This window comes from Roseovarius nubinhibens ISM (assembly GCF_000152625.1).
GTDB classification, from domain to species: Bacteria; Pseudomonadota; Alphaproteobacteria; order Rhodobacterales; family Rhodobacteraceae; genus Roseovarius; species Roseovarius nubinhibens.
In genome coordinates, this window is sequence record NZ_CH724156.1 from 794,337 (window position 1) to 851,808 (window position 57,472).

The 57,472-nt window shown below is 64.6% G+C and carries 52 protein-coding genes (2 of these 52 only partly in view); 30 read left to right on the plus strand and 22 right to left on the minus strand.

Annotated features, from left to right (window positions below):
* From ISM_RS03945 to bhcD, 9 genes are all read left to right on the plus strand, one after another.
* Positions 1–230: the 3' end of a pyridoxal-phosphate-dependent aminotransferase family protein gene (locus tag ISM_RS03945; protein ID WP_040617836.1), read on the plus strand. Its footprint begins 958 nt before the window's first position; only the last 230 of its 1,188 coding nucleotides appear in the window; the start codon falls outside the window, past its left edge; its stop codon occupies positions 228–230.
* Positions 231–336: 106 nt separating this feature from the next.
* A complete protein-coding gene (locus tag ISM_RS03950) occupies positions 337–1,290 on the plus strand; it encodes a Bug family tripartite tricarboxylate transporter substrate binding protein (protein ID WP_156783308.1) in 954 nt (317 codons plus the stop codon).
* 56 nt (positions 1,291–1,346) lie between these two features.
* Positions 1,347–1,850, plus strand: a complete 504-nt coding sequence (locus tag ISM_RS03955) for a tripartite tricarboxylate transporter TctB family protein (RefSeq protein WP_083780894.1) — start codon at positions 1,347–1,349, stop codon at positions 1,848–1,850.
* 22 nt (positions 1,851–1,872) lie between these two features.
* Entirely contained in the window at positions 1,873–3,405 is a 1,533-nt protein-coding gene (locus ISM_RS03960) for a tripartite tricarboxylate transporter permease (RefSeq protein ID WP_050754105.1), read from the plus strand.
* 84 nt (positions 3,406–3,489) lie between these two features.
* Positions 3,490–6,423: an FAD-binding and (Fe-S)-binding domain-containing protein gene (locus ISM_RS03965; protein WP_009812826.1), complete on the plus strand. Its 2,934-nt coding sequence runs from the start codon at positions 3,490–3,492 to the stop codon at positions 6,421–6,423.
* A gap of 46 nt (positions 6,424–6,469) precedes the next feature.
* A complete protein-coding gene (gene bhcA / locus ISM_RS03970; RefSeq protein ID WP_009812827.1) occupies positions 6,470–7,663 on the plus strand; it encodes an L-aspartate--glyoxylate aminotransferase BhcA in 1,194 nt (397 codons plus the stop codon).
* On the plus strand, positions 7,660–8,625 hold the full coding sequence (gene bhcB, locus ISM_RS03975; protein ID WP_009812828.1) for a beta-hydroxyaspartate dehydratase BhcB: 966 nt from the start codon (positions 7,660–7,662) through the stop codon (positions 8,623–8,625). Before bhcA ends, bhcB begins: the two co-directional genes overlap by 4 nt.
* Positions 8,626–8,654: 29 nt before the next feature.
* The gene (gene bhcC, locus ISM_RS03980; protein ID WP_009812829.1) at positions 8,655–9,818 is read left to right on the plus strand and encodes a 3-hydroxy-D-aspartate aldolase BhcC; all 1,164 of its coding nucleotides are present in this window, start codon (positions 8,655–8,657) and stop codon (positions 9,816–9,818) included.
* Between the two features lie 112 nt (positions 9,819–9,930).
* Complete coding sequence (gene bhcD, locus ISM_RS03985; RefSeq protein WP_009812830.1) at positions 9,931–10,896, plus strand: iminosuccinate reductase BhcD; 966 nt, start codon at positions 9,931–9,933, stop codon at positions 10,894–10,896.
* A 195-nt stretch (positions 10,897–11,091) separates the two neighbouring features.
* Here bhcD and ISM_RS03990 read toward each other — a convergent pair whose 3' ends face one another.
* Together ISM_RS03990 and ISM_RS03995 are read right to left on the minus strand one after the other, a co-directional pair.
* Positions 11,092–12,687 carry an ABC transporter substrate-binding protein gene (locus ISM_RS03990; RefSeq protein ID WP_009812831.1) on the minus strand — a complete coding sequence of 532 codons (1,596 nt, stop codon included), beginning with the start codon at positions 12,685–12,687 and terminating at the stop codon, positions 11,092–11,094.
* A 60-nt stretch (positions 12,688–12,747) separates the two neighbouring features.
* The gene (locus tag ISM_RS03995; RefSeq protein ID WP_009812832.1) at positions 12,748–13,686 is read right to left on the minus strand and encodes a dimethylarginine dimethylaminohydrolase family protein; all 939 of its coding nucleotides are present in this window, start codon (positions 13,684–13,686) and stop codon (positions 12,748–12,750) included.
* 388 nt (positions 13,687–14,074) lie between these two features.
* On the opposite strand from ISM_RS03995, the gene ISM_RS04000 reads away from it, so the two are divergent.
* The 7 genes from ISM_RS04000 (at position 14,075) to ISM_RS04030 (ending at position 20,360) form a co-directional block, all read left to right on the plus strand.
* Positions 14,075–15,238: an ABC transporter substrate-binding protein gene (locus ISM_RS04000; protein ID WP_009812833.1), complete on the plus strand. Its 1,164-nt coding sequence runs from the start codon at positions 14,075–14,077 to the stop codon at positions 15,236–15,238.
* 67 nt (positions 15,239–15,305) lie between these two features.
* On the plus strand, positions 15,306–16,199 hold the full coding sequence (locus ISM_RS04005) for a branched-chain amino acid ABC transporter permease (RefSeq protein WP_009812834.1): 894 nt from the start codon (positions 15,306–15,308) through the stop codon (positions 16,197–16,199).
* Positions 16,196–17,185 (plus strand): branched-chain amino acid ABC transporter permease, encoded by a 990-nt coding sequence (locus ISM_RS04010; RefSeq protein WP_009812835.1) that lies wholly within the window; start codon positions 16,196–16,198, stop codon positions 17,183–17,185. Before ISM_RS04005 ends, ISM_RS04010 begins: the two co-directional genes overlap by 4 nt.
* The gene (locus ISM_RS04015; RefSeq protein WP_009812836.1) at positions 17,182–17,943 is read left to right on the plus strand and encodes an ABC transporter ATP-binding protein; all 762 of its coding nucleotides are present in this window, start codon (positions 17,182–17,184) and stop codon (positions 17,941–17,943) included. The genes ISM_RS04010 and ISM_RS04015 overlap by 4 nt, the downstream gene beginning before the upstream one ends.
* Positions 17,937–18,632, plus strand: coding sequence for an ABC transporter ATP-binding protein (locus tag ISM_RS04020; protein ID WP_009812837.1), 696 nt, complete (start codon positions 17,937–17,939; stop codon positions 18,630–18,632). The genes ISM_RS04015 and ISM_RS04020 overlap by 7 nt, the downstream gene beginning before the upstream one ends.
* Positions 18,633–18,656: 24 nt before the next feature.
* Positions 18,657–19,109: a cupin domain-containing protein gene (locus ISM_RS04025; RefSeq protein WP_009812838.1), complete on the plus strand. Its 453-nt coding sequence runs from the start codon at positions 18,657–18,659 to the stop codon at positions 19,107–19,109.
* A gap of 3 nt (positions 19,110–19,112) precedes the next feature.
* Complete coding sequence (locus tag ISM_RS04030) at positions 19,113–20,360, plus strand: flavin-dependent oxidoreductase (protein WP_009812839.1); 1,248 nt, start codon at positions 19,113–19,115, stop codon at positions 20,358–20,360.
* An 18-nt stretch (positions 20,361–20,378) separates the two neighbouring features.
* Here ISM_RS04030 and pcaF read toward each other — a convergent pair whose 3' ends face one another.
* From pcaF to ISM_RS04075, 9 genes are all read right to left on the minus strand, one after another.
* The gene (gene pcaF, locus ISM_RS04035; protein WP_009812840.1) at positions 20,379–21,581 is read right to left on the minus strand and encodes a 3-oxoadipyl-CoA thiolase; all 1,203 of its coding nucleotides are present in this window, start codon (positions 21,579–21,581) and stop codon (positions 20,379–20,381) included.
* A 3-nt stretch (positions 21,582–21,584) separates the two neighbouring features.
* Positions 21,585–21,986: a RidA family protein gene (locus ISM_RS04040; protein WP_009812841.1), complete on the minus strand. Its 402-nt coding sequence runs from the start codon at positions 21,984–21,986 to the stop codon at positions 21,585–21,587.
* Entirely contained in the window at positions 21,976–22,398 is a 423-nt protein-coding gene (locus ISM_RS04045; protein WP_009812842.1) for an acyl-CoA thioesterase, read from the minus strand. The genes ISM_RS04040 and ISM_RS04045 overlap by 11 nt, the downstream gene beginning before the upstream one ends.
* Entirely contained in the window at positions 22,395–24,035 is a 1,641-nt protein-coding gene (locus tag ISM_RS04050) for an AMP-binding protein (protein WP_009812843.1), read from the minus strand. The genes ISM_RS04045 and ISM_RS04050 overlap by 4 nt, the downstream gene beginning before the upstream one ends.
* A gap of 145 nt (positions 24,036–24,180) precedes the next feature.
* Positions 24,181–25,338 carry an acyl-CoA dehydrogenase family protein gene (locus ISM_RS04055; protein ID WP_009812844.1) on the minus strand — a complete coding sequence of 386 codons (1,158 nt, stop codon included), beginning with the start codon at positions 25,336–25,338 and terminating at the stop codon, positions 24,181–24,183.
* On the minus strand, positions 25,338–26,138 hold the full coding sequence (locus tag ISM_RS04060) for an enoyl-CoA hydratase family protein (RefSeq protein WP_009812845.1): 801 nt from the start codon (positions 26,136–26,138) through the stop codon (positions 25,338–25,340). The genes ISM_RS04055 and ISM_RS04060 overlap by 1 nt, the downstream gene beginning before the upstream one ends.
* A 3-nt stretch (positions 26,139–26,141) precedes the next feature.
* A complete protein-coding gene (locus ISM_RS04065) occupies positions 26,142–26,618 on the minus strand; it encodes a MarR family winged helix-turn-helix transcriptional regulator (RefSeq protein ID WP_009812846.1) in 477 nt (158 codons plus the stop codon).
* Positions 26,615–27,358 carry an SDR family NAD(P)-dependent oxidoreductase gene (locus ISM_RS04070; RefSeq protein WP_009812847.1) on the minus strand — a complete coding sequence of 248 codons (744 nt, stop codon included), beginning with the start codon at positions 27,356–27,358 and terminating at the stop codon, positions 26,615–26,617. Before ISM_RS04070 ends, ISM_RS04065 begins: the two co-directional genes overlap by 4 nt.
* A complete protein-coding gene (locus ISM_RS04075) occupies positions 27,355–29,649 on the minus strand; it encodes a bifunctional salicylyl-CoA 5-hydroxylase/oxidoreductase (RefSeq protein ID WP_040617838.1) in 2,295 nt (764 codons plus the stop codon). Before ISM_RS04075 ends, ISM_RS04070 begins: the two co-directional genes overlap by 4 nt.
* Positions 29,650–29,822: 173 nt before the next feature.
* Here ISM_RS04075 and ISM_RS04080 point away from each other — a divergent pair, with 173 nt between their 5' ends.
* Together ISM_RS04080 and ISM_RS04085 are read left to right on the plus strand one after the other, a co-directional pair.
* Positions 29,823–31,784 (plus strand): 3-hydroxyacyl-CoA dehydrogenase NAD-binding domain-containing protein, encoded by a 1,962-nt coding sequence (locus ISM_RS04080; protein WP_009812849.1) that lies wholly within the window; start codon positions 29,823–29,825, stop codon positions 31,782–31,784.
* Positions 31,785–31,809: 25 nt separating this feature from the next.
* Positions 31,810–32,637 (plus strand): alpha/beta hydrolase, encoded by an 828-nt coding sequence (locus ISM_RS04085; protein WP_009812850.1) that lies wholly within the window; start codon positions 31,810–31,812, stop codon positions 32,635–32,637.
* Between the two features lie 123 nt (positions 32,638–32,760).
* Here ISM_RS04085 and ISM_RS18365 read toward each other — a convergent pair whose 3' ends face one another.
* Entirely contained in the window at positions 32,761–33,027 is a 267-nt protein-coding gene (locus tag ISM_RS18365; RefSeq protein WP_198011646.1) for a hypothetical protein, read from the minus strand.
* On the opposite strand from ISM_RS18365, the gene ISM_RS04095 reads away from it, so the two are divergent.
* Positions 33,016–37,395, plus strand: a complete 4,380-nt coding sequence (locus ISM_RS04095; RefSeq protein WP_198011647.1) for a peptidoglycan-binding domain-containing protein — start codon at positions 33,016–33,018, stop codon at positions 37,393–37,395. The genes ISM_RS18365 and ISM_RS04095 overlap by 12 nt on opposite strands.
* Before the next feature lie 61 nt (positions 37,396–37,456).
* On the opposite strand, the gene ISM_RS04100 is transcribed toward ISM_RS04095, so the two are convergent.
* Positions 37,457–37,972, minus strand: coding sequence for a cupredoxin domain-containing protein (locus ISM_RS04100; protein WP_009812853.1), 516 nt, complete (start codon positions 37,970–37,972; stop codon positions 37,457–37,459).
* A 212-nt stretch (positions 37,973–38,184) separates the two neighbouring features.
* On the opposite strand from ISM_RS04100, the gene ISM_RS04105 reads away from it, so the two are divergent.
* The 3 genes from ISM_RS04105 (at position 38,185) to ISM_RS04115 (ending at position 41,416) form a co-directional block, all read left to right on the plus strand.
* Positions 38,185–38,532 carry a hypothetical protein gene (locus ISM_RS04105; RefSeq protein ID WP_217622861.1) on the plus strand — a complete coding sequence of 116 codons (348 nt, stop codon included), beginning with the start codon at positions 38,185–38,187 and terminating at the stop codon, positions 38,530–38,532.
* A 134-nt stretch (positions 38,533–38,666) separates the two neighbouring features.
* Complete coding sequence (locus ISM_RS04110) at positions 38,667–40,679, plus strand: copper resistance system multicopper oxidase (protein ID WP_009812855.1); 2,013 nt, start codon at positions 38,667–38,669, stop codon at positions 40,677–40,679.
* Positions 40,680–40,720: 41 nt separating this feature from the next.
* Positions 40,721–41,416, plus strand: a complete 696-nt coding sequence (locus tag ISM_RS04115) for a copper resistance protein B (protein WP_009812856.1) — start codon at positions 40,721–40,723, stop codon at positions 41,414–41,416.
* Positions 41,417–41,461: 45 nt separating this feature from the next.
* Here the strand turns inward: ISM_RS04115 and ISM_RS04120 are convergent, their stop codons facing one another.
* Both ISM_RS04120 and ISM_RS04125 read right to left on the minus strand, forming a co-directional pair.
* The gene (locus ISM_RS04120) at positions 41,462–42,832 is read right to left on the minus strand and encodes an ATP-binding protein (protein WP_009812857.1); all 1,371 of its coding nucleotides are present in this window, start codon (positions 42,830–42,832) and stop codon (positions 41,462–41,464) included.
* A complete protein-coding gene (locus ISM_RS04125) occupies positions 42,829–43,551 on the minus strand; it encodes a response regulator (protein WP_009812858.1) in 723 nt (240 codons plus the stop codon). Before ISM_RS04125 ends, ISM_RS04120 begins: the two co-directional genes overlap by 4 nt.
* 183 nt (positions 43,552–43,734) lie before the next feature.
* On the opposite strand from ISM_RS04125, the gene ISM_RS04130 reads away from it, so the two are divergent.
* A complete protein-coding gene (locus tag ISM_RS04130) occupies positions 43,735–44,031 on the plus strand; it encodes an EF-hand domain-containing protein (protein WP_009812859.1) in 297 nt (98 codons plus the stop codon).
* A gap of 71 nt (positions 44,032–44,102) precedes the next feature.
* Here the strand turns inward: ISM_RS04130 and ISM_RS04135 are convergent, their stop codons facing one another.
* On the minus strand, positions 44,103–44,603 hold the full coding sequence (locus ISM_RS04135) for a MarR family winged helix-turn-helix transcriptional regulator (RefSeq protein ID WP_009812860.1): 501 nt from the start codon (positions 44,601–44,603) through the stop codon (positions 44,103–44,105).
* Between the two features lie 232 nt (positions 44,604–44,835).
* Here ISM_RS04135 and ectA point away from each other — a divergent pair, with 232 nt between their 5' ends.
* From ectA to ISM_RS04165, 6 genes are all read left to right on the plus strand, one after another.
* On the plus strand, positions 44,836–45,381 hold the full coding sequence (ectA, locus tag ISM_RS04140) for a diaminobutyrate acetyltransferase (protein WP_009812861.1): 546 nt from the start codon (positions 44,836–44,838) through the stop codon (positions 45,379–45,381).
* A 37-nt stretch (positions 45,382–45,418) separates the two neighbouring features.
* The gene (ectB, locus tag ISM_RS04145; RefSeq protein WP_040617841.1) at positions 45,419–46,711 is read left to right on the plus strand and encodes a diaminobutyrate--2-oxoglutarate transaminase; all 1,293 of its coding nucleotides are present in this window, start codon (positions 45,419–45,421) and stop codon (positions 46,709–46,711) included.
* Between the two features lie 5 nt (positions 46,712–46,716).
* Positions 46,717–47,124 carry an ectoine synthase gene (locus ISM_RS04150; protein ID WP_009812863.1) on the plus strand — a complete coding sequence of 136 codons (408 nt, stop codon included), beginning with the start codon at positions 46,717–46,719 and terminating at the stop codon, positions 47,122–47,124.
* A gap of 56 nt (positions 47,125–47,180) precedes the next feature.
* The gene (gene thpD, locus ISM_RS04155) at positions 47,181–48,119 is read left to right on the plus strand and encodes an ectoine hydroxylase (protein WP_009812864.1); all 939 of its coding nucleotides are present in this window, start codon (positions 47,181–47,183) and stop codon (positions 48,117–48,119) included.
* 9 nt (positions 48,120–48,128) lie between these two features.
* On the plus strand, positions 48,129–49,586 hold the full coding sequence (locus tag ISM_RS04160) for an aspartate kinase (RefSeq protein WP_009812865.1): 1,458 nt from the start codon (positions 48,129–48,131) through the stop codon (positions 49,584–49,586).
* A 118-nt stretch (positions 49,587–49,704) separates the two neighbouring features.
* Complete coding sequence (locus ISM_RS04165) at positions 49,705–50,610, plus strand: LysR substrate-binding domain-containing protein (protein WP_009812866.1); 906 nt, start codon at positions 49,705–49,707, stop codon at positions 50,608–50,610.
* Positions 50,611–50,612: 2 nt separating this feature from the next.
* On the opposite strand, the gene ISM_RS04170 is transcribed toward ISM_RS04165, so the two are convergent.
* From ISM_RS04170 to ISM_RS04185, 4 genes are read right to left on the minus strand one after another with little or no spacing between them, the layout of a single operon-like run.
* Positions 50,613–51,404 carry a heme ABC transporter ATP-binding protein gene (locus ISM_RS04170; RefSeq protein ID WP_009812867.1) on the minus strand — a complete coding sequence of 264 codons (792 nt, stop codon included), beginning with the start codon at positions 51,402–51,404 and terminating at the stop codon, positions 50,613–50,615.
* Positions 51,401–52,471, minus strand: a complete 1,071-nt coding sequence (locus ISM_RS04175; RefSeq protein ID WP_009812868.1) for a FecCD family ABC transporter permease — start codon at positions 52,469–52,471, stop codon at positions 51,401–51,403. The genes ISM_RS04170 and ISM_RS04175 overlap by 4 nt, the downstream gene beginning before the upstream one ends.
* 4 nt (positions 52,472–52,475) lie before the next feature.
* Positions 52,476–53,363 carry a heme/hemin ABC transporter substrate-binding protein gene (locus ISM_RS04180; RefSeq protein ID WP_156783309.1) on the minus strand — a complete coding sequence of 296 codons (888 nt, stop codon included), beginning with the start codon at positions 53,361–53,363 and terminating at the stop codon, positions 52,476–52,478.
* A complete protein-coding gene (locus ISM_RS04185) occupies positions 53,363–54,418 on the minus strand; it encodes a hemin-degrading factor (RefSeq protein ID WP_009812870.1) in 1,056 nt (351 codons plus the stop codon). Before ISM_RS04185 ends, ISM_RS04180 begins: the two co-directional genes overlap by 1 nt.
* A 221-nt stretch (positions 54,419–54,639) precedes the next feature.
* On the opposite strand from ISM_RS04185, the gene ISM_RS04190 reads away from it, so the two are divergent.
* Positions 54,640–56,640, plus strand: coding sequence for a TonB-dependent receptor domain-containing protein (locus ISM_RS04190; protein ID WP_050754107.1), 2,001 nt, complete (start codon positions 54,640–54,642; stop codon positions 56,638–56,640).
* Between the two features lie 130 nt (positions 56,641–56,770).
* On the opposite strand, the gene ISM_RS17890 is transcribed toward ISM_RS04190, so the two are convergent.
* Positions 56,771–57,196, minus strand: coding sequence for a GFA family protein (locus ISM_RS17890; protein ID WP_083780896.1), 426 nt, complete (start codon positions 57,194–57,196; stop codon positions 56,771–56,773).
* A 198-nt stretch (positions 57,197–57,394) separates the two neighbouring features.
* A protein-coding gene (locus tag ISM_RS04195; RefSeq protein ID WP_009812873.1) for an energy transducer TonB crosses the window boundary here: on the minus strand, positions 57,395–57,472 show its 3' portion. Its footprint extends 861 nt past the window's final position; the window shows 78 of its 939 coding nt (coding positions 862–939); the start codon falls outside the window, past its right edge; the stop codon is at positions 57,395–57,397.

Consider the following 57,472-nt stretch of genomic DNA (forward strand, 5'->3'; position numbering starts at 1 on the left):
CCACCTTGCAGCATTACGACATTTCGCTCGGCAACGGGCTGTCGAAAGTGGCGGATCGCGTGTTCCGCATCGGCCACCTGGGCGATTTCAACGATCTGACCCTCGCCGGCACCTTGACCGGGGTCGAGCTCGGCCTGCGCAAATCCGGCGTGCCGCATACCGAAGGCGGGGTTGCCGCCGCCATGGCCGTTCTGGAGACGACCCAGTTCGACACGGTCGCGGCCGAATAATTTCGCCCCAAGGGCGAGATCGCATTCCGGCCACTGACATTTGGCCGGGCTTCATCGGCCACCGCAGAGGAGAGCGGTGGTCGCGCATTCAAACAGGGAGGAAGACATGACAATAATGAATTTCAAGGCACTCGGCGGGGCGACCATGGCGCTCGCACTGTCGATCACCACGGCCATCGCCGGGGATTACCCGGACCGCACCGTTGAGATCATCCACCAATACGGCCCCGGCGGCGGCACCGATCGCTTTATCCGCGCCATCGGCGAGCCGATGCAAGAGGCGACCGGCCAAAGCGTTGTGCCGATCTCGATCAAGGGCGGCGGCGGTGTTCCCGCCTATGTGTCCTTCCTGCAGCGTCCGGCCAATGGCTATACCCTGGTCTCGCTGAGCCCCGATGACGTGATCAACCACGCCCTGGGCCGCATCGACCTCTCGTCGGTCTACCCGCTGGTCCGCATCCAATATGACCAAGGCATGCTGCTGACCTCGAAGGACAGCCCGCTCAAATCGCTCGACGACATTCTCGCCGCCGCCAAGGAAAACCCCGGCGGGCTCAAGGTGGGCGTCACCGGCTCGGCAGGGTTCGACGATGCGCTCGTCGGCCAGTTCAACGCAGAGGCCGGGATCGAGCTGGAAACCGTGCCCTTCGGTGCCGCCGAAATGGTCTCCAACACGCTCGGCGGTCACATCGACCTGATGTATGAGGAATACGGCCCCACCCGTGGCCTCATCGAATCCGGTGATCTGGTGCCGCTCGTGCTCTTCTCGGATGAACGCCTGCCGGAACTGCCCGAGGTGCCCACCGCCAAGGAAAACGGCTATGACGTGACCCTCGGCCGCTGGCGCGGCTTTGGCATCCGCCCGGACACCGACCCAGAGATCATCGCCAAGCTGATCGAACTCTTCCAAGCCGCCTATGAAGACCCCGGCTACAAAGAGGTCGAAACCCAGAGCGCGCTGCAATACCGCTCTGAATTCCTCGGCCCGGATGAATTCAAAGCCTTCATGGATAGCGAGACCGAAGCCTTCTCGAAGATCATGAAAGATCTTGGCTACTGAGCACGCGCGATGCGGTCCGCCCATCGGCGGGCCGCAGACCAATCGGGGAGGGAAAAATGATAAGTAAACTATCGGAAATCATTGTATTTCTAGGACTGACACTGGCATCCATCGCGCTCTGGTTCAACGCCGACGCCCTGCCAACGTCGAAACGCTATGCCCAGGTGGATTCGGATCTCTGGCCCAAGATCGTCTTTGGCGCGCTGGCCATCTGCTGCGCCATCCAGATGATCAAGGCCGTGTCCAAGGCGCTCAAGGCGCAGGCCGAAACCGAGGCCACCGGCGCGGGCAAAGCCCAAGGCTACTACCTGCGGCTCGGCCTGATCTCGGCGCTGGTGCTGGGCTATTTCTTCGCCCTGAACCAGATCGGCTTTCTCTTTGCCACCGTGATCTTTCTCTGGGCCGCGGCCTGGGTCCTGCCCTACCGCAACCTCCTGGCCAAGCTGCTCTTCGCGCCGCTCTTCACCGTGATGCTCGCCCTCTTCTTCAGCTACGCCCTCTCCCTGCCTCTGCCCCGTGGCGAAGGGATTTTCTACGACCTCAGCCAAGCGCTCTTCTGAGCCGCAGCCCCGGAGACCTAAAATGCTAGACGCGTTCGCTTCCGCCGCCGGGTATATGCTCGGCAACCCCATGTGCTTTGTCCTGATTGTCTTCAGTGTCGCCTGGGGCATCATGTTCGGCTCGATCCCCGGCCTCACCGGCATCGTCGGGGTCGCCCTTCTGATCCCCTTCACCTTCGCCTTTGACCCGATCGAGGGCATGCTGCTGCTCGGCGGCGTCTATGTCGGCTCGACCTTCGGCGGCTCGATATCCGCCATCCTCTTCAACACCCCCGGCTCTCCCGAAGCGGCCTGTACCTCGCTCGACGGCTACCCGATGGCGAAACGCGGCGAAGCGGGCAAGGCCCTCGGCATCGCCCTTGCCGCCTCGGCGGTCGGCGGCATCTTCGGCACTTTGGTACTGATGTTCGCGGCCCCGCCCCTCGCCCGGCTGGCGCTCGAGTTTGGCCCGGCGGAATATTTCGCCCTCGCCGTGCTCGGCATCACCGCCATCGCCTCCATCGGCGGCGGCTCGCTGGTCAAAGGCCTGATCGCCGGGCTGCTCGGCCTCGCCGTCGCCACCGTCGGCCTCGACCCGCTGACCGGGATCGCGCGCTTCAACTTTGGCAACCCGATGCTCCTCACCGGGGTGAGCTTCATCGGCGCCATCATCGGCATCTTCGCCCTCGCCGAAGTGATCCAGCGCTTTGCCGACGGCCCGACCGAAGCCAACGCCATGACCGAGGTCTCGACCAAGCTCCCGAGCCTCGCCGAATTCCTCGCGACCAAGGCCACCCTGCTGCGCTCGTCTGTCATCGGCACGATCATCGGCGCCCTGCCCGGCGTCGGTGCCACCACCGCCGCCTTCATCAGCTATTCCGAAGCCTTCCGCTGGTCCAAACACCCCGAGCTTTTCGGCAAAGGCTCACCCGAAGGCATCGCCGCGCCCGAATCCGGCAACAACTCGGCGGTGGGCGGCTCGATGATCCCGCTGCTCGCGCTCGGCATCCCCGGCTCGGCCACCACCGCCGTGATGATCGGCGGGCTGACGATCCATGGCATCGTGCCCGGCCCGATGCTGATGCAGAACAATTCCGACCTCGTCTATTCGGTCTTCATCGGCATGATGCTGGCCAATATCCTGATGCTGGTCTTCGGCCTGCGCGCCGCCCGCGTCTTTGCCCTCGTGCTGCGCGCGCCCTACCCGCTCGTCGGCCCGGCCATCGTCGTGCTCTGCATGACCGGCGTCTTCGCGCTCAACAACAACGTCTTCGATGTGGTGATCATGCTCACCTTCGGCGCCGTCGGCTTCTTCCTCAAGAGCTTCGGCCTGCCGGTGGCGAGCTTCATCATCGGGCTGGTGCTCGGCCCGATCGCCGAAGTGAGCCTGCGTCAGGGCCTGATCCTCGCGGATTACGACCTGATGACCTTGGTGAGCCGCCCCATCGCCGGCACGCTCCTCGCCCTGTCGGCCCTGTCGCTGGCCTATGGTCTCTGGGGGCAGTTCCGCGCCCGCAACGCCACGCCCAAGCCGGTGACCGAGACAGACGCCAAGGCCCAGACCGACCCGGCCTAAGCCCCGGCAACCCCCTCTTAGCAAGGCACCCCAAGGGCCCACCCGCCCGGTGCCTTGCCCAGATGATCGAGAAAGACCCATCCGATGAACGCTCCAAATCTGAACCGCACCCCGCCCGCCGCACAGGCCGTCAACCGCGCCCAGGCCTTCGAGGCCGCCCTGACCAAATCCCTCGAAGGCGAGGTCGATTTCGGCCTGTTCACGCGCGGCCGCTACGCAACGGACGCCTCCATCTATCAGATCATCCCGCGGGGCGTCGCCTTCCCCAAGACCGTGGCCGATATCGAGGCGGCGCTGACCATCGCCGCAGACCATGACGTGCCGGTGATCGCCCGGGGCGGCGGCACATCGCAAAACGGCCAGCCCATCGGCCATGGTCTCATCCTCGACATGTCGCGCCATTTCAACGCGGTGCAGGACTACGACCCCGAGGCGCGGCGGATCACCGTACGCCCCGGTATGGTTCTCAACACGATGAACGACCGGCTGCGCCAGGACGGTCTCTTCTTCCCGGTCGAACCCTCGACCGCCTCGCGCTGCACCATCGGCGGCATGTGCGGCAACAACTCGTCAGGTGCGCGGTCGCTGCGCTTTGGCAAGACCGCTGACAATGTGCTCGCCATGGAAGGCCTCTTGCATGATGGCGAGGGCTTCCGCCTCGACGCAGCCCCCCTCGCCGACCATGCCTCGCCCCGCATGCGCGACATCATGGGCGGGCTGATCGAGCTCGCCGACAGCCACCGCGATCTCATCGAGGCCAATTTCCCGAAACTGCAACGCCGCGTCGGCGGCTACAATCTCGACGAATTGCTGCCCGCCGCGCCGAACCTGTCGCATCTGCTGGTCGGCTCCGAGGGCACGCTCGCGATCAGCACCTCGGTCTCGCTACAGCTCTCGCCGCTGCCCGCCCATCGGGTGATGGGGGTCTGCCATTTCCCCGACTTCCGCTCGGCCATGGCCACGACCCAGCATCTGGTGGCGCTCAACCCCGTGGCGGTGGAACTGGTCGACAACAACGTGCTGGTGATGGGGGCCGACATCCCGGCCTTTGTCCGCACCATCGACGACATCACCAAGGGCACGCCCAATTGCCTGCTGCTCTGCGAATTTGCCGGCGACGATCTCGACAGCCTCAAGACCGACCTCAAACGGCTCGATCACTGCATGGCCGATCACGGCTTTCCCGATGCGGTGGTCGAGGTGATCGAACCGCACCGGCAAAAGGCGGTCTGGAGCGTCCGCGAAGCCTGTCTCAACATCATGATGTCGATGAAATCCGAAGGCAAACCCGTCTCCTTCATCGAAGATTGCGCCGTGCCGCTGGAACATCTCGCCGATTATACCGACGGGGTGACCGAGATTTTCTCGCGCCACAACACCCGTGGCACCTGGTATGCCCATGCCTCGGTCGGCTGCCTGCATGTCCGCCCGATCCTCAACATGAAGACCGAAGAGGGCGTGCGCGTCATGCGCAGCATCGCCGATGAGACCGCCGATCTGGTCAAGCGCTACAAAGGCTCCTTTTCTGGCGAACATGGCGATGGCATCTCGCGTTCGGAATATATCGAGCCGCTTTTCGGCGCTGAGCTGACCCGCGCTTTCGAGGCGGTCAAGGATCGCTTCGATCCCGACAACCGCCTGAACCCCGGCAAGATCGTCCGCCCGCTGCGCATGGATGACCGCGCCCTGATGCGGTTCAAACCCGATTACAAAACCGCCCTGCCCGCCGAACCGGCGCTCGACTGGTCCGACTGGGGCGGCTTTGGCGGCGCGGTCGAGATGTGCAACAACAACGGCACCTGCCGCAAACTGTCGGGCGGCACCATGTGCCCCTCCTACCGCGCCACCCGCGACGAACAGCACCTGACCCGCGGCCGCGCCAACACCCTGCGCCTGGCCATTTCCGGCCAGCTCGGCCCCGACGCCATCACCTCCAAGGAGATGAAGGAAACCCTCGATCTCTGCGTCTCCTGCAAAGGCTGCAAGCGCGACTGCCCCACCGGCGTCGACATGGCCCGGATGAAGATCGAAGTGCTCCACCATTATCACAAGCGCCACGGCCTGCCGATGCGCGACCGGCTGATCGCGCATATGCCGCGCTATGCGGCTGTCGCCTCGAAACTGTCGCCGCTCTTGAACCTGCGCGACAAGATCGCCCCGCTTGCCAAGCTCTCCGAGCGCCTCCTCGGCTTTTCGGCGAAACGCACCCTGCCGCAATGGCGCCGCCCCTGGTCGCAGCCCGGCACGCCCGCCACGCCCAGCGACCTGCGCAATGATGGCCGCGATCTCGTGCTCTTTGGCGACACGTTCAACCGCTATTTCGAGCGCGAAAACCTCGAGGCCGCCGAACGCGTCCTGACCGCCGCGGGCTACCGCCTGCACCGGGTCGAGGTCAGCGGCTCGCGCCGTCCGATGTGCTGTGGCCGAACCTATCTCGCCTCCGGTCAGACCGACGCCGCCCGGGCAGAACTCACCCGCACCCTCACCACCCTGCGCCCCTTCATCGAGGCCGGGGCCCGCGTCGTCGGGCTGGAACCCTCCTGCCTCTTCACCTTCCGTGACGAGATGACCGCCCTGCTGCCCGCCTCTGACACGGATTTCATCAAGGACAAGACCCTGCTCTTCGAGGAGTTGCTGGCTCAGGACCTGGGCACGCTCCTGCAATCGCTGCCCCTGCGCGATGCCGCAGGCACGGTGGCCCATGTCCATGGCCATTGCCACCAAAAGGCCTTTGGCGCCATGGGCGCGGTCGAAACGATCCTGCGCCAGGTGCCCGGTCTCGAGCTCCGCATGATCGAAAGCTCTTGCTGCGGCATGTCCGGGGCCTTTGGCTATGCGGCCGAGAACTACGACATCTCGATGAAAATGGCCGAGGCCGCGCTGCTGCCCGCCGTCCGCGACGCCGGCCCCGACGCGCTCATCGTCGCCGATGGCACCAGCTGCCGCCACCAGATCCACGACGGCTCTGGCCGCGAGGCGATCCATGTCGCCCGCCTGCTGGAGACGTTTCTGACATGAGATTTATCGCACCCCTTTCCACCGCTTCATTTCGGGAGCTTTCGTCATGAGCCTGCAAAATCCGACATTTATCCCCGGCCCCACCAACCTCCCCGAGGTTCTGCGCAAGGCCTGCGACATGCCGACAATCGACCACCGGTCGCCGCTCTTCGGGGACATCCTGCGCCCCGCCCGCGCTGGCGTCCAACAGGTGCTGAAAAGCCGCGACGCCGAGATCCTCATCTTCCCCTCCACCGGCACCGGCGGCTGGGAAACCGCCCTGACCAACACGCTCGCCCCCGGTGACACGGTGCTCGCCGCCCGCAACGGCATGTTCAGCCAACGCTGGGTCGACATGTGCCAGCGCCACGGGCTCACCGTCGAAATCGTCGAAACCCCCTGGGGTGAAGGCATCCCCGCCGACCGGTTCGAAGAGATCCTGAGTGCCGACAAGGCGCATAAGATCAAGGCCGTGCTCGCCACCCATAACGAGACCGCCACCGGCGTCCGCTCCGACATATCCGCCGTGCGCCGGGCGATGGACGCCGCCGCGCATCCCGCGCTCCTCTTTGTCGACGGCGTGTCCTCCATCGGCTCGATGGATTTCCGGTTCGACGATTGGGGCGTCGACATCGCCGTCTCCGGCTCGCAAAAGGGCTTCATGCTGCCCGCCGGGCTCGCCATCCTTGGGCTGAGCCCCAAGGCCATGGCCGCCGCCGAAACCGCCACCCTGCCCCGCGCCTTCTTTGACATCCGCGACATGAAACGCGCCTATGACAACGCGGCCTACCCCTATACGCCGCTGGTCGGGCTGCTCAACGGGCTCAACCTCTCGACCAAGATGCTGCTCGACGAAGGGCTCGACAACGTCTTCGCCCGCCACCGCCGCATTGCCGACGGGGTGCGTGCCGCCGTCGCCGCCTGGGGCCTGCCGCTCTGCGCCGCCACGCCCGACCTCTATTCCGACACGGTGAGCGCGGTGCGCACCCCCGAGGGCGTCGACGCCACCGAGATCGTGCGCCGCGCCGCCGCCGATTACGGCGTGGCCTTCGGCGTCGGCCTCGGCCAATTGTCCGGCAAGGCCTTCCGCATCGGCCATCTGGGCAGCCTGACCGACGTGATGATGCTCTCCGGCCTCGCCACGCTCGAAATGTGCATGGCCGATCTCGGCCTCGACATCCGGCCCGGCTCCGGGGTCGCCGCCGCGCAGGATGTCTACCGCAAATCCCAAACACCCCAGGCAAGAGAGGCCGCCGAATGACCAAGCACGAGATGATCATCCCGACCTATGACGACATGCTCGCCGCCCATATGCGCATCGCCCCCCATATCCGGCGCACCCCGGTGCGGGTCTCGCAACATCTCAACGAGCTGACCGGCGCGTCGCTCTTCTTCAAATGCGAGAACTTCCAGGAACCCGGCGCCTTCAAGGTGCGCGGCGCCGCCAATGCCGTCTTCGGCCTGACCGACGACCAGGCCAAACAGGGCGTTGCCACCCATTCCTCCGGCAACCATGCCTCCTGCCTGAGCTATGCCGCCATGCTGCGCGGCATCCCCTGCAATGTGGTGATGCCCCGCACCGCGCCCCAGGCCAAAAAGGACACCGTCCGCCGCTACGGCGGCAAGATTACCGAATGCGAGCCCTCGACCTCCTCGCGCGAGGCGACCTTCGCCCGCGTCCAGTCCGAGACCGGCGGCGATTTCGTCCACCCCTATAACGATCCGCGCGTCATCGCCGGTCAGGGCACCTGCGCCAAGGAGCTGATGGAACAGACCGACGGGCTCGACATGGTGGTGGCGCCCATCGGCGGCGGCGGCATGATCTCGGGCACCTGCCTGACGCTCGCCACCCTCGCCCCCGACTGTCAGGTCATCGCCGCCGAACCCGAACAGGCCGACGACGCCTATCGCAGCTTCAAGGCCGGTCACATCATCGCCGATGACGCGCCGAAAACCATCGCCGACGGGCTGCTGGTGCCGCTCAAGGATCTGACATGGCATTTCGTCTCGAACCACGTGTCCGAGATCTACACCGCGTCTGACGCGGACATCATCGACGCGATGAAACTGATCTGGAAACACCTGCGCATCGTGATGGAACCGTCGAGCGCGGTCCCGCTCGCCATCATCCTCAAGAACCCCGAGGCGTTTCGCGGCAAACGCATCGGCCTCATCGTCACCGGCGGCAATGTCGATCTCGATCGCCTGCCCTGGCTGGCCTGACCCCCCTCGCATTCACAAGGAGCTATGATATGAAAGATACCATGGATTTCGCCCAATATGACGTGGGCTACGACATCCCGGCCAAGCCGGGCATGGACGAGGCCGACATTCAGACGCCCTGCCTCGTGCTCGATCTCGACGCGCTCGAACGCAACATCAAGAAGATGGGCGATTACGCCAAATCCCACGGCATGCGCCACCGCGTGCATGGCAAGATGCACAAATCCGTCGATGTGGCCAAGCTCCAGCACGAGCTCGGCGGCGCGGTCGGCGTCTGCTGCCAAAAGGTCTCCGAGGCCGAAGTCTTTGCCCGTGGCGGCATCAAGGACATTCTCGTCTCGAACCAGGTCCGCGACCCGGCCAAGATCGACCGCCTCGCGCAGCTGCCCAAATTCGGCGCCCGCGTCATCGTCTGCGTCGACGACATCGACAATGTGGCCGAGCTTTCCGAGGCCGCGCAGAAACACGGCACCACGCTCGACATCTTCATCGAGATCGACTGCGGCGCGGGCCGCTGCGGCGTGGTCACCACCGAGGCGGTGATCGACATCGCCAAAGCCGTCGACGCGGCCCCCGCCCTGCGCTTTTCCGGCATTCAGGCCTATCAAGGCGCGATGCAGCACATCGACAGCTACGAGGCCCGCAAGGAGAAACTCGACGTAGCCATCGCCATGGTTCAGGACGCGGTCGACGGGCTCAAGGCCGAGGGCCTCAGCTGCGAACTGGTCTCGGGCGGCGGCACCGGCTCTTACTATTTCGAATCGAACTCGGGCGTCTATAACGAGCTGCAATGCGGCTCCTACGCCTTCATGGACGCGGATTATGGCCGCATCCTCGACGCCGATGGCAAGCGCATCGACCAGGGCGAATGGGAAAACGCCTTCTTCCTGCTCACCCAGGTGATGAGCCACGCCAAGGCGGACAAGGCCATCTGCGACGCCGGGCTCAAGGCGCAATCCGTCGATTCCGGCCTGCCGGTGGTCTATGGCCGCGACGATGTCGAATATATCAAATGTTCCGACGAACATGGCGTGATCGCGGACCCCAAGGGCGTGCTCAAGGTCGGCGAGAAACTGCGCCTCGTGCCCGGCCATTGCGACCCCACCGCCAATGTCCATGACTGGTATGTCGGCGTCCGCAACGGCAAGGTCGAAACCGTCTGGCCGGTCTCGGCCCGCGGCCGCGCCTACTAACCCCTTTTCGAGACGGACGGTCAGGCCCCAATGGGGCCTGAAAGCCGCCCGCATGCCGACCACCGTCCACCCCTGGCATGCGGGCGCACGACATTCCTACAGGAGCTCCCACGTGCTGATCGTACCCGAACGCCAAATCCCCGATCTTTTGACCCGCAGCGCCTCGTTCACCGCGGTGGAAAAGGTCTTTGCCGCCATGGCGGCGGGCCAAGCCTATAATTTTCCGGTCATCCGCGAGGCGATCGGCCACGAAGACGCGCTCTATGGCTTCAAAGGCGGGTTTGACCGCGACGGCCACACCCTCGGCCTCAAGGCGGGCGGCTACTGGCCGCACAATCTCGAGAAACGGGGGCTGATCAATCACCAATCCACCGTCTTCCTCTTCGACCCGGACAGCGGCATGATCTCGGCCATGGTCGGCGGCAATTACATGACCGCCCTGCGCACCGCCGCCGCCTCTGCCGTCTCCATTCAGCATCTGGCGCGCCCGGATGCCAAGGTGATCGGCATGATCGGCGCGGGCCATCAGGCCACCTTTCAGCTGCGCGCCGCCCTCGAACAGCGTCCGTTCGAAAAGGTCATCGGCTGGAACCTGCACCCCGAGATGCTGCCCAATCTCGCCGCCGTGGCCGAAGAGGCGGGACTGCCCTTCGAAGCGGTCGAGCTTGACGGCATGACCGAGGCCGATGTGATCATCACCATCACCTCCTCTTTCGCGCCGAGCCTGCTCGCCCAGCATGTCAGCCCCGGCACCCATATCGCCTGCATGGGCACCGACACCAAAGGCAAGCAAGAGCTCGAGGCGGCGCTGCTCGGCTCCGCCACGGTCTTTGCCGATGAGATCGACCAATCCATCACCCTTGGCGAGGCCCAGCACGCCATCGCCACAGGTCTCATCAGCCGCGACGACATCACCGAGATCGGCGCCGTGATCAACGGCACCCATCCGGGCCGCAGCAGCGCCGAAGAGATCACCCTCTTCGACGGCACCGGCGTCGGGCTGCAAGACCTCGCCGTCGCCGCCGCCGTGGTCGATCTGGCGGTCGAGCAAGGCGTCGCCATCGAGGTGGATTTCTAGGGGGCGGCGCTTGGCCCTCCCCCCGGGCCTGCAAAGGTTAACGCGCCCGCGCCAATCCGGCCAAACCGGCCCGCGCGATACTGTCGCTTTACCGACGCAATACCGACGCGTTACCGAAAATCCCGAAATCCATGGTTAACACGCAAACGGCCCCCAATTTGGGGGCCGCCGCTTGGGTGGGTCCTGTCAGGGAATTCAGGTGAACCACCACCGTTCGATGCAGCGCTCGCCATCCATGTCCCAGTTCGAGGCAAACCCCTCGGGAAGGCCAACATTGTCTCTGGTTCCAAAGACATAGGAGGCAAACATCGGCGCGATAAGCCCGCCATCCATGTTCACCAGCTCCTGCATTTCATAATACATCTGCCGGCGTTTTTCCTCGTCGAGCTCGGCCCGCGCCGTGACCAGCAGCTCGTCAAACCGCGCATTCGACCAGCGCGTCCCGTTCCACGGCACGCCGCTCTCGTAAGCGGTTGAAAACATGAGGTCCTCCACCGGTCGCCCACCCCAATACACGGCGGTAAACGGCTTCACATTCCACACATCCGTCCAATACCCATCATTCGGCTCCCGCACCGGCACGATCTCGATCCCGGCCTTCGCCGCCGAGTTCTGATAGAGCACCGCCGCATCCACCGCCCCGGCAAAGGCCGCATCCGCCGCCGACAGCTCGATCTTGACCTTGTCGAGCCCCGCCTCCTTGAGGTGGAACCGCGCCTTGTCGGGATCATATTCGCGCTGCGGCAAGTCCTTGTTAAAAAAGCGTTGTCCCTGCCCGATCGGATGGTCATTGCCGACCACCCCATAGCCAAAGAGGATCTTGTCCACCAACTCCTGCCGGTTGATCGCGTATTTGAGCGCGAGCCGCAGATTGCGGTCGGTATAGGGGTCCGAGGTGCACATCATTTCGAAGGTGAAATGCTGCGTGCCGGGCACCGAATGCACCTTGATCCCCGGCGCTTTCTTGATCCGCTCGATGGTCTTCAGATCGAGCTTGTCGATCGCATCCAGATCGCCGGTCAGCAACCCGCTCTGCCGGGCATTGGCATCAATGATCGCCAAGAGCTCGGCCGAGTCGAAAAACGCCCTGTTTTCAAGGTCCCAATGGTCATCATTGCGCGACAGATCGGCCCGGATACCCGGCTCGAAATTGTCGAGCTTATAGGCCCCGCACCCCACCCCGGTTTTCCAATCGACCTTGCCATCTTCCGACATGCCGACGGGGATATGATAGTCGCTGAGGGTAAAGGGGAAATCGGCATTGCCGGAGGTCAGCTCAAACACCACCCGCCCCGGCCCATCGGCCCGCACATCCGCAAGCGACGACAGCAAAGGCTTCGCCGCCGAGGTCGAATCCTCGCCCCGGTGATGATTGATCGAGGCGATCACATCCTCCGGGCTGACGGTCTTGCCATTGTGAAAGGTGAAATCCTTGCGCAGATCGAACACCCAGGTCTTGCCGCCATCCGCCGCTTCCCAGCTTTCGGCCACGCCGGGCACCAGGCTGCCATCGGGGGCGACCTCGGTCATATAGCCGTGGAAACTCTGTAACAGGTTGACCATATAGCCATTTTCGGCGGTGCCCGGGTTCATCGTGTCGGTGGTCTGACCATGGCCCTTGCCGATGCGGATCGTGCCGCCCCGCTTGGGCGCGGCCGCCATCACCTGATCGGCGACGCTGCTGGCGGCGGCGGCGCTGATCCCCGTCGCCACCACCGAGCGCATGAATTGCCGTCGGCTCATGCTGCCCGTGGCGAGGCGGGTCTTGAGGCTTTCCAATGGATGTTTCATCGTGCGTAACTCCCTGTTTTATGGTTATTTTACTGTTGCACTGTGAATATCGGGGCGTGACTACCCCGCGGCACGGCGCAGCGATTGCGCCATGCAGTGAATGCCGCCGCCCATCATGGTGAACATCGACATATCCGGATCATAGACCGTGAACCCGTTGGCGCGCAGCTTGCCGATCAGATCCTTGCTCGCCGCCGGGGCGAGCACGCGATCATTGCCAAAGGACATCACATTACAGCCGAGCGCCATCGTGTCCTTGAACCCCACCGGCACGATTTCGATCTTCTTGGATTTGAGCCACTCGACCACATGATCGGGCGTCGTCTCGAGGCAGACCGCTGCGCATTTCGGCGCGATCATGCAGACCATCAGGTCGATATGGACATAATAGGGGTCGATATAGGCATAATGGACTTCCCAGCCCTCTTTCTCGACCCAGGCCCCGATCTGCCGCGCCGACACTTCCTCGCAGCGCATGCCGGTATAGCCGATCAGCACCGCGCCCGGCTCGATAATATGGAAATCGCCACCTTCGAAATTGCCGGCGCTGACCATGTCATAGATCGGGATGCCCTTCTCGAGATAAAAGCGCAGCGCCGCCGAATACTCGCCGCGCCGCCGCGGGTTGGCCATCTGGGTGATCACCGCGCCCCAGGGCGTCATAAAGCTCGAATCGCGCGCATAGACCCCGTATTTGAGATGTTCATCGGCAGGCAGAGTATGCACCGTCACCCCACCATCGGCATAGGCTGACAGCATCTCGTTATACTGCGTCACCGCCGTCGCATGATCCCACGCCCGCTTGTTGAGCGCGGTATCGCGATAGATCGAGCTAAAGGCGGAATTGTCCATGTGGCCAAAGGTTTCCACCGGCCCCAGCAGCACATCCGACAACACCCCATATTCGCTGTCGATCCCCCAGTCGCGCAGCGCGGTCGTCCCGCCCTCGGCGGCACGGTTGCGCAAAGGCGTCAGGGCGGTCATGGCATCCTTGGGCATGGGATTTTCCTTCCATCGCAAATGTTCAGTCTTGCGAAACAGGCTACAGGTGAGTTGCGCTTGTGGATAACGAATAAATATACTGATCTAGATGAATCCATCTCACCAAAACCCGCGGAACCCGAAAAACCCGACATCCCCTCAACCCCACCAACCCCCGCCAAAAGACCCCGCTCAGCCGCAGAAATTTTCACCTGAGATCAGGGCCTTTGCGGCTTTGGGGTCTGGCACCGCTTTCGGCGCTGGCGCATAGTGTCGACACCATGAGCCGTGCCTGCCTCGAGAAAAAGCTTGAGGTAAATATATTTTAGGCACATAATTTTTAACCATATACCAAATAGGCGATGGCCGATCCCGGAACCATCGCCAGCAACGGGAGACCAAAACGATGAAACGGACGCTTCTCGCATCCCTGATGGCGGCCACCTGCCTCACTGGTGCCGCCTCTGCCGCCGAAGACAAGATCAAGATCGGCCTGATCTACACCCTTTCCGGCCCCGCCGCCGCGCTTGGCGAACAAGGCCGCGACGGCTTTTTGCTGGCCGCAGACCAGATCGGCAAGATCGGCGGTCTGGAGACCGAAATCATCGTCATCGACGATGAGCGCAAGCCCGACCTCGCCGCCAGCAAGGCGCGCGAACTGGTCGAACGCGACGAGGTCGATTTCGTCGTCGGCCCGATTTTTTCCAACATCCTGATCGCGATCCACAAACCCGTCACCGAAAGCGGCGCGATCCTGATCAGCTCGAACGCAGGCACCTCGAATTTCGCCGGCAAGGACTGCCACCCGAATTTCTTCGTGACCTCCTATCAGAACGATCAGAACCACGAGGTCATGGGCGCCTATGCCGAGAAACAGGGCTATCAGAACGTCTTTCTCATGGCCCCCAACTATCAGGCCGGCATCGATAGCCTGAACGGCTTCAAACGCTCCTATTCCGGCGGCGTCGCGGGCGAGGTCTATACCGAACTCGGCCAGCTCGACTTTTCCTCGGAACTGAGCCAGATCGCCGCCTTCCAGCCCGACGCGCTCTTTACCTTCATGCCCGGCGGCATGGGCGTGAACCTCGTCAAGCAATACAATCAGGCGGGTCTCGGCTCGATCCCCTTCCTGTCGGCCTTTACCGTGGATGAAACCACCCTGCCCGCGACCCAGGACGCGGCCGTGGGCTTTCTCGGCGGTGCCACCTGGGCCCCCGACATGGACAACGAGGCGAACAAGACCTTCGTTTCCGGCTATGAAGAGAAATACGGCCACGTCCCCGGCACCTACGCCATGCAGGCCTATGACGCGGCGCAGCTGATCGACAGCGCCGTGCGCAAGGTCGAGGGCAATCTCGAGGACAAGGACGCCCTGCGCGCCGCCCTCAAAGAGGCCGATTTCGCCAGCCCGCGCGGCGATTTCACCTTCGGCAACAACAACTACCCGATCCAGGATTTCTATCTGGTCAAGGCGGTCAAACGTGAGGACGGCAAATACGCCACCTCCATGGTCGAGCGTATCTTCGACGACTATCAGGACAATTATGCCGCCGAGTGCGACATGAAGTAACCCTGACCCTGGACCCAAGCCGCGATCGGAACATTCCCCGATGACAAACCTGTTCATCCTGCAACTAATGAACGGCCTTCAATTCGGCGTCTTGCTGTTTCTGATCGCGGCCGGTCTGACCCTGATCTTCGGGATCATGGATTTCGTCAATCTCGCCCATGGTGTGCTCTACATGGTGGGCGGCTATCTCATGGCCACGTTCGTGGCCCTGACCGGCAGCTTCACCATGGGGCTGCTGCTCGCCCTGCCCACCGCGCTGGTGGTGGGTCTGGCGCTGGAATATCTGGTGATCCGAAAACTCTATCACCGCTCGCATCTCGATCAGGTGCTGGCCACCTTCGGCCTTCTCATGATCATCACCGAAGGGGTCAAGATCCTCTGGGGCAGCAGCCCGCTTTCGGTGCCGATCCCACCGCTTCTCGATGGGGCGATCCCGCTCATCGGGCAGGTGAAATACCCGATCTACCGTCTCGCCATCATCGCCACCGGTCTGGCGGCGGCGGCCGGTCTCTATCTCATCGTGAACCACACGCGCATCGGCATGCTGCTGCGCGCCGGCGCCACCAACCGCAACATGGTCGCGGCCCTTGGCGTCAATATCTCGCGGCTCTTCCGGCTGGTCTTTGCCTTTGGCGTGATGCTCGCCTGTTTCGCGGGCATGATGGTCGCGCCGATCCTGTCGGTCGACACCGGCATGGGCGAAAGCATCCTCATCCTGACCTTCGTGGTGGTGGTCATCGGCGGCATCGGCTCGATCCGGGGGGCGTTTCTCGGCGCGCTTCTGGTGGCCACGGTGGACACATTGGGCGGCACCTTTGGCCCGATCCTGCTGCGCATGGTGTTTGATCCCGCCACCGCCTCGCAGGTGGGCCGGACCCTCGCCCCGATGCTGGTCTATATCCTGATGGCCATCATCCTCTTTGCCAAACCCGCGGGCCTCTTTGGGCGCAAGCCGGTATGAGTGACATGACCACACCTCCGACGACCCGCCCCGCCCCGCGCCTGCGTGGCCGCACCAAGGCCGCCCTCGTGCTCTTTGTCCTCGCGGCGCTGCTGCCGGTCTTTGCCTGGGCCACCAACGATCCCTATCTGGTGGTGATCGGCACCCGCATCCTCGCCTATGCCATCGCCGCCATGGCGCTCGACCTGATCCTCGGCTACGGCGCGATGGTGAGCTTTGGCCACGCCGCCTATCTCGGCTTTGGCGCCTATGCGGTCGCGGTGCTGAGCCGCCATGGCGTCACCGACATCACCCTGCATCTGCTCGCCGGCATCAGCCTCTCGGCGGTCTTTGCGCTGATCACCGGCTGGATCTCGCTGCGCACCCGCGGCATCTATTTCATCATGATCACTCTGGCCTTTGGTCAGATGGCCTATTTCTTCTTCGTGTCGCTGTCGTCCTATGGCGGCGACGACGGGGTGACGCTCGACGCGCGCTCGACCGTGCTGGGCCAGCCCTGGCTCGAAAACGATCAGGTGCTCTATTACACGGCGCTGGCGCTGTTGATCGGGCTCTTTACCCTCTGCGCCCGCATCGTCACCTCGCGTTTTGGCCGCGTTCTCACCGGCACCCGTGAAAACACCACGCGGATCGAGGCGCTGGGCTTTGCGCCCTTCCGCTATCAGCTCACCGCCTTCGTGATCTCCGCCTGCATGACCTCGGTCGCGGGCGTCATGCTCGCCAATCAGGCCGAATTCATCTCGCCCGCCTTCATGTCTTGGCATGTCTCGGGCGAGCTGATCGTGATGGTGGTGCTCGGCGGCATCGGCAATCTCACCGGGGCCATCGGCGGCGCCTTCCTCGCGCTCATGCTCGAAGAGCTGCTCAACATCTTCACCGAACATTGGAAGCTCTTCTTCGGGGTCATCCTCGTGCTGGTGGTGCTCTATTCGCCCGACGGCATTTCCGGGCTCTTGCGCAAACTCAAGCTGGGGGGCGAGAAATGAGCGGTCTCTCGGTACGCAATCTCAACAAATCCTACGGCGCGCTGCGCGTCACCCATGATCTGTCGCTCGACATCCACCCCGGCGAGCTGCACGCGATCATCGGCCCCAATGGCGCGGGCAAGACGACGCTGATCACCCAGCTCTCGGGTCAGTCCCCCTCGGACAGTGGCGAAATCCTCTTCGACGGGCGCGACATCATGCGGCTCTCGATGCCGGAACGGGTGCATCTCGGCCTCGCCCGCTCGTTTCAGATCACCTCGATCCTGCCGAAATTCACCGTGCTCGAAAACGTCGCCCTCGCGGTGCAGGCCAAGGACGGGTCGAGCTTTCGCTTCTTCCGCGCCGTGGCGCAAGAGGCCCGGCTCAACGCCCGCGCCATGGAGTTTCTCGCCCAGGTCAGCCTCGATCAGAGCGCCGATCTGCCCGCCAGCGCCCTCTCGCATGGCGATCACCGGCGGCTCGAACTGGCCATGGCGCTGGCTAGCGAGCCGAAACTCCTGCTGCTCGACGAGCCGCTCGCCGGCACCGGCGGCCAGGATGCCGAGGCGTTGGTCGATCTGCTCGCCGCGCAAAAGGGCCGCATCACCATCGTGCTCATCGAACATGACATGGGCGCGGTGTTTTCGCTCGCCGACCGGATTTCGGTGCTGGTCTATGGCGAAATCATCGCCACCGGCACGCCCGAAGAAATCCGCAACAACGCCGCCGTGCGCGCCGCCTATCTCGGCGACGAAGAGGCCGAGGAGATCCCATGCTGAGCGTTGAAAACCTCCGCGCCGCCTATGGCGAAAGCCAGGTGCTCTTTGGCGTGAGCCTCGATGTGAACGAAGGCGAGGTGGTGACGCTTCTGGGCCGCAATGGCATGGGCAAGACGACCACCGTCAACACGGTCTTCGGCCTGCTCAAGCCGCGCGACGGCCGGGTCTCGGTCGATGGTATCGACCTCACCGGGGCCGAACCGCATCGCGTCGCCGAGGCCGGGCTCGGCCTCGTCCCCGAGGGCCGCCAGATCTTCCCGACGCTCACCGTCACCGAAAACCTCATCGCCACCGCCCGCGCCCGCGGCCCGGCGAAATGGACGCTCGAGCGCATCTTCGACCTCTTCCCGCGCCTCAAGGAACGCCGCCGCAACATGGGCAATCAACTCTCGGGCGGCGAACAGCAGATGCTCGCCATCGGCCGCGCCCTGATGACCAACCCGAAACTCGTGGTGCTCGACGAGGCGACCGAAGGCCTCGCGCCGCTGATCCGGCAGGACATCTGGTCCTGCCTCGCGCGGCTCAAGGACGAAGGCGAGGCGATCCTCGTGATCGACAAGAATGTCGACGCGCTGACCCGGCTCGCCGACCGCCATGTGGTGCTCGAGCGGGGCAATGTGGTCTGGACGGGCAGCACGCCCGATTTCCTCGCCACCCCGGAGATCAAGGAACGATTTCTTCAGGTTTGAACCGATAACAGAGAGGTAATTGAGATGGACATGACTGCCGGCGTGACCCGCGCCAATGAGGGTCTTGAAAACATCAGCTGGAACATTCTCGGCCAGACCTACGTGCCGAAACAGCATTCCGAGGGCTCGCTTTCGTGGCACGCGACCCTGCCCAAGGGCACCTTCGTGCCGCCCCATATCCACCCGACACAGGATGAATTCATCTATGTGCTCGAAGGCCGGTTCGATCTCATCCTCGACGGGGCCAACACCCATGCCGAACCCGGCGATCTGGTGCGCATGCCCAAGGGCATCCCGCATGGCATCTTCAACAAGACCGACAGCACCATCAAATGCCTGTTCTGGGTCTCGCCGAGCCAGCGGCTCTTTGATCTCTTCTGGGCACTGCACAATCTCGGGCCCGAGCCGAACCCGGCCGAGGTCGTCGCCATCTCGGCCCAGCACGAGGTCGACTTCCTGCCGCCCGAGGATGTGTAACCGATGAAGGTTATCATCGCAGGGGCCGGGATCGGCGGGCTGACAACGGCACTGATGCTGCACGCCCGCGGCATCAAGGCCGAGATTTACGAGGCCGCCCGCGAGGTGCGCGAAGTGGGGGTCGGCATCAACGTGCTGCCCCATGCCATCCGCGAGCTCGACGCGCTGGGCCTGCTGCCCGCGCTCGACGCGGTCGGGCTGCGCACCCGCAAGCTTTCTTACCTCACCCGTGACGGGAGCGAAGTCTGGTCGGAACTGCGCGGTCTGCACGCAGGCCATGACGTGCCGCAATTCTCGATCCATCGCGGTCGGCTGCAGAAACTGATCTATGATGCGGTGATCGACCGGCTCGGCCCGGACGCGATCCGCACCGGCTGCCGCCTCGCCGGCATGGTGCAGGACGAGGCGGGCGTCACCGCCCATTTCTCCGACAATCACGATGGCGGCGCCGGCACCACGGTGCGCGGCGATGTGCTCATCTGCTGCGACGGCATCCATTCGGCGGGCCGCCGCATGTTCTACCCCAAGGAACCGGGGCCGAGCTGGCAGGGCGTCATGATGTGGCGTGGTGCCGTCGATTGGGACGTCTGGGACGACGGTGAGAGCATGGCGATCAGCGGCGGCCTCGGCGGCAAGCTGGTGCTCTACCCGATTGCGCCGCCCAAGGATGGCAAACAGCTGATGAACTGGGTGGTGAACATCCGGGTGCAAGATCCCGAACTGTCGCCGCCCCCCGCCAGCAACTGGTCGCGTCAGGTGCCGCTCTCGCTGGTCCTGCCCTATGCCCGGCGCTTTACCGTGCCCGGCTGCGATATCGAGGCGCTGGTGCGCGCCACGCCCAGCATCTTTGAATATCCGATGGCCGACCGCGATCCGCTGCCGCGTTGGACCTTTGGCCGGGTCACGCTCTTGGGCGATGCGGCGCATCCGATGTACCCGGTGGGCTCCAATGGCGCGAGCCAGGCCATTCTCGATGCCCGCTGCCTCGCCGATGCGCTGGCCCGTGCCGAACACCCGCGCGCGGCGCTCTGGAGCTACGAACAGGACCGGCTGCCGAAAACCGCAGAGGTGGTGCGCAACAACCGCTCCGGCGGGCCCGAAGGCGTCATCGACGCGGTCGAACGGCTCGCCCCGGCGGGGTTCAAGAACATCGAAGATGTGCTGAGCTATGAGGACCGCGAGGCCATCGTCGGCGGCTATGCCAAGCTGGCGGGCTTTGGCAAGGTCACTCGCGTCGAAAAGACCGGCTGAACCACGGGCGCGGGCGGCTCACACCGCCCGCAGCACCAGCGACACGCCTTGGCCCACGCCGACGCACATGCTGGCCAGACCCAATCTGCCATGCCCCGCCGCCAGATCGCGCGCCAAAGTGCCCACAAGCCGCGCCCCCGACATCCCCAAAGGATGGCCAAGCGCAATCGCCCCGCCATTGCGGTTGATATGCTCCGCCCGCCAGTCGAGGCCGAGCTGATCCAGAACCGCAATCGCCTGCGCCGCAAAGGCCTCGTTGAGCTCGATGAGATCGAACGCCTGCGCATTGATCCCCAGCCGCGCACAGAGCCTCTCGGTCGCGGGCACCGGGCCGAGCCCCATCACCCGAGGCGCAAGCCCCGCACTCGCCCCGCCCTCGATCCGCGCCAGCGGCGTGAGCCCATGCCGCTTGACCGCCGCCTCCGAGGCGAGGATCAGCGCCGCCGCCCCGTCATTGACCCCCGAGGCATTGCCCGCCGTGACCGTCCCGCCCTTGCGAAACGGGGTCGGCAGCGACGCCAGCTTCTCGAGGCTCGTCTCGCGCGGATGCTCGTCGCGTTCCACCTCCACCGCCGCACCCTTGCGCTGTGCGAGGCTCACCGGCGCGATCTCCTGGGCGAACCGCCCCGAGGCCTGCGCCGCCAGCGCCCGCTCCTGGCTTGCCAGCGCAAAGGCATCCTGATCGGCGCGCGACACGCCACAGGCCTCGGCCACGTTCTCGGCCGTCTCCGGCATGCTGTCGATCCCGTATTGCGCCTCGATCGCCGGGTTCACAAAGCGCCAGCCAATCGTCGTGTCGTAAATCTCGGCCCGCCGCGAATAGGCGGCCTCCGCCTTCGGCATCACCAAGGGCGCGCGGCTCATGCTCTCGACACCGCCCGCGACAATGAGATCGGCCTCGCCCGCCCGGATGGCCCGCGCGCCGGTCATCACCGCATCCATCCCCGACCCGCAGAGCCGGTTGAGCGTCAGCGCCGGCACGCTCTCGGGCAGCCCCGACAAGAGCACCGCCATCCGCGCCACATTGCGATTGTCCTCGCCCGCCTGATTGGCACAGCCAAGGATCACCTCATCCACCGCCGCCCAGTCTAACTGCCCCTGCCGCGCCATCAGCGCCCGGAGCGGATGCGCCGCCAGATCGTCGGTCCGCACCCCCGCCAGCGCCCCACCATAGCGGCCAATCGGCGTCCGGATATAGTCGCAGACAAAGACCTCAGCCATGCCCTAGCCCCGCGCGATCTCGGCCGTGGCCTCGATCTCCAGCAACGCCTCATCCTCGACAAGCCCCGCCACGATGAGCATCGACATCGCCGGGAAATGCCGCCCCAGCACCTTGCGGTAGACCTCGCCCACCTCGCGCTGCCGGGCAAGATATTCCGCCTTGTCGATCACGAACCACGTGAGCCGGGTGATGTCGCCCACCTGCCCGCCGGCGGCCTCGACCACATCGACGATATTGCGCAAGGCCTGCTCCATCTGGCCGATGAAATCATGGCTCTCGAACACCTGATCCGCGGTCCAGCCGATCTGCCCGCCGACATAGAGCGTGCCGCTTTGCGACAGCACGCCATTGGCATAGCCCTTGGCCGGTTTCCAGCCCTCGGGCTGGACAATCTCATGGGTCATCTTGCTCTCCAATATAGGGTAGAAATCTCTCGCGCAGCGGCCCATCCCATGGCGCGGGCCGCCCTGCAGCATCGACATGGACAAGGGTCGACCGCGCGGTGAACCGCGCCTCCTCGCCCGCCCGCGCCCGCAGCTCGAAACTGGCGCTCGTCCGACCGAGCCGCATCACCCCGAGACTGATGTCGAGCATATCGCCATGCCGCGACGGCGCGTGAAATTGGGCTTCGGTCTGCACCGTCGGCACCCCGGCGGTGACCAAGAGCCTCTCGAACGGCAGGCCAAGACATTCGGCGAAAAAGCTCTCGACCACATCATTCATCATCTCGAAATAGCGCGGATAGAAGACGATCCCCGCCGGGTCGCAATGTTTGAACATCACCTTCTGGGTATAGTGGAAGAGACGCGCGCTCATGGCTTGCCCGCCGCCGCCTCGGCCTGCTGCTTGAGGATGAACCGCTGGATCTTGCCGGTAGCGGTCTTCGGCAGGCTGTCGCAGAACTTGACGCTGCGCGGGTATTTGAAGGGCGCAATGCTCGCCTTCACATGGTCCTGTAGCGCCTTGATGGTCTCGTCGCTCGCCGCCGCCGGATCGCAGAGCACCACATGCGCCTCGACGATATGGCCCCGCGCCACATCCGGCGCGCCGATCACCGCGCATTCCGACACCAAAGGATGCGCCAAAAGCGCCGCCTCGACCTCGGGCCCCGCGATATTATAGCCCGCCGAGACGATCATATCATCATTGCGCGCCGCGAAATGAAGCCGGCCGTCCTCGTCCATCCAGAACGTGTCGCCGGTGATGTTCCAGCCGCCCTGCACATACTCCGCCTGCCGCGCATCGGCGAGATACCGACACCCCGTCGGCCCCCGCACCGCCAGCCGCCCGACCTCGCCGCGCGGCAGCTCCTGCCCTTCGGCATCAATCACCCGCGCCTCATAGCCCCGCACCGGCAGCCCGGTACAGGCGGGCGTGTGATCCTCGAAATGGTTCGACACAAAGATATGCAGCATCTCGGTCGCGCCAATCCCGTCGAGCAGCGGCTTGCCCGTCTTGCGCATCCAATCCTCATAGACCGGCGCCGGAAGCGTCTCGCCCGCCGACACCGCCGCGCGCAGCGACGACAGATCCGCCCCCTCCTCCATCGCCGCCAACATCGCGCGATAGGCGGTGGGCGCGGTGAAACAGACCGTCGCCTTATACTTCTGGATGATCTCGATCATATTCGGCGGCGACGCGGTCTCGAGCAATGTCGCCGTCGCCCCAAAGCGCAGCGGAAACACCGCCAGCCCGCCCAGCCCAAAGGTAAAGGCCAGAGGCGGCGAACCGACGAACACATCCTCCTCCGTCACGCCCAGAACCTCTGCCGCATAGCCATCGGCAATGATCATCAGGTCGCGGTGAAAATGCATCGTGGCCTTCGGCGTCCCCGTCGTCCCCGAGGTGAACCCCAAGAGCGCCACATCATCCTGCGCCGTCTCGACCGCGTCGAACCGCACCGGCTTCTCCAGCGCCATCCGGTCGAGCTCGGCCTCGTGGTTCGACGTGCCATCGAACCCGATGACATGTTTGAGAAACCGGCTCTCGGCGGCACAGGCCTCCATTTCTTCCATCAGCCGCGTGTCGCAGAGCGCGTGACTGATCTCGGCCTTGTCGACGATCTTGGCCAATTCCCCGGCCCGCAGCATCGGCATCGTGTTGACCACCACCGCCCCCGCCTTGGTCGCGGCGAGCCAACAGGCCACCATCGCCGGATTATTGGCCGACCGGATCAGCACCCGGTTGCCCGGCACCACGCCCAGATCCTCGACCAGCACATGCGCCAGCCGGTTGGTCCAGTCGGTCAACTCCTTATAGGTCCGCCGCCGCCCATTGCCGATGAGCGCAGTGTGATCGCCAAACCCCTTGGCCACCATCGCATCGGTCAGTTCCACCCCGGCGTTGAGCCGCTCGGGATAGTCAAACCCCTCGAGCAGCAGATCGGGCCAGCTCTCTTCGGGCGGCAGGTTATCGCGGGCGAAGGTGTCGAGATGCGCGCTTGCCATCATCATGCCGATCCCTCCCGCCCTATGCTGCCGGGACAGACCCGGCCAAATCGATTCCGTCTCATCGAGACCTCTCCTGTTGCTACGTCTCCCCGCCGCCGCGCCGCGCCTTCTGGCGTCTCATCGCGAGGACGGGCCGTTTCCCCTGCGCCTACCGCGCGTCGAGCGCCTGCCGCGCGATGATCACCCGCTGCACATCCGACGCCCCCTCGTAGATGCGCAGCGCCCGGATCTCGCGATAGAGCCGCTCCACCACCGCGCCCGACCGCACCCCATCGCCGCCATGCAACTGCACCGCGCGGTCGATGACCTTCTGCGCCTGTTCGGTGGAAAAGAGCTTGGCCATCGCCGCCTCGCGGGTGACCCGCGCCGCGCCGCTATCCTTGGCCCAGGCCGCCCGATAGACGAGCAGCGCGCTGGCATCTATATCGAGCGCCATATCGGCAATATGCCCCTGCACCATCTGCAACTCGGCCAAGGGCGCACCCTGCACATGACGCTTGCGGACCCGGTCCAGGCTCTCGTCGAGCGCCCGGCGCGCAAAACCCAGCGCCGCCGCGGCCACCGTCGACCGGAACACATCGAGCACCGACATGGCGATCTTGAACCCCTCGCCGGGCTTGCCGATCATGGCACTCACCGGAATGCGGCACTCGGTGAAACGCAAGGTTGCCAGAGGATGCGGCGCGATGGTCTCGAGCCGCTCGCTCACCTCGAACCCCGGCAGCCCCGCAGGCACCACAAAGGCCGAAAGCCCCTTCGCCCCCGGCATATCCTCACTGCGCGCAAACAGCGTGTATACCGACGCGATACCGCCATTGGAAATCCAGGTCTTTTCGCCGTTGAGAATGTAGTCATCGCCATCGCGCGTGGCCGTCATGGTCGAGTTCGCCACATCCGACCCCGAAGCCGGCTCGGTCAGCGCAAAGGCAGAAATCGCCTCGCCCCGCCGCACCAGCGGCAGCCATTCCTCGCGCTGCGCCCGGGTCCCGAAAAGCGACAGCGCCCCGGTACCAAGCCCCTGCATCGCAAAGGCAAAATCCGCCAGCCCATCATGCCGCGCCAAGGTCTCGCGGATCAGGCAGAGCCGCCGCACATCGAGCCGCCCGTCAGGCTCTGCCGGGTCCACGGCGGCATGGTTCAACCACCCCGCTTTGCCCAGCGCCGCCACCAGCGCCCGACAGGCCGCATCGGTGTCGCCATGGTCGATCCCGCCCAGCTCTGACGCCGCCCAATCGTCGAGTTTCCGTGCCATTTCAGCATGTTCAGCCTCGAAAAACGGCCAGGAGAGAAAGCTCTGATCCGCCATCAATCGCCCTCGAACACCGGGGTTTCCTTGGCCACAAAGGCCCGGTACGCCCGCTCGAAATCCGCCGTCTGCATACAGATCGCCTGCGCCTGCGCCTCGGCCTCGATCGCCTGTTCAATCGACATCGACCATTCCTGCGCCAGCATGGTCTTGGTCATCATATGCCCGAAATTCGGCCCCCGGCCGATCCGTTCCGCCAGCTCCCGCGCCGCCCCGTCAAGGTCATCCGCCGCCACGACCCGGTTGTAAAACCCCCAGGCCGCGCCTTCCTCGGCGCTCATCGACCGCCCGGTATAAAGAAGCTCTGCCGCCCGCCCCTGCCCGATGATCCGGGGCAGGATGGCACAGGCCCCCATGTCACAGCCGGCAAGCCCGACACGGGTAAAGAGAAAGGCGCATTTCGCCTCCGGCGTGCCAATCCGCAGGTCCGAGGCCATGGCGATAATCGCGCCCGCGCCAACGCAGATCCCGTCAATCGCCGCAATGATCGGCTTGCCGCAATTGACCATCGCCTTGACCAGATCGCCGGTCATCCGGGTAAAGGCCAGAAGCTCCTTCATGCTCATCTTGGTGAGCGGCCCGATGATGTCATGCACATCGCCGCCCGAGCTGAAATTGCCCCCGTTCGAGGCAAAGACCACCGCCGTCACGTCATCGGCATAGCTCAGGTCGCGGAACCAATCGCGCAGCTCGGCATAGCTGTCAAAGGTCAGCGGGTTCTTGCGCTCGGGCCGGTCCAGCGACACGGTCGCGATCCCATCTTCGATCTCGCAACGGAAATGGCGGACATCACTGCGCATGGCCTAGCTCTCCCGCTCGCCGAGACTGGCGACAAGCCCATCGAGACGCGCGGCAATATCGGCGCATTCATCCGGGCTGAACCCGGCCAGCATCTCGTCGATCCACGCCTCATGCGCTGCCGCCTGCGCCGCGAACTCTTCCTGCCCGCGCTTGGTCAGCCGCACCATCGAGGCCCGCCGATCCCCCGGCACCGGCACCCGCACCACCGCGCCATCCTGCGCCAGCCGGTCGACGATGCCCGTGACATTGCCGTTCGACACCCGAAGCACGCCCGAAAGCTGGCTCATCTTGAGCCCCTCTTCATAGCGCGACAGCGCCGCCATCACGTCAAAGCGCGGCAGCGTCGAGGCAAATTCCTGCCGCAGCTTTTCGCGCAGCTCGCTTTCAATGATCCGGCTGGTTTTCAAAAACCGCAGCCAGAGCCGCAGCCGCGCCTTCGACGCGGCCTCTTCAGAACGCTGTTCAGGTTGAATACTCATATTTCCCCTCCAGAAAGGCTTAACGCATGACCATTGACCGACCGCGCCGCCTCTGAACACAGCCAAAGCGCCGTGCCCGCGACCTCGTCGGTTTGCACAAATCTCTTTTGCGGATTGCCCCGTTGCAGCGATTTCGCCGCCTCCTCAGGGCTCATCCCGGTTTTCTCCACGATGGTCTCGATCGACCGCTCAAGCATCGGCGTCTCGACAAAGCTGGGGCAGATCGCATTGACCGTGATCCCCAGCGGCGCAAGCTCCATCGCCAGCGCCCGGGTGAGGCCGACAACCCCGTGTTTCGCCGCCACATAGCCCGCGACATAGGGATAGCCCTTGAGCCCCGCGGTCGAGGCCACGGCAATCATCCGGCCCCAGCCCGCCGATTTCATATCCGGCAGCGCTGCCTGCCAGGTGTTGAACACGCCGGTGATATTGACCGCCAGCATCGCCTCCAGGCTCTCGGCGCGCATCCGGGCAAAGGGCTCGCTCTCGGCCGCGCCCGCATTGGCCACCGCCACCGTCACCGGCCCGCGCTTGGCCCGCGCCGCCGCAAAGGCCGCCTGCACCGCCGCCGCATCGGTCACGTCGCAAATCTCATAGGGCAGGCCCTGCGCCTTGAGAGGTGCCTCGCGCCGACCCAGGATGGTGACCTCGGCGCCCGCCTCGGCAAAGGCCCGCGCCGTCTCGGCCCCGACGCCTGTGCCGCCGCCCGTCACCACCACATGCCGCGCCGCGCCGCTCATACCTTGCCCACCATCTCTGCCTGCCGATCCGCCAGCCGCCACGCCTGATCGCGCCCCGCCGCATAGGGCTTGGGCCAGCTCTCCTGCCGATCGCCAAGATCGCTCGCCGCGCGCAGCGTCCAATAGGGATCCGCCAGATGCGGCCGCGCCAGACAGACAAGATCCGCCCGCCCCGCCATCAGGATCGAATTGACGTGATCCGCCTCATAGATATTGCCCACCGCCATGGTCGCGATCCCCGTCTCGTTGCGGATACGGTCCGAGAACGGCGTCTGGAACATCCGGCCATAGACCGGCTCGGCCTCCGGCGTGGTCTGCCCGGCCGAGACGTCAATGATATCCGCCCCCGCCGCATGAAAGCGCCGCGCGATCTCGACCGCGTCATCGGGCGTCACCCCCGCCTCCCCGACCCAGTCATTGGCCGAAATCCGCACCGACATCGGCTTGTCCTCAGGCCAGGCCGCCCGCATCGCCGCAAACACCTCGAGCGGATAGCGCATCCGGTTCTCGAGACTGCCGCCATACTTGTCCGTCCGCACATTCGACACCGGCGAAATGAAGGACGAGATGAGATAACCATGCGCCGCGTGCAGCTCGATCATGTCGAACCCGGCCCGCGCCGCCATCTCGGTGCTGGCAACAAAGGCATCCCGCACCGCATCCATATCCTCGCGGGTCATCTCGCGCGGCGTCGCATTGCCCGCCGACCAGGGCAGGGCCGAGGCCGAGAGAATACCCCAACTCCCGGTCTCGAGAGGCTGATCCATCCCCTCCCAGCCGACCCGCGTCGATCCCTTGCGCCCCGAATGGCCGATCTGGCAACAGATCTTGGCCTCCGTCTCGGCATGCACAAACCCGGTGAGCCGCGCCCAGGCCGCCTCATGCTCCGGCGCGTAGAGACCGGGGCAGCCCGGCGTGATCCGCCCCTCCGGGCTCACACAGGTCATCTCGGTATAGACGAGCCCCGCACCGCCCTTGGCCCGCTCGCCGTAATGCACGAGATGCCAATCTGTGGGACAGCCATCGACCGCCTTGTACTGCGCCATGGGCGACACCACGATCCGGTTGCGCAGCGCCATGTCGCGCAGGCGATAGGGCGCAAACATCGGTGCCCGCACCGGCGCGCCCTTGGCCACCCCGGCCGCCTCCTGAAACCACCGCTCGGCACTTTGCAGCCACGCCGGATCCCGCTCGCGCAGATTCTCATGGCTGATCCGCTGCGACCGCGTCAGCAGCGAATAGTTGAGCTGCACGGGATCGAGATGCAGATAACGCTCCACATCCTCGAACCATTCCACCGAATTGCGCGCCGCCGATTGCAGCCGCAACACTTCGAGCCGCCGCTCGTCCTCATAGCGCGCAAAGGCCGCCTCAAGGCTCTCTTCCCGCGCGATATACTCCGACAGGGCAATCGCGCTTTCCAGCGCCAGCTTGGTCCCCGACCCGATCGAGAAATGCGCCGTCGCCGCCGCATCCCCCAAGAGCACCACATTCTCATGGCTCCACGCCTCACAGAGCACCCGGGGAAACCGCAGCCAGGCCGAGCCGCGAATATGGTTGGCATTGGTCATCAACGCATGACCGCCAAGATGCTCGGCAAAGATCTCCTGACAGATTTCGATGCTCTCCTGCTGGCTCTTCTCGCCGAACCCATAGGCATCGAAGGTCGCCTGACTGCATTCCACGATGAAGGTCGCCGTCTCGGCATCGAACTGATAGGCATGCGCCCAGAGCCAGCCCTTGTCGGTCTCTTCAAAGATAAAGGTAAAGGCATCGTCAAACTTCTGATGGGTGCCCATCCAGACAAACTGACAGAGGCGCTGATCCACATCCGGCTTGAACGCCTCGGCAAATTCCATCCGCGTCTTGGAGTTGAGCCCATCCGCCGCCACCACGACATCATACTCGGCCTTATACTCCGACGCCGCGCCGACCTCGGTCTCAAACCGCATATCGACGCCAAGCTCGCGCGCCCGCTCCTGCAGGATCAACAACAGCCGTTTGCGCCCGATCCCGCAGAACCCATGCCCGGTCGACAGCATCTTCTGCCCCCGGTGATGCACCGCGATATCGTCCCAATAGGCGAAATGATCGCGGATCACCGCGGCGCTTTTTGCGTCATTTTCCGCAAGGTTATCAAGCGTCTCATCCGACAGGACCACGCCCCAGCCAAAGGTGTCATCGGCCCGGTTGCGCTCGAACAGGGTGATCTCGGCCTCGGGCTGACGCAGCTTCATCGAGATCGCAAAATAAAGCCCCGCAGGACCGCCGCCCAATACCGCTATTCGCATCTGTCCAAGCCTCCCCGTTCGGCCCCCGGTCTCACCGGGCTTGCCGACCAGCTTAGGCCGCACGGGTCGTTATTTCAAGCTAATATTATTTAGGCTTGAAATATATTCCTCCCGGCCCTAGCCTGATCTCATAGAGACCCGCCCAAATTGGCACATAAACGGAAGGCTCCCAAATGGCCGTCACCCTCACGCATCTGGATGACATCGCAATTGCCACGGTCGACAACCCGCCGGTCAACGCGGTCAACCACGCGGTCCGCGAGGGGCTTCTCGCGGCGCTGGCCGAGACCGAGGCCAATCCTGCCATCCGCGCCACCATCCTGCTCTGCGCCGGGCGCAGCTTTATCGCCGGGGCCGACATCCGCGAATTCGGTCAGCCGCCGAAACCGCCGCATCTGCCCGATGTGATCGACCGTATGGAGGGCGCGACCAAACCCTGGCTCGCCGCGATCCATGGCACGGCTCTGGGCGGCGGGCTCGAGATTGCGCTCGGCTGTCACTACCGCATCGCCGCCCCAAGCGCCCGGCTCGGCCTGCCCGAGGTGACGCTCGGCCTCATCCCCGGCGCGGGCGGCACCGTCCGCCTGCCGCGCCTCATCGCCGCCGAAGAGGCGCTCGAGATGATCTCGGGCGGCAAACCTGTGACCGCCCCCAAAGCGCTCGACATCGGGCTCATCGACGCGCTGGCCGAAGGCGATCTGCAAGAGGCGGCGCTCGACTTTCTGCGCGCCCGGCTTGATGCGCCCCTGCCCACACCGCTGCGCCACCGCCAGCCTCACGCCCCGCGCGATGCCGCCGACTGGGACAAGCGCCGCCAACGTCTGCACGCCCGCGCCCGCGGTCAGGCCGCGCCCTTGGCCGCGCTTGAGGCCATCGAAACCGCGCTCAAGGAGCCGGCCGATCTCGCCCTCGCCCGCGAACGCGACAGCTTTCTGCGTCTCAAATCCCACCCCGAAAGCGCCGCGCTGCGCCATGTCTTCTTTGCCGAACGCGCCGCCGGTCAGATGCCCCGGCTCAAAGACGTCACCCCCGGCCCGCTCACCCAGATCGGCGTGATCGGCGGCGGCACCATGGGCGCGGGCATCGCCACCGCCTGCCTCCTGGCCGATCTCCCCGTCACCTTGATCGAACGCGACGCGGCCGCCTGCGAGGCAGGTCGCGCCCGCGTCACCGACAGTCTCGACGGCGCCCGCGCCCGGCGCCTCATCGACGCCGACCGCCATGCCACCCTCCTGTCACAGCTTGCCACCGACACCGATTACGCCGCCCTCACCGGTGCCGACCTGGTGATCGAGGCGGTCTTCGAGGACATGGATCTGAAGCACGCGGTCTTTGCCGCGCTCGACGCCCACACGCGCCCCGACTGCATCCTCGCCTCCAACACCTCCTATCTCGACATTAACGACATCGCCCGCGCCACCGCCCAGCCGGACCGCGTCATCGGGCTGCATTTCTTCTCGCCCGCCCATGTGATGAAACTGCTCGAACTGATCGTCACCGACCGCGCCTCGGACCGGGCACTGGCCACCGGATTTGCGCTGGGAAAAAGGCTGCGAAAACTCACCGTTCCGGCGGGAGTTTGCGACGGATTTATCGGAAATCGCATACTGTCGTCTTACCGACGCGATACCGACGCAATACTGCAAGACGGCGCAACGCCCTCGCAGATCGATCAGGCGATGCGCGATTTCGGCTTTCCCATGGGGATTTTCGAGATGCAGGACCTCGCCGGGCTCGACATTTCCTGGGCCATGCGCAAGCGCCGCGCCGCCACCCGCGACCCCAGCGAACGCTATGTCGACATCGCCGACACGCTCTGCGAAGCGGGCCGGTTCGGGCGCAAAACCGGCCGCGGCTGGTATCTCTACGAGGATGGCAAAACCCCCATCCCCGACCCCGAGGTCGAAGAGATCGCCCGCCAAAGCGCCGCCGCCGCCGGCATCACCCGGCGCAGCTTTAGCGATGACGAAATCATCTCCCGCATCCTCGCCACCATGCAGCGCGAGGGCGAGGAAATTCTCAATGAAAACATCGCGGAACGCGCATCCGATATCGACGTTGTGATGATCAACGGCTACGGTTTCCCCCGCTGGCGCGGCGGCCCGATGTATATGGCCGGCCATCGCAACAGCTGACCCGCGCAACGAGAAGGAACGCCCCATGACCACGCAACCGACCCCCAGCCGCGACTGGGACGACGCCTTCAACAACATGGGACATGTGGCAGGCTCTGAAAAGCTGCCCGGCCAATGGCAGGCCGAGGCCACCGCCTATCGCGACGCCACCCAAGGCTGGACCTGCGACATCGCCTATGGCGACGCGCCGCGCGAACGGCTCGACCTGCTGCGCCCCGAGGGTGCGGCCCGTGGCCTCGCCATCTTCATCCACGGCGGCTTCTGGATGCGCCTCGACAAATCCTACTGGAGCCACCTCGCCGAAGGCGCCCGCGCCAACGGCTGGGCCGTCGCCATCCCGAGCTACACCCTCGCCCCCGAGGCCCGCATTTCGGAGATGACCCGCCAAATGGCCCGCGCCGTGACCCGCGCCGCTGCCGAGATCGACGGCCCGATCCGTCTTGCCGGTCACTCGGCAGGCGGCCATCTCGTCACCCGGCTCATCTGCGGCGACAGCACCCTGCCCAGCGAGGTTCTGAGCCGCATCACCGGCGTCACCTCGATCAGCGGCCTGCACGACCTGCGCCCGCTCATGCACACCGCAATGAATGACACGCTGCATCTCGACCCGATCGAGGCCGCCGCCGAAAGCGCCGCCCTCCAGACCCCGCACCCCGGCCAGCACCTGACTTGCTGGGTCGGCGGCGGCGAACGCCCCGAATTCATCCGGCAGTCACAGCTTCTGGCGCTGATGTGGGACGGGCTTGACACCGACTGCCGCCTCGAGATCGACGGCGACCACAATCACTTCACCGTGCTCAAAGACCTGCGCCGCCCCGACAGCCCGATCACCCGGGCCTGGCTCGGCACCTGAAGGACCCGCATCCAAGGGCTGCCCCTAACCCTATGGTCCAATTCATCCGAATCGAGTGATGTGCTATAAAGTCCCGGATTTTCTTTCCATGGGGAGGGGAGAAAAATGGGACTGCGAATTGATTTAAAACGACTTTTTTTCATACTCACATTGACCGCGATGCCGGTGCCGGGCGCCGCGCAATCCTTCGACGCACGGGACATGATCGGCCTCGGCGTCGAGATCCTGAACCAGCAAAGACGCCAGCAGCAGCAACAACAGCAGCGGCAACCCCAGCGCCAGCCCCAGACACAGCAATATCAGCAACCTCAGACGACGCAGAAAACTCCGCCAAAGCCCGACCCGGCCAAGGCCGCGCGCCGCGCCGAGGTGCTCGAGATGCAGGCGCATCTCAATCGGCTGGGCTATGACGCGGGGCCCGTGGATGGCATCCCCGGCGCCCGCACCCGCGCCGCCCTCAGCGCCTTTGAGCGCGATCACGGCCTGCCCTCCGATGGTCAGCTCGACGCCGCCGCCCTCGCCGTTCTGCGCAACAGCACCGCGCCACGGCAAGAGACTTACACAGGCCAAACTTACACTGGTCAAACCTACACTGGCCAATCCTACACAGGTCAGCCAGACACCACTCAGCACACCACGCAATACGGCACCGAGCAATACACTCCGGGCCACTCAGAGACGGCCCAAGCTCCGCTCACCCTCACTCTCGGCAGCAACGGTGCCATCGACCCGCAAAGCGGCCTACGCCTGCCCTCTCCCGCGCGCTTTGGAGAGGCTGTGCTCACCGGCTGGCCTGTCCAACGCGGGCCGCTGTCCCAGCAGACCGTCAAACTCAACCGAAGAGACGTCGCTGCCGCCGCGCTTGATCTCGCAGCCTATGTGGATCTGCACGTGCTCAAGAGCTTTCCGGACATCATGAGCGACGAAAAGATCGCCACCGAATATGCCCATCGCTTTCTCGGGGGCGACATGCAGGCGCGGTATCTTGGGGACTGCGGTGCGGGCTGCTATCGGCAAACGCCCTATTCGGCCTGGCTCGGCGCGACCGAATTTGAACGTCAGGCCACCTATCAACGCTTCGTGCAGGAGATCGTGCCGCAGCTCATCTCGCACGCGCCAGAGTTCCCGATCCCGACCATCGAAATCATTCAGGTCAAGCTTGGCCAGTATGACCATGCGACACAGAGCTTTCCGCTGGAGGCCGCCGGACCACGCACCGGGTATTTCGGTTTTGTGAACGCCATCGCTGCCAAATCCGGCCAGATCACCGGCCCCGATCTAAAGAAACTGCCGATGGATCCGGGCACAGCCGCAGAGTTCGCCGCGCATTTCGGCCCCGGGCAACGCCTGGTCTATATCGCCTATGACACCACCGTTGGCCCCGCCCGGATCTGGCCCTACGGGGTCCACAACTATGAGCTCCCCATAAAGGTCACCGGCCTACGCGTGTCACTCGACCCTGAATTGCAAGATGTGGTCTATGCGATCCACCCGGCCGACGCGCCCGAGACCGATGTCGCGGTCCGCGATGGGGTGGTCTGGGCACAAGGCCGCGTCGCGCTTCCCGCCACCCGGTTCGAGATCGCATCGCCTGCCCCGCTCAAAAACAACCTGTGGACCGCGCTCAAACCGCGGATCGACTCATTGGTCGATGTCTCGACCTTGCCCGATCAAGTGATCCTCGACCGCTTGCCCGGGCTCAACCTGTCGCAGGCCGAGCTTCATCAGCTCGCCGTCACCGCTCTGGGCCGCGAGCCCTCTCCCGCAGAGTTCAACGACCTGCTGCGCGACGGTGGCCGTAGCAGCCATTTCAACGACCCGTTCGTCAAATTCCGTCTGGTCGGCGGCATCAAATCCCACCTCAGCGCCGCGCGCCCCAAGGACGAGAGTTTCGACAGTACCATCCCGCTCCGCGTCTATTGCGAAACCAATCTGCAAACCTACGATTTCGCCAAGGCGGCCTTCCCGCTCAAGCCGAATTGCGCGCGACATTTCATGGAGATCGGCCACGAGCTGTCGCAGCTCGGGATCGCAAGCGCGGGCGGGCTGAACTTTGACGGGGCGACGATTTTTCCCTCGGCCCTGCCCATGCCCATGCAAGAGGCCGAACCTTTCTCAAGGGCCGTGGTGAAAACACTGCTCTCCTTTGAAACCGATCTGTCTCTCTCGGTGCGTCAGACCGAGGCTGGCCCGGTCCTCACCCTGGAAACGACGCCGCCGCGCAATCTGCAGTTCCACCCGCAGGCCGACCTTGCCGCCGCGGCCCAGCCCTTCGGCCCCGCGACCGCCGGCCCTGACAGCGGGACAGGTACAGACGCCAGCCTCCGGCAATGGAACGCCAACAAGGCCGATGACATGGCGGCACTGGCAGAGCTTCCGACCGAGGTTCGCGCCCTGCCGCTGGACGCGAGCCAGCTTGGCTCAGACGGGGTCTTGGGCAAATTGCATGTCACCCTCTTCAGCCAGAGAGAGATGGGCGCGCTCACCCCGCTGGCGCAACGCTCGCAGCTCATGCAGCGCCGGAACGCTGACCTCGCAGCACCACTGGGTGTCCCCCCCGATCACCTGATCTCGGTGGCCGAGAACAGCCAGCATCTCCCGGTCTTCGCCCTTTTGCCCGCGCCCGCCGACAGCTACCGCGTGACCCTTCCCGCAGACGGCTATGGCCGGTCACAGCTCGACCTGATCACCGAACTCGAGGTCACCAAAGCCGTCAAACTGCGGCTGGCCAGCGATCGCGAAGCCATCCTGCTTCTGGCCCGCCCGACCATGGCCATGGCGACCGAGACCCGCAACGGGCCTGTCATTGAGCGGTTTGAATTTGCCGCCCCCGACGGCGGCATCGCCACGGTCTCGCGCCTCGAGACCCCGCCGCGCTACATTTTGATGCGCAATCTTGCCGCCCGCTTTGGCATCGACCCGGCGCCCATTCTCGAGGCCAGCCTGGCGCATCCCAACGAGCTCTCGATCTATGACAAACGCGCCCGCTACGAAGATCTTCTGGCCAAGCTCGCAGAGATCCCCATCGACACCAGCCTGCCCCGCTATTGGCTGGTCGGCACGGCGCGGCTTGGCAATTACGACTTCGACAAACACGGCTATCCCATCTCCTCGGTCGCCCTCGGCCTGCCCGAATTGCAACGCCCGCTGGAACTAGAGCCCAAGGCCATCAGCACACGGCTCGACCAGAACGCGCTGTCCTTTCTGCCCTACACGCGCGAGGACGCCCAACAGCTCGATACGCGCCTCCAAGGCCAACGCACCCTGCCGATACGGGCCTTTGTGATCCCCCTTCAGGTCACCGATAGATACAACAGCTCTCTCATGGTGAGCGCCCGCCTCGGGCACGCCGAACTGCTCGAACCGGACAGCAATCCGCTGCTGCTGCAACCCGAAAAGGTTCTGTTCACCCTTGGCAACAAAGAGGACGACCCAAGCCCCAAAGGTCCCGGGCAGAGCCCCGAAGAGGTGCTCGCCAATCTGCGGGCGCAGATGCCAGAGGGCGCCAACGCGATCTTCCTGCAGCACAAGGGCGCCACCAAGGTGAGCGAGGTGTTCATCGGACCGGGCGCGCATCCGTTTCACCAAAGGGCGACGCGCGATCTGGCCATCGACTGGCCGCGCCCTCAGGACGAATATCAGGCCCATCTCTTGGTCGACGGGCTGCGTCAAAACCCCGAAGCCGTGTTGATCCTCGCCGCCACGAACCTGCTTCCCTCCCAGGCGCAGGGCACGAATAACACCAGCGAAATCGGCAGGCTTCTGATCGCACTCGCCAATGATATCGACTTGGAAATCAGCGCCTTCCCCCCCGCCCGCGATCTGGGCGAGGTCGCGGCCAAGACCTCCTATGACACTCTGGTGGCCGGCAACCCGCCGGTGGTCCTGCTCCGGCGTCGCGGCGAAACCGGCCCCGCGACCCATCTCTTCCACCCGCGTGATCTCTCCGTCGCCATCGGCAGCGGCCAGATGTCCTATGCGATCACCACCGCCGCAGAGCTCAAGTTCGAGATCATCCCCGAGCTGCCGTTTCAATCACAACGGCAAACCCTGGCCGAGGCGGTGCAGAACTTTGTCGACACCCCCGGCACCGCGCTGCTGCTCTCGCCCGACATGCTGCGCAATGTCTTTCCGAAACTGGCTGACTTGGATCTCTCCGGCCGCGCCTATCCTGTCGAAGACGTCTATGTCGGCATTCCCCGCGACCATACGAAAACCGCCAGCGACTTTGCCCTCCTCGGCGTGTCCGGCAGCATGAGCGCCGATGCCGCAACCACCGTACTCACCCAAGAGTTCGGTCAAATTCAGAAGAGCTCGGACGACAGCCTCACCGCCGGAGGCGCCGATTGTCTTGCCGCTCTGGGGCCCGCGCCCGGCGGCACCGATCATGCGGGCATGCGCTGTATGCAGGTGACGCTCGCAGACGGTGAGGTCAGCCGCGCCACCCTATGGCAGGTCATCGAAGGCGACGTGACAGCGGCGGTGATAGACGCGCTCAAACAGCGGTTCGGCTGGTCGCCCTTCGTGACCGAAACCCGAAGCCTCGAAGGCGGCGTCTCGCGGCAAACCATCGGCTGGGGCCAGCCCATCGCCTTCAGCCGCGACGGGCTCGATCGCACCGATGCCAAATTGCCGCCCGCGGCCGTAGAGGCAACGCTGTGGACGTCCGAGAGCTATACCACGGTCCATGTCTCGCTGATCCGTGAGCTTCCGCAAATCGCCGAGGCCGCAGCGCAGGCCCCCGAGATCAAATTCTGATCTCGGGGGCCCGTGCCACGGCCCCGGTCATCGCCAAGCCTCGTTGCCAAAGGCCCGTGCCTTAGTGGTGGTTCATTGCGATCTTGCCGACCATGCCGCCTTCGCGGTGGCCCGGCACATTGCAGGCAAAGCCCATCTCGGCGGTTTCCGAGAAGGTCCAGATCACCTCCGCCATCTCGCCCGGCTCGAGCAGCACGCTGTTGGGGTCGTCATGCATCATGCCATGTTCCATCATCTTGGCATGGTTGAGCCGCTTCATCGTCATCATGCCCTTCTGGAACATGGTGCGCATCTCGTCCTTATGGGCATCCCACATCTCATCCGTGCCGAGATTGAACTCATGGACGAGCTTGCCGACGTTCTTGACCACGAATTTGATGGTCTCGCCCTCTTTGACGTCAATGGATTTGGGGCTGTATTTCATCTCATCCATCTCGACCTCGATCACCCGGTCGACATTCTCTGCCTTGCCCGGCTCGCCAATCCCGTTGGCCGCACCATGGCCCGCGCCGGCAAAGGCCTGCCCGCTCAGAAGTGCCAGCGTCGCGCCGATCCCGAAAAGAGTTCCGATCTTCATGTCTGTTCCTTTCATCTTGCCTGTACCTGAAACCTGATTTTGGCCCCTCCGTAAAAGAAGGACCGTCACGGCGGCAGGATCGACCGCGCCCGCCTCTGCGAACAGGCCCATTATTGTAACGGATTGTAAGCTTGCCTTAGCCGCCCGGTTGCGGCAGTTTCACCACGAGCCAGCTCAAGGCTCGTATGTGATCGGACCGAATGAAGCGTATCGTGTCAACATTGCGGAATTTTGTGCTGTTGCTGGCCCTGCTGGCGGCCACGGCCCTGCCGCATATGACGATGGCGCATCAGGGCGGCGGGATGGAGACGACCCATGCCGCGATGGCCCAAGACGCCATGAACGCTATGGAAGCCGCCGCCATCCCTTGCAGCAGCGCCCATGATCACGCCGATACAGCCCGCTGCAGCCTTGCCGCGGCCCATTGTATCACCCTGCTGCCCGCCGGGCCCATGGGCCCCACGACACATCGTATCGGGCGCAACGCCAGCTTTGTGATCCCGCTCGTGGCCCGCAATGGCACCGCCCCCCAGATCGACACGCCACCGCCGCGCCTCTGATCTCCTGCGCGACGCTTTCGGTCAGCCAGCCTGACCTCTGACCCCTCGGTCTGATCCAAGACCTGCCGCGTCGCCCCCCTTTTCCAATGACAGATCACGTCCCGCAGACCCTTTGCGGCACGTTTCGATACCTCATGAAAGGCATGGAGATGATTTCCATATCCCGTTTCAAGCCGGCGCTTCTGGCCGCCGCACTCACCCTCTCGGGCAGCCTCGGCGCGCTCGCGGGCACCTATGACATCACCGTGGACAAGATCCGCATCAACACTGGCGAATTCACCAAGACCGGCGTCGGCTATAACAAGAGCCAGACGCCCACGATCCTGCGCTTCAAGGAAGGCGAAACCGTCACCCTCCGGGTCAAGAACAACCTGCGCGAAAGCACCTCGATCCACTGGCACGGTCTCATCCTGCCTTTCCGTCAGGACGGCGTTCCCGGCATCAGCTTCAACGGCATCAAACCGGGCGAAACCTTCACCTACCGTTTCCCGATCGTGCAATCCGGCACCTATTGGTTCCACAGCCACACCGGTTTTCAGGAACCCGACGGGGCCTTTGGCGCCATCGTGATCGAACCGAAAGGCGGCGAGCCGATCAAATCCCAGCGCGATTACGTCGTGCAGCTTACCGACACACACCCGCACAATGGCAATCGCATCTTCCGCAATCTCAAGATGTCCGCCGATTACTACAACCGTTCGCAGCGCACCTTTCAGGACCTCGTCCGCGACAGCCGCGCCAACGGGCTCAAATCCACCTTGCAGGAACGCGGCATGTGGGGCCGGATGCGCATGATGCCCACCGATATCGAGGATGTGCAGGGCTTTGTGCCGCTGATCAACGGCCAAAGCACCCGGCAGAACTGGTCCGGCCTCTTCAAACCCGGCGAAAAGGTCCGGCTGCGGATCATCAACTCTTCCGCCATGTCCTATTTCGACTTCCGCATCCCGGGGCTCAAGATGCTCGTGGTGCAGGCCGATGGCAATCCGGTCAAACCGGTGGCGGTGGACGAGCTGCGCGTCGCGGTGGCCGAAACCTATGACGTGATCGTGCAGCCGCGCGGCAACAAACCCTATAGCATCGTCGCCGAATCCATGGGCCGCACCGCCCTCGTGCGCGGCACGCTGACGCCCAAGCTCGGCCTCGCAGGTCCGGTCCCACGCCTGCGCCGCAAACCGCTGCTGACCATGGCCGATATGGGCGGCATGATGGGCGGCATGCATGGTGACATGGACATGAGCGGCATGGGCCATGTCTCGTCGCAAGGCACCATGGATCACAGCCAGCATCAGATGCCGATGGATGAAGAGATGGATCACAGCCAGCATCAGATGGCTGCCGAACCGGCTGAACCCGCCGCGCCCGCGATGGATCATTCCAAAATGGACCACTCCAAGATGGACCATTCCAAAATGACCGAAACGGCCCCCGCCGCCAAGGAAATGGACCATTCCAAAATGGGCCACGGCACCATGCAGAAGGACACCAAATCGGCAGGCACGATGGATCACGCGGCCATGGGCCACGGCACCAAAGCCAAAGGCACGATGGATCACGCCGCCATGGGCCACGGCACCAAGGCCAAAGGCACGATGGATCATGGCAACATGAACATGGCTGGCATGGACCACAGCAAAATGGACATGGGCGGCATGGGCCACATGATGCAGCCCGCCGAACCCGGCGAGTTCTACGCCCCCGGCAGCGGTCTCAAACCCGTGGCCTATAACGGCGGCAAATTCCTCTCCTACAAGGACCTCCGCGCCAGCCGTCCGCTCTACCGCGATCGCGCCCCGACCCGGACGATCGAACTGCGCCTGACCGGCAACATGGAACGCTATATCTGGTCGATCAACGACAAGAAGCTCAAGGATTCCGAGCCGATCCGCCTCAAGCTCGGCGAACGGGTGCGGTTCAAATTCGTCAATGAAACGATGATGTCGCACCCGATGCACCTGCATGGGATGTGGACCATCCTCGACACGGGCAAAGGCAAATGGGACCCGATCAAACATACCGTCAGCATCGCCCCCGGCACCACGGTCTATACCGAAACCGAGGTCGACGCGGCCGGTCAATGGGCCTTCCATTGCCACCTCTCCTACCACGCCGAAGCGGGCATGTTCCGCAAGGTCATCGTCCAATGATCCCCCGGATGACCGGCACAGCACGTGAAAGGATATCTCACATGAAAAAACTTATCGCACCGCTTCTGGCCCTGCCGCTTCTGGCGGCCCCGGCCCTCGCAGAACCGCTCCTGTGGGGCTTTCAGGCGGAACAGTTCGAATATCGCGAACGCGACGGCGAGGACGGGTTCGCCTGGGATTTCGACCTCTTCGTCGGCCGCGACGAGGGCAAATTCGTCTGGCGCTCCGAAGGCGAAATGGGGCTGAGCTCGGGCGACTACGAGGGGCTCGACAACCAGCTTCTCTACCAATTCCCGATCTCGCCCTTCTTCGACGGGGTGGCCGGCGTTCACGCCAGCACCCCCAACGGCGAACCCGACCGCTACAACGCGGTGCTGGGCGCGCGCGGCTTGGCCCCGCAATGGTTCGAAATCGACGCCGGGCTCTACCTCTCCGATCATCCCTATATGCAGGTCGAAGTGGAATATGAGGGGCTCTTGACCAACCGGCTCATCCTCGTGCCGAGCCTCGAGGTCACCATGCCGCTCAAGGATGACGCGGCCCGCAACCAAGGCGCGGGCGGCGCCACGGTCGAGGTCGGCGCACGGCTGAGCTATGACCTGATCGACCGCGCCGTCGCCCCCTATGTGGGCTTCAGCTATGAGAAGAGCTTTGGCGACACCGGCGACATGCTGCGCGCCGCGGGCGAGGAAACGGACGAGTTTTCCCTCGTCTTCGGCACCCGCCTGATGTTCTGATCCCTCACGTGAATAGGGCTCCCCGGCGGCACGCCGTCGGGGGGCCTACCCCTTGGCAACCTCCGGCAGCACCAGCACCGCGCAGAGCCCGCCGCCCGGCCGGTTTTCGAGATAGACATCGCCGCCATGCGCCCGCAGGATGGTCCGCGCGATCGACAGGCCAAGCCCCGTCCCCCCCGTCTCGCGCGACCGCGATCCCTCCAGCCGATAGAACGGGTCAAACACCCGCTCCAACTCGGCCTCGGGCAGGCCCGGCCCCTCATCCTCGATGAGAATGCGATGCTCCCGCGCCGTCCCGCAGAGCGTCACCCGTGGCACCCCGCCCGCATAGCGCTGGGCATTCTCGATCACATTGCGCAAGGCCCGGCGCATCGCCCGGGGCCGCAGGCTGATCCGGTGATCTTCGCCGGGACCGATCTCGAACCCGCCGAGCATGTCCTGCCGCAGCTGCGCGAGAAAATCCCGCCCGGACACGTCTTCGCGCGGCTCCGCCTCGCTCATCCCCCGCGCATAGGCGAGCGTGGTTTCGACCATCGCCTGCATCTCTTCGACCGAAGAGATCATGCCCGCGCGCAGATCCTCCTCCTCGACCATCTCCGCCTGCACCCGCAGCGCCGTCAGCGGCGAGCGCAGATCATGCCCGAGCGCCGCCAGAACCCGCGTGCGATCCTCGATATGGCGGCTGATCCGCGTCTTCATGTCGTTGAACCGCGCCGTGAGATGGCGCAGCTCGCGGGGCCCTTTCAGGGGCAGATCAGGCTCGGCCTCGCCCCGCCCAAACCGCTCGCTCGCCGCCGCCACCTCGCGCAGCGGGCCGGTGAGACGGCTGAGCAGGAACCAAAACAGCGCCACCAGCAACAGCGCCGCGCTGATCCCGAAACTGAGCGTCGAGACCACCGGCCATTGCAGCGGCGGCCGGTTGAACCGCGTATCCACGTTGAGCCATTGCCCATCCGCCAGCGCCAGCGACAGCGTCAGCTCAAGCCGGGTGAGCCCGCCCTCGCGCGGCTCCTCCCCGGCACTGGCCAGCGGCAGCAAATCCCCATGCGCCTCGTGCAGCTCGATGCGGATTTCCCGTGCATCCCCCTGCCCAAGGATATGCCGCATCCGCGCCTCGACGCCGCCCTCATCGCCGTGGTCGAGATGATCCACCGCCGGCGTCGCATCGATGGCAAAGCGCACGAGGGGCGAATCCGCCGCCCGCAGGATCGCGCCCCGCAACGCCTCCGGCGCCTCGTCCAGCAGATGCGCCACATTGGCCGCCCGCCCCGCCGCCTCGGCCCCAAGCGCCGCCCGCACCGCAAGGCTCCGCTCATCAACAAAGAGCCACAGGCTCACCGCCTGCGCCAGCGTCAGCGCGCCCAGCGTCAGCAGAACGATCTGCCCGCGCAGACTGTCGAACACCCGCCCCGTCACGGCAGCGGCTCCACATCCGCCGCCAGACAATAGCCGCCGCCGCGCACCGTGGTGATGAGCTGCGGCCGCATCGGGTCACGCTCGACCTTGCGCCGCAATCGGCTGATCTGATTGTCGATGGTCCGGTCAAACAACCCCGGCGTCCGCCCCGAAGTGAGGTCAAGCAACTGCTCGCGGCTGAGCACCAGACGCGGCCGCTCGAGCAACACGGTCAAGAGCTTGAACTCCGCCGTGGTCAGCGCCTCGCTCTCCTCGCGCCCATCCCAGAGCTTGCGCCGATCGGTATCGAGCACCAGATGCCCGAACCGCAGCCGCCGCCCGCCAAAGGCCCCGCCATGCACCTCCTCGCGCGCCGTGCGGCGCAAGATCGCCTTGATCCGCGCCAGCAATTCGCGCGGGTTGAACGGCTTGGCCAGGTAATCATCCGCCCCCAGCTCGAGGCCGACGATCCGGTCCATCTCTTCGCTGAGTGCGGTCAAGAGGATCACCGGCACCACGCCCTCCGCCGTCAGCCGGCGACAGACCGACAGCCCATCCTCGCCCGGCATCATCACATCGAGCACCACCAGATCGAACCGCCCCTTGGCAAGTTCGCGGTCCATCGCCGCCGCCCCCTCGGCCCGGGTCGCCCGCATCCCGTTCTTTTCGAGATAGCGCGCCACGGCGTTGCGAATATCTGCACTGTCATCAACGACAAGGATATGTGGGATCTTGGTCATAGCAGGCAAACTATCCGATTTCGTAACGGGATGTATCAACTCTGAGAAGGAAATATGTAACCGATCTTCGCAGCGATAGCGCCCCGCGACAAAGCGATACAAACCCAGCCCCGCCGCCGATTGCCGTGCCGCGCGACACCGACATATTGGACCTATCAGCAACACGAGCAGAAGGAGACCAATATGAAACGCAACCTGACAACAGGCCTGACCCTGATCGCCGCCCTCACCGCTGGCAGCGCGGCATTGGCCAACACCGGCTATATCACCGGCCATCACATGAAACCCGACGCCAATGGCGCGGGCCATGCCACGGTGATGTCCGGCAACGGCTTTGCCACGTTCGACCTGAACCAAGACGGCAGCATCAGCCCGACCGAGTTCGACCAGCACCACGCCGCCATGTCGCAAGACCGGCCCCTGCCGCGCAGCAGCTCCGAACCGGGCCGCTTTCTCCCTGAGGCGGGCAACGATCGCTAAACGCGACCTACAGGCAAAAATGCGGGCGGCTCTTCGCAGGGCCGCCCGTTTTGCCGTCTATCCCGTCCGACTTACTCGCTCTGCCGTCCGCCATGCAGCTCGCCCGCCGTGAGCACCGGCGACGCATCGATATCCTGCGCATCGAGCATATCCGCCACCCGCTCGAGCGACGCCACAAGCTGCGCCTGCTCCCAATCGGCCAATTGCCCAAAGGCCCGGACATAGCGCTGCTGCAACGGATCGGGCGCATCGCGCAACCGCCCGTGCCCCTGCGCGGTCACCACCACATTGGTCTGCCGCCGGTCGGTCTCGGACGGCAGCCGCCGCACCAGCCCCTGCGCCACCAGCTTGTCCACCAGCGCGGTCACCGTGGCCTGGCTGACCCCCATCTGCCCCGCCAGCGCCTTGGGCGTCACGCTGTCGGCCTTGTCAACGATCTGCAACACCCGCAGCTGCGCCGGGGTAAGCCCCACGCCCCGCGCCAGATCGCGCGCATAGAGCTCGGTCGCACGCAAAATGCGCCGCAAGGCGATGAGGCTCTCGTCAAGCCGGTCTCTGGGTCTCGTATCCATAGACCATAAATGCACGAAAACCCCCTCTCCATCAACAATCCATTAACTTTGCCTAACTAAGTTTCCCAAAAGAGAAGGCAAGCGAAACCCTTAGAATTCCCCCTGAAACCACCCGCATTCCGGGCGATTTCTCCGCAAAACATGACAGTTCTACGAATTCTTTGCTTCGACTGTTGAAATATATGGGGGACTCATCTACTTAGCTTATCAAAAAATAAGAGAGGTACGACCGATGCCGAACGACACTGAAAGCAAGACCGACAGCAAGGCCCGAACGCCTGCGCCCCGCCTGCGCAAACCTGATGCGACGGACGGGGCCGATATCTGGGCACTGATCCAGGACTGCAAACCGCTCGATGAGAACTCGATGTATTGCAACCTGGTGCAGGCCGACCACTTTCGCGACACCTGCGTGCTGGCCGAAGTCGATGGCGACATCCTCGGCTGGGTCTCCGGCCATATGATCCCCGACCAAGACGCGCTCTTTGTCTGGCAGGTCGCCGTCAGCCCCCGCGCCCGCGGCATGGGCCTTGGCCGCAAGATGCTGTTTGAACTGCTCGAACGTGACGCCTGCGACGGCGCGACCGCTCTTAAAACCACCATCACCCGCGACAACGCGGCCTCCTGGGCCCTGTTTCGCAGCTTTGCCCGACAGCTCGGCGGCACGCTGAGCGATGCGCCTCATTTCGAACGCGAGGCGCATTTCGACGGGCATCACGACACCGAACATATGGTGACGATCACGCTGCCGCGCAGCCAATTGGCCCGCGCCGCCTGATCACTCCCCCCCACATCTCAGATTGAAAGGACGTCGCATGCCTAAGGACATGACCGACAACACGACTATTTTTGAACGCCGCGAGAGCGAAGCCCGCTCCTATTGCCGTGGCATGCCCGCCACCTTCGCCAGCGCCAGCGGCTCGCATCTGACCGATGCCGAGGGCAACAGCTGGATCGACTTTCTGGCAGGCTGCTCGTCGCTCAACTACGGCCATAACGACCCGGATATGAAATCGGCCCTGATCGACCATATCGCGGGCGATGGCATCGCCCATGGTCTCGACCTGCACACCAACACCAAGGCCGGGTTTCTCGAAGCGTTCGAGCGTCACATTCTCGAACCGCGCGACATGGACCACCGGGTGATGTTCACCGGCCCCACCGGCGCCAATGCCGTCGAAGCGGCGATGAAAATCGCCCGCAAGGTCACCGGCCGCGACAACATCATCGCCTTCACCAACGGCTTTCACGGCGTGACGCTGGGCGCGCTCGCGGCCACCGGCAACGCCTATCACCGGGGCGGCGCGGGGACCGAGCTCAAGGGCGTGACGCGCATGCCCTTCGACGGGTTCTTCCCCGGCGACACAGACACCGCCGATTTCGTCGAGGCGATGCTTAACGACAGCTCCGGCGGCGTTGACGCCCCGGCGGCGATCCTGCTCGAAACCGTGCAGGGCGAAGGCGGCCTCAACGCCGCGAGCCCCGACTGGCTGCGCCGCATCGCCAAGCTCGCCAAGGATCACGGCGCGCTCCTGATCATCGACGACATTCAGGCCGGCTGTGGCCGCTGCGGCGGCTTCTTCTCCTTCGAGAACATGGGCGTCACCCCCGACATCGTCACCATGGCAAAATCCGTCTCGGGCTTTGGCCTGCCGATGGCCATGGTGCTGGTCCGCCCGGAGTATGACATCTTCGGCCCGGCCGAACATAATGGCACCTTCCGGGGCAACACCCACGCCTTTGTCACCGCCCGCGTCGCGATCGAGAAATTCTGGGCCGACGACAGCTTTGCCCGCGCTCTGGCCGAGAAGGAAACGCTGGTCCATGATGCGCTGGCCGACATTGCCGCCCTCATCCCCGACGCCCGCCTCAAGGGCCGCGGCATGATGCAGGGCGTCGATGTGGGCTCGGGCGATCTGGCGGGCGACATCTGTGCGCGCGCCTATGACAAGGGCCTGGTCATCGAAACCTCGGGCAGCGAGGACGAAGTGATCAAGGTGCTCGCCCCCCTCACCACCCCTGCGGAAACCTTCCGCAAAGGGTTCGACATCCTGCGCGAGGCCACCCAAGAGGCCCTCGCCGCACCCAACAAAATCGCAGCGGAGTAACAGACATGATCGTCAGAGATTTCAACAAGATCGTCGCCTCGGAACCCGACCGTGTGGTCACCGACGCGAAATGGAGCTCGGTCCGCATGCTGCTGGCTGACGACAACATGGGCTTTTCCTTCCACATCACCTTTCTCGAGGAAGGCTCGGAGCACACGTTCGAATACAAGAACCATTTCGAAAGCGTCTATTGCATGAAGGGCAAGGGCTCGATCACCGATCTGGCCACCGGCGAAACCCATGAGATCACGCCGGGCGTCATGTATGCGCTCGACAAACATGACCGCCACGTGCTGCGCGCCGAAGAAGAGTTGGTCATGGCCTGCTGCTTCAACCCGCCGGTCACCGGCAATGAGGTGCACCGCGAGGACGGCTCCTACGCCGCCCCCGACGAGCTGACAGAAGACGCCTGATAAAGGGCGCAAATCACCACGGACACCGGGACGGATCACAGGAAAGGAGACGCAACATGAACAAAGTAAGTGACATCAAGAGTGACGCCAATGCGGACCTGTACCCGACCCGGCTCGCCACCGGCGAGGTCTGGCGCGATCGCGTCGATCCGGTGATCTGGGGCGACAAGACCCCCACCGATCACCTGAGCCGCGACGATCTCGACCGCTACGAGCGGGACGGCTATCTGGTCAAACACGACCTCTTTGCCGATGACGAGGTCTCGGCGCTGCTCGACGCGGCGCAGGATCTGCGCAATTCGGCCCCCGAACGGCTCGGCCCCAATGCGATCCGCGAACCGGGCTCGGGCGATCTGCGCACGCTGTTTCAGCTCGAGACCCATCACGATCTCTTTGACCGGCTGTCGCGCTCGGAACGGGTCGCGGGCATCGCCCGCCGCATCCTCAACGACGAGGTCTACCTGCATCAGTCGCGGCTCAATTACAAACCGGGCTTCACCGGCAAGGAATTCTACTGGCACTCGGATTTCGAGACCTGGCACGCCGAGGACGGGCTGCCCCGGATGCGCGCCCTCTCGGCCTCGGTCCTGCTCACCGACAATGACGCGCTCAACGGGCCCCTCATGCTGATGCCCGGCTCGCAGATGCATTACGTCGGCTGCCAAGGCGAAACGCCCGAGAACAACCACAAAACCTCTCTCAAGAAACAAGAAATCGGCACGCCCTCCCCCGAGGCGCTGGACTGGATGGCGAAGAAATTCGGCATCGATTACGCCGCGGGCAAGGCCGGGACCGTGATCTTCTTTGATTGCAACACGATCCACGGCTCGAACGGCAATATCACGCCCTTCCCGCGCTCCAACGCCTTCTTCGTCTTCAACGCCCTCTCGAACCAGCCCCGCGACCCTTTCGCGGCGGATGACCCGCGCCCCGAATATCTCGGCACCCGGTCCGAGATCGCGGCGCTGCGGATCGAGGACGCGCCGCTCACATAGGACAGACAGATGACCGACACGACACGACAGACCCACACGGTCGAGAAAATCGGCGGGACCTCCATGTCCCGCCTCCGCGAGCTGCGCGACACGCTGCTCATCGGCACCCGCAAACCCGCCGATCTCTACAACCGCGTCTTCGTGGTCTCGGCCTTTGGCGGCATCACCAACCTGCTGCTCGAGCACAAGAAATCGGGCGAGCCGGGGGTCTATGCCTCCTTCGCCAATGACGACACCGCGCATCGCTGGCATGATCAGCTCGACCGCGTGGCGGACGCCATGAAAGAGGCCCATGCCGCCATTCTCGACCACAAGGCCGACCTGCTCGAGGCCGACCGTTTCGTCGACGAACGCATCCACGGCGCCCGCGGCTGCCTGATCGACCTGCAACGGCTCTGCGCCTATGGCCATTTCCGCCTCGATCAACATATGGGCCAGACCCGCGAACTGCTCTCCGGTCTGGGCGAGGCGCATTCCGCCTTCACCACCACCCTTTTGCTGCAACGCGCCGGGGTGAACGCCCGGTTTGTCGATCTCTCGGGCTGGCGCGACGAAGGCAATGTCTCGCTCGACGAACGCATCCGCGACGCCTTTGCCGGCATCGACCCTGCGAGCGAAATGCCCATTGTCACCGGCTATGCGCAATGCGCCGAAGGCCTGATGGGCGAATATGACCGGGGCTATTCCGAGGTCACATTCTCGCGGCTCGCCGCCCTGACACAGGCCCGCGAGGCGATCATCCACAAGGAGTTTCACCTCTCCTCCTGCGATCCCAACCTCGTCGGCCCTGACGCCGTGCGCAAGCTTGGCCGCACCAATCACGACGTCGCCGATCAGCTCTCCAACCTCGGGATGGAGGCGATCCACCCCAAGGCCGCCAAGACCCTGCGTCAGGCCGGCGTGCCGCTGCGCGTGACCAACGCCTTTGAACCGGACGACCCCGGCACGCTCATCGACGACCTGCCCGCCGACAGCGCCGCCGTCGAAATCGTCACCGGGCTCGACATCGTGAGCCTCGAGGTCTTCGAACAGGATATGGTCGGCGTCAAAGGCTATGACGCGGCCATTCTCGACGTGCTGGCGCGGCACAATGTGCGCATCGTCTCCAAGGTCTCGAACGCCAACACGATCACCCATTATCTCGACGGCTCGCTAAAAACGCTGCGCCGCGTGGAAAAGGATCTGGCAACGCTCTACCCCGCCGCCGAAATCACCACCCGCCGCCTGTCGCTGGTCGCCGCCGTGGGCCGCGATCTCTCGGGCCTCTCGGTGCTGACCCGCGGGCTGCAGGCCATCGCCGCCGCCGGGCTCGAGGCCATCGGCGCCACCCAGGGCCCACGCAATGTCGATGTGCAATTCATCCTCGACCGCGCTGATATGGAGCCCGCCATTCGTGCCCTCCATGGCGCGCTGATCGAAAAACCTCAGGCGCAGAGCGTTCGCCAAGAGCTCTCGCACGCCGCCTGATCCTCTGGCCGCGCCTCCCCGGGCGCGGTCACCCCAGTCCTGATGAGAAGGGCTTGAGATAAAGGCACAGAAATGCCCAAATAGGCGCATCCATCTCATCTCACAGGGCGCATCCCCCATGAAAATCGGCCGCAAATGGGTCTCGCTCAACGCGCTGCAAACCTTCGAGGCGGCCGCCCGTCACGAACATATGGGCCGTGCCGCCGCAGAGCTCAACGTGACCCAAAGCGCGGTGAGCCATCAGGTCCGCGCCCTCGAAACCGCCCTGGGCATCGCGCTCTTTGACCGGCGCGGGCGGCGGATCGAACTGAACGCGGCGGGCGAACGGCTCTTGCAATCCATCCAGTCGGGCTTTGACGAAATCTCCGCCACCGCCCTGTCGCTCACCGCCGATCGCTACGCCGGTCAGGTGTCGCTGGCGGTGCCGGTCTCGCTCATGGTGGAATGGCTCAATCCGAAACTGGCCGAGTTTCTCGACCTCTACCCCAACCTCACCCTCCGGCTGAGCTATTCCGACCGCGCCATGACCCTGCTGCCCGCCGATGTGGACATGGCCATCGTCTTCTCCGCCCATGTCTTTCCGGGCTTCCGCGTGACCCCCTTCATGCAGACCGAGATCTTCCCGGTCTGCGCCCCCGAACTGGCCCGTGGCGGGCTGCCGCTCGACCCCGCGATCCTGCGCAAATCGACGATCATCCATGAGGACAATGGCGAGACATGGGCGCATTGGTTCGCCCATCGCGGGCTCGAACAATTCCGCCCCTCCCGCGACATCTACGCAGGCTCGCATCACGATGCCATGGCCTTTGCCCGGCGCGGCGCGGGCTTTGCCATGTCCGACTGGTTCCTCGGTGGCGCGACATTGCGGGCGGGCGGGCTGGTCCAGGCTTTCGGCCCCGGCACGATGAAGACCGACGGCTATTTCCTCGTGACCCGCACCACCGCCACCCCCGACAGCGCCGCCACCGCGCTCGCCGATTGGCTCCTGCGCGAAGTCTCCCGCGCCACCGAGGCCCAGCCCTAGATTTACCCCCCGGCCCCCGCCGCCTGTGGCAAGAGATAGGGCACCGCGCCCACCGGCGGCGTGTTGAGCCTGAGCCGACAGCCATAGGCCGCGCTCAGCACCTCATCACAGAGCACCTCGCCCGGCGTCCCCTCGGCCCGCACCTCGCCCCGCGCCAGCAACAGCACACGATCCGCGAACATCGCCGTGAGGTTGAGATCATGCATCACCGTGATCACCCCGCCACCGCCATCGGCATAGTCGCGCGCCACCTGCATGATGCTGAGCTGATGACCGATATCGAGGCTCGCCACCGGCTCGTCGAGGAAGAGCCAATTGGCCGCCCCCGCCCGCACCGGCTGCCAGACCTGACAGAGCACCCGCGCCAATTGCACCCGCTGCTGCTCGCCGCCCGACAGCGCCTGATAGCGCCGCGCGCCAAAGCCCGAGAGCCCCACCGCCGCCAGCGCCCGCGCCCCAAGCGCCGGATCACCGGCCGACAGCCCCGACATCAACCCGATGCGCACCACCTCATCCACCGTGAAGGGAAAGGCCAGATGCGAGGCCTGCGGCAACACCCCGCGCCGCTGCGCCATCCGCGCCGCGTGCTCCGGCCCCACCGGCTCGCCGCCAAGATGCACCTGCCCCGCATCGGGCCTGAGCTCGCCGGTCAGCACCCGCATCAGCGTCGTCTTGCCCGACCCGTTCGGCCCGACAATCGCCGTGACCTCGCCCGCCCGCGCCGTGAGACCCACCGCGCGCAGCAAGCCCCGCCCGCCGATCTCGACATCAATCTCCCGTGCCTCGACGCTCATAGCCCCATCACCCCACGACTGCGCAGCAAGATCCAGAGGAAGACCGGCGCGCCGATCAGCGCCGTCACGATCCCGATGGGCAATTCCGCCGGGCCGATCACCACCCGCGCGATCACATCCGCCCACAAGAGCAGCGCCGCGCCCAGAAGCGCCGCATTGATCAACAGCGGCCCGTGATCCGGCCCCGTCGCCAGCCGCAGCAGATGCGGCACCACGATGCCGATGAACCCGATCACCCCGGTCATCGCCACCGCCGCGCCCGTGGCCACCGCCACCGTCAGCACCGCGAGCCGCTTGATCCGCTGCACCGGAATGCCGAGATGCAGCGCCGTCGCCTCGCCAAGGCTCAGCGCGTTGAGCGCCCGCCCGAGGCCGAGCGCAGCGGCCACCGACAGGATCAACAGCGGCGCCACCGCCCCGAGCTTGGCCCAGCTCGCACCGCCGAGCGACCCGAGTTGCCAGAAAGTGATGTCGCGCAGCTGCTGGTCATCGGCCATATAGATGAGCAGGCCCATCCCCGCCGCCGCCAGCGCCCCGAGCGCGATGCCGGCCAAGAGCATCGTCGCCACCGAGGTCTGCCCGCCCCGGGTCGCCACCACGTAAAGAAGGCTCACCGCCGCCCAGCTCCCGAGGCAGGCCGCGACCGGTACAAGGTACTGACCGAATACCGTCGCAATACCGACGGGAAGCAGCCCCCCCAAAACGATGGCACTCACCGCCCCGAAGGCCGCGCCGCTGCTCACGCCGACGATGCCCGGATCGGCCAGCGGATTGCGAAACAGCCCCTGCATCACCGTGCCCGACACCGCCAGCCCCGCCCCGACCAAAAGGCCAAGCCCGGTGCGCGGCGCACGAATATCCCACAAGATCACCCGCTCCATCTGGCTGATCTCGGCGCCGCTCAGCGCCCGCCAGACCCCCTGCCAGAGCGACGTGCCCGAGGCCCCGATGGCAAGGCTCGCAAGGCAGGACCCGAGCAGCAACAGGCCCAGCCACAGATGCGCCCTGCGCGCCCGTGATTGGCGCAACCCGTTGAGGATCATGCCATTTTCCGTGGCCGCCACCATGACGTTAGCCCCCGTAGAGCGCGTGATTGAGGTCCCGCACCGCCGCGCCAACCCGCGGGCCAAAGCCCAGGAGACGCAGCCCGTCCATCCGGATCACCGCGCCGCTCTCAGCAGCCGGCGTCGGCTGAAACGCCGGCAGCGCCAAAAGCTCTTTTGCCGCCATGTCATGATCCCCGCCGCGATCCATCATGAGGATCACATCCGGCCGCGCGAGGCTCACCGCCTCATCGGTCAAGGGCTTGTAGCCACTGAACCCGCTCACCGCGTTGACCCCACCGGCCAGCTCGATCACCGCCTTCGCCGCCGTCTCATCGCCCCCCGCCATGATCCGCCCCCCTTGCGCCGACAGCACGAAAAGCACCCGTTTCGGCGCGTCGCCGGCCTGCGCTTTCGCGGCCTCAGCAGCGGCGTCCAGCGTCGCCAGAACCTCGCCCGCCAGCGCCTCGGCCTCCGCCTCACGGCCCAGCACCGCGCCGACCATCTCGATCCGCTTCACGGTCATGTCGCGGCTAAACCCTTCGGGCAGCTCGATATAATCGACATCCGCTGCCCTGAGCAACGCCACCACCTCGGGCGGACCCGCGCCCTCTTCGGCGAGGATGAGATCGGGGGCCATCGACAGAACCCCCTCTGCAGACAACGCCCGGACATAGCCCACATCCGGCAGGCTCAGCGCCTCGGGCGGATAGTTCGACGTGGTGTCTCTTGCCACCAGCCGCGCCCCCGCACCCAGCGCATAGACGATCTCGGTTGCCGTGCCGCCAAGCGTCACGATCCGCTCTGAATCTGAGGCAGCCTCTGCTGCAGCTTCTGCCCGCAGCCCGGCCCCGAGGCCAATCACCGCCGCCGTCAGCCCAAGCAACGCGCCCCGTCGTGTAAACCTGCCGCGCATCATACCACCTCCTCGGCCAGACCGGGCAGCCCCGACACGAGACTGCGCCAGGCCGGACGGCTGTCCCGCCCTTCCTTGCCCACGCCAAAGATCTGCAGGATGAGCCCGCCCTCGGCATCGAACGCCTCAAGCGACACCGCCGGACCGCGCTGCGTCGGCTTGTCCACCGCCCAGACCTCGGCAATATGGTCGAGCCGCAGATGCAGGTTGAACCGCGGGTCCATCACATTCTGCCACGGCCCCATGGGCTTGAGCGTCTGGATCGGCCCGGAATGGATCTGGATACAGCCCCGGTTGCCGACAAAGATCATCACCTCAAACCCCTCTTCCGACACCTCCTGCAGCGCCACATCGACCGCCTCGGGGGCCAGCGCCCGCACAAATGGCGCACCGGCAATCCGGTAGGCCCCGAGCCGGTTCATCCGCAGCTTAGACGTGAGTCGCAGAAACTGATGCGTGTCGGTCATCCGCGCCCATTCCTTGCGCAGGATGTCGAGCTTGGCCGGCTCAGACTTTGCCACCTCGGTGGGTTGGCGCGCCGCCAGCTCGATCTGCGGCGACTGATCCGCCAGTGTCAGCCGCGCCTTGAGCCCATCCCAGGCCCCGACAGTCGAACTGTCGCGCAGATGGATCTTGTGCACCGCATCCCCGGCCGCATCAAAGACCTGGAGGCTGCGCCGCAGCCCCAGATCGCTCTCGCGCTCGACCATGAACCCATGGCACCAATGCGACGGGAACATCCGCATGTCGATCTCGTCGCCGAGAACCATCGAGGCATGCTGGCCCGACCGGTAATTCTCATAGCGCCCGACGCGCTCATGCACACAGCTCTCGTTGCGGGTCAGCGCCATCACCTCGCCAAGCTCTCCGGCCGCCCCCATCACCGCATCGGGATGCGGGTCGATCCGGGTCACCCCCGCGCCGCAATCCGCCGCGACGAGCCGCGCCTCGGTGATGCCCAGCCGCGCCGCCAGATCGCGGTCGCGCAGTTTCGCATGCTCCGCACGCGCGGCACGGATCTCTTCAGGGGTCGGGGTCGGCATCAAATCAGCCATGTTCACCTCGTGGAAATTGGGGGTCCATGGCTGCACCGCACCGGGTCTCGGGGCGCGACGTGGCTTCCGGCGATTTTGCTGCCGGATAATTCTTGACAGTTTTAGTCTGAAAAACTAAGGCCACACAAGAGCCTTTTCTCACACCTCTGAAAACTCGCCGCGCAAGCCCTCCGCAAGCCACTCGGCCAATAACGCCCACTGGCACAACGGAAGGACAAACCATGACGCGACATGCGCGACACACACTCTTGGGAACCACGGCGCTGAGCCTGATCCTCGCAGCCGCCCCCGCCCTCGCACAAGAGGCGGACGACGGTTTTCTCGGCACCATTTCACTTGGCAAGAGCAAACGCGAAGTGGCCACCGACACCGCCACCGCCGTGACCGAAATCGACAGCCGCGAGATCGCCGACCGGCAAGCCGGGACCATGGCCGAACTCATCGATTCCGTCCCCGGCGTGACCCTCGTCAACGGCGCCACGGCGCAGGGCTCGGGCATCAACATCCGGGGCTACGGCGCCAACAGCACCTATGGCACCGACCAAAAGGTGCTCATTCAGGTCGATGGCGTCACCCGCGGCAGCGAAGAGCTCTACCGCATCGGCAATCAGCTCTTCACCGATCCCGCCCTCTACAAAGAGGTCGAAGTGATCCGGGGCACCGTCGGCTCGTTTGAATATGGCTCGGGCGTCGTCGGCGGCGTCGTGCGGCTCGAAACCAAGGACGCCTCGGATTTCACCGGCAGCACCCCCGGCTTTGCCTATCGCCAGACCTTCGAGTTTCAATCCAACGGCGCCGGCCTCACCGCCTCGAGCATCCTCGCCTGGCAGCCCACCGAAAAACTCGAATTCCTGCTCAGCCACACCCGCCGCACCCTCGGCACCCAGAGCGATGGCGATGGCAATCTGATCAACCCCGCCGCCAATGATGTCGACGATCCCTCCTGGCTCGCCAAGGCCCGGCTCACCTTTGGCGACAATGACGAACATAGCCTGACCGCCTCCTACACCAGCACCGAGAGCACCGAATATGACGTGCCCTACGACAGTTTCGGCACCACCACCTTTGGCAATGTCGACCGCGAGGTGAACAGCGAAACCTTCATGCTGCGCTATGGCTACAACCCGCTCGGCAATGACCTGATCGACCTCACGGCGCAGCTCTCCTATGCCAATGAGGAAATCATTCAAACCGCAGTGATCCCGGGCAACCCGCTGCTCGACGCCGATCATCAGTATGAAACGACCACTCTGACGCTCAAGAACCGCGCCCGCTTCGACACCGGCGCGCTTGGCCATTCGCTCGTCACCGGGGTCGAGCTCATCAACCGCAAACGGCTCAACGCCTCCTCGGCCCCGGGCGGCGAAGATGACCGCTGGGCGGTCTTCGCGGTGGATGAAATCCAGATCGGCGAGGCCTGGACCGTGACCCCGGCCCTGCGCTACGAAAGCTCGACAATCCAGGGCTCGACCGCCCCCAATGACGGGCGCTACAGCAATGACGCGCTGATGGGCGGCCTGTCGCTGCGCTATGCCTTCGGCAATGGCTGGTCCGTCTTCGGCAGCGCCGCCTATACCGAGGTCCTGCCGCCCATCGACGATCTCGACAATATCGCCCGCGTGACCCAGAGCGAGAAATCCCGCACCTATGAGATCGGCGCCGCCTATGAGCGCCGCGATGCCTTCCGCGCGGGTGACAGCCTGTCGTTCAAGATCAACGCCTATGACACCAAGCTCTGGGATGTGACCTCCTTCGTCTCGACGACCATCGTCGGCGGTATCCCGGTCTTTACCGATCTGGACGAGATCAACACCCAAGGCATCGAGATCGAGGCCTCCTACGCGCTGGAAAACGGCCTCTATATGGATGCCAATCTCAACATCGCCGATGGCTCGGAAACAACCGCCGCCCAGATCGAACAGGACTGGCGCAATCTGGCCGCCAATTCCGCGCGCCTGACCCTCGGCAAGAAGATCGGCGAAACCTATGACTTTAGCTGGGAAGCCGTCGCCGCCGATGACATCACCGTCAATGGCGTGCGCTCCTCGGGCTATGTGACGAATAACCTGCGCGCCACCATCGCCCCGCAGAGCGGTGTCTGGGCCGGGACCGAGTTCCGCATCGGTGTCGAAAACCTCTTCGATAAACAATATCAGCCGCATCTCTCGACCCGCGCCGCCACCGGCCGCAACGTCAAGCTGACGCTGGCCAAGACCTTCTAAGCAGAAGCAAACCGGCAAAACGCCGGACAAGGAATGTGTCCCAACTGGCGCGGTCCCCGGACCGCGCCTTTTTTGCGCAGCGGGCAACCCGAGACGCTATAACCTGAAGGAAAATCAGCCGCTCTCCCGACTACTGATACCCGTCCGGGTCGTTGGGTGAGTGAAGCAATGTGCCTTCGAACGCGTCGAGATCATCCGTCATTTGCAGCCAAGGCAACTTGCTTTGCTTGTTGACGTGAAAGGTCGGCTTGAAATCCTCCGGGCGTTCCAGCGAGGCGGCATAGAGATGCATACCGCCCGGATAGTGATCCGCTTCAAACCCAATGGGCGACCCGCATGTCCCGCAAAAATGCCTGAAAACGCCCTTCGAGCTTTCATAAGTGCGAGGCGTATCACCTGTCCACTCAAAGCTCTTCTTCGGCACACCGAACCAAGCAACCACCGGCGCGGCACAGTTCCGGCGGCAGTCATCGCAATGGCAATAACAGGTCCATGTTTGATCCCCCACATAGGACCAACTTGTTTTCTGACATAGGCAATACCCGCGTGTCGTCATTCGATCTTCCTCCGACCCTCCGCGAATATAGGACGCAGGCGGGGGAAGGGTGGGATGTTTTGGGACATTCCATCGGCTAAAAACGTCGAAGCTGAGGGTCAATTCACCCTCAAACCCGCCAACCGCCTCAGGCAAGCGCACATCCTCCGAACGCCGCCTATCGCTGAGACACGCCCCGGCACCCGGCCCTCGACCGGCTCACCCGCCCTTGATGTTGATCGAATAGGAGCGCCGCGCGCCCTGGGGGGGCGGCGGGAACGGGGCCGCCCGCTGCAC

Excerpts from the sequence above, each read along its gene's own strand:
- ISM_RS03950 (WP_156783308.1), top strand. The coding sequence starts at position 337 with ATGACAATAATGAATTTCAAGGCACTCGGCGGGGCGACCATGGCGCTC.
- ISM_RS03955 (WP_083780894.1), top strand. The coding sequence starts at position 1,347 with ATGATAAGTAAACTATCGGAAATCATTGTATTTCTAGGACTGACACTG.
- ISM_RS03960 (WP_050754105.1), top strand. The coding sequence starts at position 1,873 with ATGCTAGACGCGTTCGCTTCCGCCGCCGGGTATATGCTCGGCAACCCC.
- ISM_RS03965 (WP_009812826.1), top strand. The coding sequence starts at position 3,490 with ATGAACGCTCCAAATCTGAACCGCACCCCGCCCGCCGCACAGGCCGTC.
- bhcA (WP_009812827.1), top strand. The coding sequence starts at position 6,470 with ATGAGCCTGCAAAATCCGACATTTATCCCCGGCCCCACCAACCTCCCC.
- bhcB (WP_009812828.1), top strand. The coding sequence starts at position 7,660 with ATGACCAAGCACGAGATGATCATCCCGACCTATGACGACATGCTCGCC.
- bhcC (WP_009812829.1), top strand. The coding sequence starts at position 8,655 with ATGAAAGATACCATGGATTTCGCCCAATATGACGTGGGCTACGACATC.
- ISM_RS03990 (WP_009812831.1), bottom strand. The coding sequence starts at position 12,687 with ATGAAACATCCATTGGAAAGCCTCAAGACCCGCCTCGCCACGGGCAGC.
- ISM_RS03995 (WP_009812832.1), bottom strand. The coding sequence starts at position 13,686 with ATGCCCAAGGATGCCATGACCGCCCTGACGCCTTTGCGCAACCGTGCC.
- ISM_RS04000 (WP_009812833.1), top strand. The coding sequence starts at position 14,075 with ATGAAACGGACGCTTCTCGCATCCCTGATGGCGGCCACCTGCCTCACT.
- ISM_RS04005 (WP_009812834.1), top strand. The coding sequence starts at position 15,306 with ATGAACGGCCTTCAATTCGGCGTCTTGCTGTTTCTGATCGCGGCCGGT.
- ISM_RS04010 (WP_009812835.1), top strand. The coding sequence starts at position 16,196 with ATGAGTGACATGACCACACCTCCGACGACCCGCCCCGCCCCGCGCCTG.
- ISM_RS04015 (WP_009812836.1), top strand. The coding sequence starts at position 17,182 with ATGAGCGGTCTCTCGGTACGCAATCTCAACAAATCCTACGGCGCGCTG.
- ISM_RS04020 (WP_009812837.1), top strand. The coding sequence starts at position 17,937 with ATGCTGAGCGTTGAAAACCTCCGCGCCGCCTATGGCGAAAGCCAGGTG.
- ISM_RS04025 (WP_009812838.1), top strand. The coding sequence starts at position 18,657 with ATGGACATGACTGCCGGCGTGACCCGCGCCAATGAGGGTCTTGAAAAC.
- ISM_RS04030 (WP_009812839.1), top strand. The coding sequence starts at position 19,113 with ATGAAGGTTATCATCGCAGGGGCCGGGATCGGCGGGCTGACAACGGCA.
- pcaF (WP_009812840.1), bottom strand. The coding sequence starts at position 21,581 with ATGGCTGAGGTCTTTGTCTGCGACTATATCCGGACGCCGATTGGCCGC.
- ISM_RS04040 (WP_009812841.1), bottom strand. The coding sequence starts at position 21,986 with ATGACCCATGAGATTGTCCAGCCCGAGGGCTGGAAACCGGCCAAGGGC.
- ISM_RS04045 (WP_009812842.1), bottom strand. The coding sequence starts at position 22,398 with ATGAGCGCGCGTCTCTTCCACTATACCCAGAAGGTGATGTTCAAACAT.
- ISM_RS04050 (WP_009812843.1), bottom strand. The coding sequence starts at position 24,035 with ATGATGATGGCAAGCGCGCATCTCGACACCTTCGCCCGCGATAACCTG.
- ISM_RS04055 (WP_009812844.1), bottom strand. The coding sequence starts at position 25,338 with ATGGCGGATCAGAGCTTTCTCTCCTGGCCGTTTTTCGAGGCTGAACAT.
- ISM_RS04060 (WP_009812845.1), bottom strand. The coding sequence starts at position 26,138 with ATGCGCAGTGATGTCCGCCATTTCCGTTGCGAGATCGAAGATGGGATC.
- ISM_RS04065 (WP_009812846.1), bottom strand. The coding sequence starts at position 26,618 with ATGAGTATTCAACCTGAACAGCGTTCTGAAGAGGCCGCGTCGAAGGCG.
- ISM_RS04070 (WP_009812847.1), bottom strand. The coding sequence starts at position 27,358 with ATGAGCGGCGCGGCGCGGCATGTGGTGGTGACGGGCGGCGGCACAGGC.
- ISM_RS04075 (WP_040617838.1), bottom strand. The coding sequence starts at position 29,649 with ATGCGAATAGCGGTATTGGGCGGCGGTCCTGCGGGGCTTTATTTTGCG.
- ISM_RS04080 (WP_009812849.1), top strand. The coding sequence starts at position 29,823 with ATGGCCGTCACCCTCACGCATCTGGATGACATCGCAATTGCCACGGTC.
- ISM_RS04085 (WP_009812850.1), top strand. The coding sequence starts at position 31,810 with ATGACCACGCAACCGACCCCCAGCCGCGACTGGGACGACGCCTTCAAC.
- ISM_RS04095 (WP_198011647.1), top strand. The coding sequence starts at position 33,016 with ATGCAGGCGCATCTCAATCGGCTGGGCTATGACGCGGGGCCCGTGGAT.
- ISM_RS18365 (WP_198011646.1), bottom strand. The coding sequence starts at position 33,027 with ATGCGCCTGCATCTCGAGCACCTCGGCGCGGCGCGCGGCCTTGGCCGG.
- ISM_RS04100 (WP_009812853.1), bottom strand. The coding sequence starts at position 37,972 with ATGAAGATCGGAACTCTTTTCGGGATCGGCGCGACGCTGGCACTTCTG.
- ISM_RS04110 (WP_009812855.1), top strand. The coding sequence starts at position 38,667 with ATGAAAGGCATGGAGATGATTTCCATATCCCGTTTCAAGCCGGCGCTT.
- ISM_RS04115 (WP_009812856.1), top strand. The coding sequence starts at position 40,721 with ATGAAAAAACTTATCGCACCGCTTCTGGCCCTGCCGCTTCTGGCGGCC.
- ISM_RS04125 (WP_009812858.1), bottom strand. The coding sequence starts at position 43,551 with ATGACCAAGATCCCACATATCCTTGTCGTTGATGACAGTGCAGATATT.
- ISM_RS04130 (WP_009812859.1), top strand. The coding sequence starts at position 43,735 with ATGAAACGCAACCTGACAACAGGCCTGACCCTGATCGCCGCCCTCACC.
- ISM_RS04135 (WP_009812860.1), bottom strand. The coding sequence starts at position 44,603 with ATGGATACGAGACCCAGAGACCGGCTTGACGAGAGCCTCATCGCCTTG.
- ectA (WP_009812861.1), top strand. The coding sequence starts at position 44,836 with ATGCCGAACGACACTGAAAGCAAGACCGACAGCAAGGCCCGAACGCCT.
- ectB (WP_040617841.1), top strand. The coding sequence starts at position 45,419 with ATGCCTAAGGACATGACCGACAACACGACTATTTTTGAACGCCGCGAG.
- ISM_RS04150 (WP_009812863.1), top strand. The coding sequence starts at position 46,717 with ATGATCGTCAGAGATTTCAACAAGATCGTCGCCTCGGAACCCGACCGT.
- thpD (WP_009812864.1), top strand. The coding sequence starts at position 47,181 with ATGAACAAAGTAAGTGACATCAAGAGTGACGCCAATGCGGACCTGTAC.
- ISM_RS04160 (WP_009812865.1), top strand. The coding sequence starts at position 48,129 with ATGACCGACACGACACGACAGACCCACACGGTCGAGAAAATCGGCGGG.
- ISM_RS04165 (WP_009812866.1), top strand. The coding sequence starts at position 49,705 with ATGAAAATCGGCCGCAAATGGGTCTCGCTCAACGCGCTGCAAACCTTC.
- ISM_RS04170 (WP_009812867.1), bottom strand. The coding sequence starts at position 51,404 with ATGAGCGTCGAGGCACGGGAGATTGATGTCGAGATCGGCGGGCGGGGC.
- ISM_RS04175 (WP_009812868.1), bottom strand. The coding sequence starts at position 52,471 with ATGGTGGCGGCCACGGAAAATGGCATGATCCTCAACGGGTTGCGCCAA.
- ISM_RS04180 (WP_156783309.1), bottom strand. The coding sequence starts at position 53,363 with ATGCGCGGCAGGTTTACACGACGGGGCGCGTTGCTTGGGCTGACGGCG.
- ISM_RS04185 (WP_009812870.1), bottom strand. The coding sequence starts at position 54,418 with ATGGCTGATTTGATGCCGACCCCGACCCCTGAAGAGATCCGTGCCGCG.
- ISM_RS04190 (WP_050754107.1), top strand. The coding sequence starts at position 54,640 with ATGACGCGACATGCGCGACACACACTCTTGGGAACCACGGCGCTGAGC.
- ISM_RS17890 (WP_083780896.1), bottom strand. The coding sequence starts at position 57,196 with ATGACGACACGCGGGTATTGCCTATGTCAGAAAACAAGTTGGTCCTAT.